The following is a 57,671-nucleotide window of genomic DNA, read 5'->3' as shown; positions in this document are numbered from 1 at the left end:
GAGTTTAAGAATATCTTGCAGCATGACGCACCTTTACCTGTAGATCATATTTATCCCATTAAGCCTTTAGCAGAAAAGGCAAAGGTAGAAGGTAGTTTTCTGCTGGAAGAGGAACTGTACCGAATGTTACTTTCACTTCGTACGGTGTATGCCATTATTCGATACTTCAATGAAAGAGAAGGCCAATACGCCCATCTCGAATTATTGTTTGAACATCTTCCGATAGAAAAGTCGATTTTAAGGTCGATCGAGATGGTGCTGGATGAACGGGGCAAGATGAAAGACAATGCTTCGCGTGCGCTGTTGGATCTAAGCCAGCAGATTGCAAAAAGTGAGCAGGAAGCGCGTAAACGCTTGGATACGGTTTTTAAGCAGGCACAAAGCAACGGCTGGACGGCCGACGGCGGGTTGACGATACGTGATGGACGGTTTTGTATACCTATTCTTGCCGAAAATAAGCGTAAATTAAAAGGCCTGATTCATGATGAATCGGCAACGGGGCAAACTGCTTATATTGAGCCGGAAGAGGTGTTCCATCTTAATAATAAGGTGAGAGATTTAGAGTTTGAACGACGACGGGAGGTGATCCGGATTCTGACCGCCTTGACAACCGAACTACGACCGCACGTACCGCTTTTACTAGCCTATCACAGCTTGCTTACAAAGCTTGACTTTGTGCGCGCTAAGGCGCTATTTGCAATAGACATAGACGCGGTAATGCCCCTTTTGTCGAAAGAAGCTGATGTGAGTCTAGTGAATGCCAGACATCCCTTGCTCTTTTTAAACGCGAAAAGAGACAGTCAACACCCAGTCGTTCCCTTGAATATTAAGATTGATGCTACAGATCGTATTATTCTCGTCTCTGGGCCTAATGCAGGGGGAAAGTCTGTGTGTATGAAAACGGTCGGACTATTGCAGTTGATGCTACAGTCCGGTCTTTTAATTCCTGCAGATGAGACTTCTACGGTAGGTATATTTAAGCAAATTTTTGCAGATATCGGCGACGATCAATCTATTGAAAGTGATCTGAGTACATACAGCGCTCACTTGTCGAAAATGAAATATTTTGCGGCCTTTGCAAATGCACGTACATTGGTGCTTATCGATGAATTTGGGACGGGAACTGACCCACAATTTGGAGGGCCAATTGCAGAAGCGGTGTTGGAACAGTTGAATAATAAGAAGGTAAGGGGGGTAATCACAACCCACTATTCAAATCTAAAATTATTTGCAAGCCACGCGGAAGGTTTGGAAAATGCTTCTATGCTATTCGATAATCAACAGATGAAACCGCTTTATATACTCCAAACGGGTAAGCCCGGGAGTTCGTACGCGTTTGAGATTGCACAAAAAATTGGATTGCCGAAAGAAATCCTCCAGGCTGCAAAACAGAAAATCGGCGTGCAGCAAAAGAAAGTGGATACGCTATTGGTTGACTTAGAGCGAGATAAAAAAGAGATATACGATACCAAGAAGGCTGTAAACCGACGGGAGAAGGAGGTTGAAGAATTGAAAGCCAAATACGAGTCCTTGCAGGCGTATATGGAGGAGAATAAAAAGGAAATTATCCGAACGGCGAAGGAAGAGGCGAGATCGATATTGAAGGATGCAAATAAGCTGGTCGAGAATACGATTTCTGAAATAAAATCTGTTCAGGCAGATAAAGATAAAACAAAAGAGATCCGATCGAGATTAAATCAGCAATTGGATAAACATACGTCAGATTTAAAAGAGAAAGTTGTAAAACCTAAACTTGTGGATGCTGGGCATGTGGAGCTACAGATAGGAGATTGGGTACGGATCGAAGATTCGGGCTCAGAGGGAGAAATTTTAGAAATAACGAAAAGTAGCAGTTTGATTATTGCATTGGGCGAACTGCGCACTGTGGTAAAGAAGAACCGGGTAACCAGATTGCGGAGTAAGGAGAAATCAAAGGCCATAAAACGACAAAGTAATATTTCTACGGACTCGGCAGCTGATTTTCAGCCAGAGATTGATGTGCGGGGTATGCGTACAGAGGATGCTTTGCAGAAAATAGAACTGGTGCTAGATCGAGCAGTGATGATTGGGTATCCGACGTTAAAAATAGTACATGGCAAAGGTGATGGTATTTTGCGGAAATTCGTGCGGGATTATTTGCGAAAATATAGTCATGTAAATAGGTTTGAAGATGAGCATGCCGACCGGGGAGGAGATGGCATTACGTATGCCTATATTAATTAGATTCTAAATTTATGTTTGACTGGACTTTTGATAATAATATACAGGCGATCTTAGTCTCGATTCTCTGTGGGGGTATAATTGGGTTTGAGCGTGAATTTAAAAACAAATCTGCGGGTTTTAGAACGGTCATCTTAATCTGTTTTGGTTCGACTATTTTCACCTTGCTATCGAGGATGGGTAATATTTCGGACGACCGCATTGCGGCAAATATTATTACAGGTATTGGCTTTTTGGGAGCTGGCGTGATATACCAGGGTAAGTTTAGCGTACAGGGACTCACGACGGCGGCGGTAATCTGGACGATGGCTTCCATAGGCATGATCGTGGGGTTTGGTGAGTTTCAATTTGGTATAGCTCTCACCATCTGCATGGTTATTATTCTATCTCTTTTCCAAAGGTTGGAGTTGTATATGGCGGATATATATCACGTACGGACGATACACGTTACATTTAGAGATATGCAAATAGGGCATTTAGATGAGTTTGAAAGTTTCATGTTAGTACATCATGTAAAATTAAACCGAAAAGGACTTGAAAAAAATGGGGAGCATCTAACGGTTATCTATGAGGTAACTGGTAATCGTAAGAACATACGGAAGGCTAGCGAAGAAATAGTTGCCTTGGATTATGTCGAACACTTTCGTAATATTTAGGTCATCGTGTTAAAATTTGATACCAACTTAAAATTTCTTGAAAAAACTTTTCCACAATTCACAATTGTTAAAATTTGTTAAAATTTAAATTTTATAGTAGTTGTACTGATAAAAGTGTAAGAATTTTAGATTTTATTGTCGTTTTTTTTAATTTCCGAAACGAAATAACATTCTTTTTGAAAAATATAGCTTTAAACCGAGGTTAATTTCATATTAAGTTTATGTTAAGTGACTTGTATTGCAAAATCTCTTCTTAATTTTGCTTTCGATTTAACTATTTAAAAGAAATATGAAAAAAATCTTTACTCAACTAGCAGCAATATTTGTATTGATGTTAATTTGTAATGTTTCTGTAGCGCAGCGAATGCTTAAAGGAACTGTAACGGATGGTAATTCTCCAATTGCTGGCGCATCTGTGTCCGTAAAAGGCGGATCAGCAGGGACGTCGACCGATGCAGGAGGTAATTTTACATTATCCGTGGGAGATGCAAGTGGTGTCGTATTGGTGAAATATATTGGATACCTCACTGCCCAAATTAGGTTTACAGATGCAACCTCTGCTATTGGAAACATTGTGTTGATACCTAGCGAATCTGAGAATTTAGAAGAAGTAATTGTGGTTGGTAAAGGTATTATTGATATTGCTGAGGATAGACAAACTCCTATAGCTGTATCAACTATTAAATTACTCGAGATTCAGGAGAAAGGTGTTGGAAATGTCGAGTTTCCTGAAATAATGAAACATACACCTTCAGTATATATTGCGGATCAAGCGAGTGGTTTTGGAGATGCGAAGATGTTCGTTCGTGGTTTCGATCAGTCAAACACTGCTTTTTTACTCAACGGGCAACCAATTAATGGAATGGAAGATGGGAATATGTACTGGTCAAACTGGTCTGCGATGTCTGATGTGGCAAATGTCATTCAGGTTCAGAGGGGATTAGGTTCATCAAAATTAGCAATTTCTTCCGTAGGGGGTACTGTAAATATTGTTACAAAAGCTACGGAATTAAGAAAAGGCGGATTTGCACGTATGATGACTGGTAATGATGGTTATGCAAAAGCTACTGTAGGCTATAATACAGGAATGATCGGTAAATGGGGCGTTTCATTCTTACTTGACGGCTGGAGAGCAGATAAGAAGTATGCGTTAGGAACTGCAGGTGCTGGACAAAATTATTTTGTATCTGTTGGTTTTAAACCAAATGAAAATCACAATTTGAACTTTATGATTTTTGGTGCACCACAATGGCACGATCAAAATTTCTCTAAACCTTTAGTATCAAACATCCAAAACGGTACGCCAAGAAATCCGGGTTTTGATATAACGGGAGAAAAAGGGAATTATAATTATGGGTATTACCAAGGAGAGGGGCTAACTCAAAGAAAGAATTTTTATCATAAACCAGTAAGCAATTTAAACTGGGATTGGACAATAAATGAAAAATCATCCTTGTCTACTGTTGTGTATGCTTCGGTAGGTCGTGGCGGTGGTACTGGTATACTAGGTAATGGACCTGGATTTACTCAGGGTGGCTACTCATTAGAGAATGGATTAACAAATTGGGACGCTTTAGCGAGTTTAAATGAACAGTTACCTAATGGTATCTCTAACGGAAATAATGGTAGCGTACTAAGGGCTTCAGCAAATAACCATTTTTGGTATGGCTTGGTCTCAAATTATAATTTTGATACGAAAAAATATTGGACATTTAATGTTGGGGCAGACTTGCGTTTCTATAAGGGAGATCATTTTCAGCAGCTAATTAATTTGTTAGGTGCTGAGGGTCGTTTGGCTGAGAATGAAAATAGATCAGAAGGATATACTGTTTCCCAAACATTTTCTACAAATCCTTGGTCTGCTTTATTCAATAGTGCAAGTGTTGATGAACGAGTTGGTTACGATAACTCAGAAAAAATTAATTACCAAGGGGTTTTTGGTCAAGCAGAATTTAGTAAAGATGGTTTTACAGCTTTTGTTCAAGGTTCACTTTCGAATCAATCTTATCAAAAGATTGACCGCTGGAACTATGCAGAGGGTGAAACAAAATCTGAGTTCGATAATAAAATTGGTTATAATGTCAAAGGAGGGGCTTCCTATACTTTTGACGATACACATACTTTCTTTACTAACGTTGGGAAATATTCTCGTCAACCTTTCTTAGATAATGTGTTTATTTCGAATACTGTCGATTTCTCAGACCCGTCTGTGGATAATGAGGAAATATTTGGAATAGAAGGCGGATATAAGTTCAGCATACCATCCTTCCGTGTCAATCTTAATGGTTACTACACGAAATGGGACAATAGATTTATTAGTTACGGAGTGAATCAAGTCGGCTATCCAGCAGCGGGAACAGATGGTGCAACGTATTTACTCACTAGTATAGGTCAGGCACACAAGGGACTCGAATTAGATTTTGATACACAAATTTCTAGTAATTTAACGTTAAGAGGTTTTGGCTCAATTGGTGACTGGAAATACGATGGAGCTTCACCATTTAGGGTCCGAGATAACGATACACGTGATATACTGGAAGAAGATAATGAGGGGGTTGATCTTACGGGTGTACGTGTGGGAAGCGCGGCTCAGACAACAGCGGGTTTTGGTGCAAAATACTATATACTTCCTCAATTATCCATTGATGCGGATTTAAATCATTATGCAAGGCTATGGGGTGATGTAAATATAAATAATGCAATTAAAGCAAGATTGGTAGGAGAAGAGTATCAACCAGAAAAGTTAGATGATTTTACTACTGTTGATGCAGGTTTAAGCTATACATTTAAGATAAGAAACGGTCAAAATTTGAAATTCAGAGGTAACGTTAAAAATATTTTCAATGAGGAATATTTTTCTCGAAGAGACGGTTTCGGTTATTTCTACGGACTAGGAACAACTTGGAATGCGGGATTAACGTATAGCTTCTAAAAAATTATTATTATAATTTTATAATGAATGCCCTGCTCGAAAACTTTCGGACAGGGCATTCTCTCATCTGTCGAAATCGACATCATTATACACAATTAAGCCCATGCTTCTTTAAAAAGACATGGGCTTAATCATTATTAGTAACTTGGTTGAAGACTATCGTAACCCACCTGGCTCTCGATCTATGATCGGACCGCCATGCTCTCTTGTATTTCTAGCAGACGGAATTTCGGGTGCTGGGGGTACATAGCCGTGACCCTCGCCTGATTTCTTATTTTCTTTTTTCTCTTGCTCGATTTCCTTGTCGGTTTTTTCTCGCTCTAAATCTACGGTTTTCTTCAAATCTTTTTCGTTCTCTTGCGTACTCATAATAATCCTCGTTTTAAAGTTTAAAAATATATATTTTCTATCTCGCGATGTTAACTATATAACGTTTGAAACACTGATCTTGTTTCGTTTTTTTTAAAATTAGCTAACTGCTGAGGTAGTTCAAAGCGAGATAACGATATGTGCATGCGAAAGGTGTTATTGTAAGAAAACCCGTTTGTTATTAAAAATTCGGTTTCAACAAATATTTATCGTAGAAACGGAAAATATGTTCGACCGCTTCTTCGGGTGTGTCGACCAATCGGTAGAGATTTAAATCTTCTGCGCTGATATTCTTTTCTGTAAGCATAGTGTTTTTAATCCAGTCGATGAGACCACCCCAATATGCTGTGCCAACCAATACGATGGGAAAGCGGGCAATCTTGCCTGTCTGGATTAATGTGATTGATTCAAAAAGCTCATCCATCGTACCAAAACCACCTGGCATCACAATATATCCCTGAGAATATTTCATAAACATCACCTTACGGACAAAGAAATAATTAAATTCCAGTAGTTTATCGCGATCAATGTATTTATTATGAAATTGTTCAAAGGGTAGTTCGATGTTTAAACCTACGGATTTCCCACCCGCATTATACGCTCCTTTGTTGGCCGCCTCCATAATTCCTGGACCGCCGCCTGAAATGACACCATATCCCTTCTCGGCCAGCAATCGTGCTATTTCCACCGTCATTTCGTAATATTTGTTTTCATCTGCTGTACGAGCAGATCCAAATATCGATACACAAGGACCGATTTTTGCTAATTTTTCAAACCCATCTACAAACTCTGCCATGATTTTGAAAATCTGCCAGGAGTCTTTTACTTTTATTTCTTGCCACGTTTTATTGGCAAACGAATTCCTTATTTTATCTTCTTTAGCCATTCTGTACATCTAATGTTATGTTCACAATATAATAAATTTTAGCGAACTGCTGAAGTGCAAGATAAAGACATGCTTTTTATTTTTTACTTTTGATTTTTGTGATTTTACTTTTTACTTTTACGACATGAATTTCTCGTCGAAATTATTAGAGCAAGCTGTTGATGAGTTTGGAAGGCTGCCAGGGATTGGAAGAAAGACGGCATTGCGATTGGTACTGCATTTGCTAAAGCAGTCTGATCTCGAGGTATCCCGCTTTACACAGTCTTTAAATAATCTTAAAGAAAATATTAAGTACTGTAGCACTTGTTTCAATATATCTGATGAGGCACTATGTGAAATATGTCAGTCAGCAAAAAGAGATAAGTCTATGATATGCGTAGTGGAAGATACGCGTGATGTAATGGCTATTGAAAATACCAATCAATACCAGGGTGTATATCATGTGCTTGGTGGATTGATTTCTCCAATGGACGGTATAGGTCCCGCAGATCTTAAAATAGAGGGGTTGATTGATCGGTTAAGACAGGGAGAGATAACGGAGGTTATTTTGGCCTTGAGCGCCACGATGGAGGGGGATACCACTATTTTTTACTTATACCGTAAGCTGAAGGAATTCAACGTGCAAGTTAGTACGATTGCAAGGGGTATTGCTTTTGGCGGTGAATTAGAGTATGTTGACGAGATTACACTCGGTAGATCTATTGCTACGCGAGTACCTTATGAAAGAAACGTGGGCTAAGCTGAAGGGCTTATTTTGATCACGTCGCTTTCATTTTTGTAATTACCCAGATGAATCCAAGACTGGTAAATATAAGCACGATCCCCGTGATAGTCCATAAGGTAGGGTAACCGAAATGCTCCGCTGTATATGTGCCGAGAAAGGGAGATACAATATTTGCCGCCGCAAATGCAAGGGAGTTAAAACCCATATAGGCACCTTGGTTTTGCAGTGAAGCACGTTGTATGGCAATAGTGGCTGTAAACGGCAAGGTAAGCATTTCACCCACGGAAAGGAAGAACATCGCAAGATAGAGCCACATAATCCCAAAATCGAGATTTAACATCCAATAGGAAACACCGGCTATGGCTGTTCCCCAAAACATAATTTGCCTTACCGAAAAACGATGCTCTACAACGTGAACCAATACCATTTCAAACAGTACGATTACAAAACCGCTAAATCCTAAAATAAGACCAATCTGACTTGCATCCATGGCATATACATCTTTGTAAAATAAGGGCAAAGTGCTCAAAAGCTGGAAAAAAGCCATTGAAAAAAGACAGCAAAGTATATTAAATAGGATAAATAAACCATCGGTATACGCATTTTTTGCTGGCTTGTCGGAAGGTTTTTCTGTTCTTACAGATGGCTCAATTTTTTTATTTCCCTTCTTACCCTGGAAGAAATAGATAAAGACGAGTGCAGCGACACCGGCGGCTAGCGCATTTCCGTAGAATATCCAATCGTAGGAAAATGTTGCTAAAAAGCCTCCCAGAGCGGGACCGATAGAGAAGCCTAAGTTGACAGCCATACGATTTAACGAGTACGCTTTGGTGATATTTTCGGGTTTGGCGTATTTGGCAACGGATACTGAGTTGGCAGGCCTGAAAATATCGGCTACTAAGGTTAATATAAAAATCATCATTGCCAAACTTTCGAAGGTGCGGAAAACAGGTGTGATGAGAAATAATGGAATGGTAAGGATTAAACTCCAAGCTTGTACTTTAAAATTTCCAAATCGATCGGTTAACCAGCCTCCTAACCAAGATCCACATACTGATCCTAGTCCAAAGCAACCTAAAACTAGCCCGACTTGGGTTTTACTGAAATTTAATTCAGTGGACATATAAATCCCTAGAAATGGGATTACCATCGATCCTGTACGGTTGATTAGCATGACTAACGCCAATAGCCATGCGGCAGGTGATAGTCCTTTGTAAGATTTTATATATAACTGAATAATAGCTTGCATCCCGCAAATAAATTTAAAAGACTGCGAAGATAGTATTTTATACTACATATTAAGCAACGACTTGTTGATCTATAGCGGAAGATATCGTGTAATTATTAAATACGGTCCGCTGACTTTTTGTAGCACGATTGAATATAAAATCGATACGCCCTAAATTAGCTCCGCCGAAACCGGCTTGATTAACCAATGTAATCTTGCCTTCCAGATTCTTGACTTCGGTCGGTTTGTCCAAAAAAGTATGGGTATGACCCCCGATAATTAGATCAATATCTTTGGTGTTAGCTGCTAGCTTTAAATCCGATATGGTATCATCTTTATACGCATACCCTAAATGCGATAGGCAGATGATGAGGTCGCATCTTAACTCATTTTTTAGTTTATCTGTGAGACGGGTTGCCACCTCCAAGGGATCGAGATAGTGCATACCCACGTAGTTTTTCGGATCAACGAGACCATTTACATCTACTCCTAAACCAAACAAACCTATTTTTACGCCGTCTTTTATAAAGGTGAGGTACTCTTTCGTTTTTCCGGCGAGCGCCGTGTCGGAAAAATCATAATTCGATGTAATGAAGGGGAAATTCGCGCGATCAAAATGTTTGAGTATACCACTTATCCCATTATCGAATTCATGATTACCAAAAGTACCTGCATCGTATCCGAGTTTCGACATCAATTCTAATTCGACTCTTCCATCGAATAGATTAAAATAGGGGGTGCCTTGAAACATATCGCCTGCGTCTAATAACAAGACATTTTTTTCTTCTTGGCGGATGCTTTGTATCAAGGTACTCCGACGGGCTACACCGCCTAATCCCTGAACTTTTGAACCGTCCATAGGGAAGGGTTCGATACGGCTATGCACATCGTTCGTATGGAGAATGGTGATCTTGACTTCTCTTTTTGCATTTGCTTCTACCTTATTGGTATACGAACCAAATGCAAAAAGAGCACTTAATGCTGTCATTTTTCGAATGAATGACCTTCTATTGAATGATTGAAATTCTACCATCAAGCTGTGTGTTTATTTTTTTATTCTCTTTCGTCAATTGCTCGACATAATTAATTAGACCTTCGCGTACAAGTATGGATGTGTTGATACGCTTCAATGGGGTGCTCAACCCCTTTACGTTGTCCCCTCCGTTTGCTAGATAATCGTACGTGACCAATTTGTAGGATTTAGCTGGGTCGATAGCTTTCCCATTGAGCCGGATAGTTATCACCTGATTATCTTTTATTTTCATGGTAAAACCTCCTATCGGTTGTCCTCCTGTATTGGCAATAAAATCGGCTAATACCAATAGATCGGATCCGCTTATGTCTAATAGGGTAATGGTATTTTCAAAAGGCATAAGCTCAAACATGGATCCCACGGTGACGGCACCTTGTTTTAACTCGGAACGGATACCTCCCTTTGTTGAAAAGGATATCTCTACGGCTGGGTCGATCTTTTTTCCAATTTCTAAAAGGGCGTCAGCAAAGAAATTTCCGATTAGAAACTCAGGTTCAGAACGACTTTTGTTTAGAAATTTCTCCGAAATTCCTATCTGTCGATTCATTTCGCCCTCCATAGTTTTTTTGAAAGGGCTGTAGTAATTTACAATAGCAGTATCTTCGGGTAGATCTGAATTGATGGTATAGGTCATCAATCGGTTTTCGCGGGCAAGATAGGTGCTCTTACAACCAGCTAGAAGAACAATGATGAAGATCGATAAAAAATGTACGTTACGCATAGAACTTGTAATTCAACCTACGAAGCTAAGAAGAAACTTTGTAGCAACAAAAGTATACAGATTAAAATATTGTGATGTTTTCGTAATGCCGCATGACAGATAGACTGAAAAATGAACTGTTTAATTTTCTATCTTTATGGAACAATATTGCGGGGAACAATTTGGCATGCGGATTGTCTCATTACGTAAAAAATAATAATTAGATGTTAAAGAGGATTTTTTTAAGTAGTATAGTATTAATGCTTGTCTTTTCACTCAGCAGCTGCTTCGACATCGTCGAAGAAATCAATGTCCAATCTAATGGCGCGGGAAAGGTAAAAGCTATACTAAATTTGAGTAAAAGTAAAACCAAAGTTGCGTCATTGATGCTTTTGGATAGCGTGAATGGTATTAAGGTGCCGAGTAAGACGACCATCCAAAAAGAGATGAATGATATTGTTCTTCTACTCCGGAAAACAAAGGGGGTGAGCAATGTAAATTCTAATTTGGATTTTAACAACTATATCGCAACGTTGGAATGTAATTTCAATAACGTAGCTGCTTTAAATGCATTTACGAAAACGCTATCTGCTAAATTTAAAACGAATATATCGGGGTATACGACGTATGCTTATGACCCATCGAGTAAGGTATTTGTTCGAAAATACAACGCGTCGCAAGATGCGAAAAAGGAGTTTGCGAAATTAAAAGGCGAAAATCAAAAAGCTTTTAACGATGCTTACTTTACAAGTATATATCGATTTTCGGATCCCGTAAAAAGCCAACAAAATAGCAAGGCGAGCTTATCGCCTAATCGAAAAGCGGTTATGCTCAGAACGGGAATGTTAGACCTAATCAATGGTAAAACAAACCTCTCGAATACTATATCACTTAATTAAATTTTAATAAATATTTAAACTAGAATCCCATAAGATTTTTAAATAATGATCTGATCGGTCTACCGTGTTAACATAGGGCGATCAAGCCCGAATGGTAAGGATACCTTAAGAAATAATGAATACTTAAAATAACAATTATATAAACGGATGAATACAAAACTTTTTTTTGCTACACTCTTTTTTTTGATAAGTTTATCGCATGTCAATGCACAAAATCACTATAAAAAGCTTCCCGCTGATATTAATTTTCTGGCTACGTTTGATACCAAAAATTTATTTCAATTAGTAGATGCTAAAGATGTCAACGCAACGTTAAACAAATTGGATTTTTTTAAAAAGTTAAGTGACTCGTTGTCGCAAGAAGTTCATCAGATTGAGGATCTAGGAATCAATCTTGCCTCGAAATCATATGTGTTTACCCGCCTCACCGATAGTGTAACTTTTATAGGCGCCTTGATACCGCTTGTGGACGCTAGACGCTTTCAGGCATTTATTCCAACACATAAGAAAATACATGTTGTAGACGGTTTACAGACAATCTACTCTGTGGATCGTAGTATCCGTGTTAGCTGGGACGAGAATACGGCGTATGTCATGACCGGGGTTATTAAAGATAACTACTTAGACCGGGAGGATGTCAAAACGCGTTTTGGCTTGACAGCAAATCCCTATAATAGCTATTATGGAACAGATGCTATGATGGCAGAAAGTGTTGACGCAGCAGAAGATGCTACATATGAATACGATTATGCAGATACCTTAGTTGCATCAGTCGAAGATACCGCAGTCGATATCGTGATAGACTCGGATGAAAATGATATGGTTATTGATAGCACTGTAGTCATGGTGGATGATATGGATTACGTTACTGATACCGTGACGGAAATAATGATAGATTCGTATGAAGATTACGATACGATTACAGATAATAGTGTATTAGACTCGATCGGTTATTCCATTTATGAAGACCAGGAGGATTCTTATCAGGATGAAACGAATACAGCTTATTATCAATGGTTGGCGCAAACGGATTCCATAAAGGGATCGATTTTGGGTGGATGGATCAATACAGAGATGAGTAACATCATAAGCGGAACCTATAAATCTTTTACAGCGCCTAAAGGATTTACTAAAAAATCCAATAAGGGTACAGTTGCCCATTATTGGGTAAGGAGTGTCGATGAACTGTATCAGAATTTTATGCCTACCGGTATTATCGAACAGGCATTTGGAATAGGATCGCTGTCAAAACTAAAGTACGGATACGAACAGGCCAATCTGTCGTTGGATGTCGATGAAAATAAAATGAAGCTGCATGGCACGCTAGGTTTAGATCGAGAGACAGCTAGAATATTCAAGAAAATTTATGGGCGAAAGCTAAATTCGAAAATGTATAAATATGTAGATAAAGATGCATTAGGTTTTTTGTCTTTTAGTGTTAATTCGGAAGCTTATCTGAAATATATTCCGCAGTATATCCAAAAATATTACGGAGGTTTTATGCCTAAGTATCAAGAAGCCTTTTCGATCGGAGCCACACTGTTTGATATTGTAGTGGATGAAAAAGCGGTGGGGAAGGTGTTTAAGGGGGATAATTTGTTTGTACTCAATGGCGTAACCATGCAGGAAATCACGTATACAGATTACGAATACGATGAAGATTATAACTACAAACAAATCGAAAAAACGAAAATGGATGAAATTCCACAACTCCTCTGGATGTTTTCGTCGGATGATATGCGTCTTTTCGAGCAGTTATTGGCATTAGGTGTACGGCAGGAGGAGGTCGTACAAGAGGATGGAATCTATAAAATTGGAAAGTTATCTCGCCAATTTAGCAATTTTTATGTACTGATGAAAGATGGCATCGTTTTCTTAGGAAACGACGAAAATCAAATTAAAGGTATCAAAAACAATACGTACAGCGCAAATATAGATCGAGCAAGTAAAAAGGTAATGCGGAAAAATCGTTTTGCGGCTTTATTTCGTCTAAATAAGGTGCCAGCTTTAATGGAGGATTTAGAGGTTCCGATGTCTAAAGATTTTGATAACCTGAGAGCTGATCTCGCTCAATATGGTGATTTTTATATGACGTCTCCAGGTATGAAGGGAAATAGTTTTCAAGGTGAACTAGGTATCGAGTTCCCAAACAAAGGTGAAAATGCGCTCTATTTTTTGATGGATTTATTAGAACGAATGGCAGTTGCTAAATAAGAAGAAATATAGACTATGATACGAAAGGTTTTATTGTTTTTTTTGGTTTTTGTACTTCTCGTTATCGGAGGGTTATGGATTTTTTTTAGCGTACGTAATACAAAATCGTTGGATGCACAGGTGCATAAAGATAGTGATGTGCTAATTCAGGTCTCTGTGGATCGATTGTTAAAAGAGTTAGTCGCAAATGCGATTATCCATCCCCTTACGTATTTCGGTAGCGATACTTCTAAAGCAACAGAGGACAGGACAAAACGAATTAATATCTGGGAGGCCGGATGGAGTGTGCCGGCTCGGATTTTATTCTTCTCGACCCCGAAAGACACTTCCGTGTTTTACAGCGTACAGAAAATAAGCGATATCGAGCGCTTCCGAAAGTTCGCCTTACAAAGTCTAGACATTCATGTGGATTCGTTACAGGATCCAACAGATCTTTCTTATTTGGTTTCCAGAGACAAAAGGGTTGCGTTGCTGAGCCATGAACAAAGTTTTATTCTTTCTATAGGTGTTAGCACACGCGACCGAAGGGAACGGATGGAGCATCTACTGGCGAACGAGAGTGGCGACTTAGTACAGATTGGTGCTATCGCGAATACAGACTTCCTTGAGTCCAAGGCTGATATATTGTACAACAATCTCTACGATAGCACTGTCGTAAAGGCTGATTTTGAAAACGGAAAAATACAATTGGAAGGGATGCTGTATTCTACGTTGTGGAAAGCCAATGCGAGACCACGAAAACGTAAACTTTCTGAACATAATATCTTGAACGTGACGTTGGATGCTGATCTGCGTCCACTCATGCAAAAGTATCAATCGACCCTAGAAAATCTCAAGATTCCAGTAGACACGCTGCAACGCTATTTTGGTGGATATATTGATATGGAATGGAAGCAGGAAGACGTGATACAAACTGATACGATAATTGCCTATGAAATGGATGATAACTTCGAAATGAGTGAAAAGAAGGAATTAAGAGAGGAGTCGGTGCCAAACCTGCAGGTGACGGTAAAGTCATCTCCTCATTTAGCTGGTTATATACCCGAGAAAATTTTCTACAAATTCACCAAAAGGATAAAAGGGGATATGATCGCACTAGCTACAGCTGCGGATTTTCAATTACAGGAGCAACTAGTGAATAATGATACCTATTTTTCTTTTGTGCTACAGCATTTGGAAAATGAAAAGCTACTCTTGGATCGCCTTTCTATACCGGAACAGATTCAGAAAATAGAAATGGGCGCTACTTACGTAGCACCTCATATATCTTCTATATCGGGTCAGATTACATTTACAAAATCAGAGATACACAGCCTGTATCAGTTGATCAGATAAGTATTAAACACCTGTTGGCAAATGGATTTATTTGCTAACAGGTACTTTTATGTTCAGCTTTAAGATCTCTCCCACACTTCCTTTTCCCGTTAACCCGTAATCTGTTCTGTTCAGTTCAAACGCACCTAAAAATGTAGGTACAGATGCTTTACTCTCAAAAGTAAACAATATACTAATAGGCTTAGTCGTCGATTTAAGGGTTAGATTGCCGTCAACCTGATAACCACTGCTTACTTTTTTGAATCCAGTAGATTTGAAATGAATAGTTGGATACTGTTCGACATCAAAGAAATCATCCGCTTTGGCATGTTTGGTTTTTAAACCATTTCCAAGATCCAATGTGTTGACATCAACGGTGACATCCATATTCGCTCCAGCAAGATTATCAGGATCGAAATGAAGTACCCCCTTTAGCCCGCTAATGGTGCCGCTTGCTTTTTTTGTTTCAAATTTAATGACATAATCATTGTCCATGATTTTCCAATCGATGAGGGCGTACATGGCTGAAGTAGACAGGACAAGGAATAATACGCCTAGAGAGAGGAGTTTGGTTGTTTTCATTTTCTGTTTTTTTGTTTTTAATGCAATTAAGCTGTAACAAATATAAATTAATTCTTCTAACTTATTATACGGATGTGATCAAAACAAAATGTGATTTTGATATGTCTGTTGTCGGTTTATCTTAATACAAGAAGCCCTGCGGTGATAATCTGCAGGGCTTCTGTGTTTTTTAAAAGTGAATTAGATAGGATAAATCTACTTCTTAGCGTATAGCTCTTCACGTTGGGCTTTTACTACATCCGAATTAACGTACTCGTCGTAGCTCATTAATTTATCAATAATGCCATTTGGTGTTAATTCGATAATACGGTTTGCCACTGTTTCTGTTAATTCGTGGTCACGAGAAGTAAATAACATGGATCCTTTGAAATCTTTCATACCATTGTTTAATGCGGTAATTGACTCCAAATCCAAATGATTGGTCGGTTCGTCAAATAGTAGGAAGTTAGCTCCCTGTAGCATCATTCTGGAGAACATACAGCGCATTTTTTCACCTCCGGAAAGTACGGAACATTTTTTTAGCACCTCTTCGCCAGAAAATAACATTTTACCTAAAAAGCCGCGAATAAACTGCTCGTCAGCATCGGATTTGCTCGTATAATCACGCAACCAATCAATTAAATTATCCGTTTTTCCATCAAAAAAGCTTGCGTTTTCGATTGGCATATCTGCAGGAGTAATGGTTATACCCCATTTGAATTCACCTTTATAATCTTGGTCGCGACCCGCGAGTATATCGTAAAAGGCGGAGGTAATAAGTGAATTTTCTGCAAGAACAGCAATCTTATCACCTTTATTGATCATAAAGCTGATGTCCTTGAAATAGACTTCACCATTTATTGTTTTGCTTAAGCCTTCAACTTGTAAAATTTGATCTCCCGGTTCGCGATCCATCGTGTTGAACATAATCGCCGGATATTTCCGGTTGGAAGGTTTGATTTCATCGATGTTGATTTTATCCAACGCTTTCTTACGTGAAGTAGCCTGCTTTGATTTAGAAGCATTGGCCGAAAAACGACGAATGAACTCCTGCAGTTCTTTGACCTTATCCTCCGTTTTCTTGTTTTGGTCCGCACGTTGTTTCAGGGCTAACTGGGAAGACTCATACCAGAATGTATAGTTACCAGAGTAAATCGACATTTTACTGAAGTCAATATCTACGATATGCGTACACACCGCATCCAAGAAGTGACGATCGTGGGATACAACCAGCACAATGGCCTCGTAGCTAGCTAGGAAATCTTCTAGCCAAGCAATTGTATTAATATCCAGGTCGTTGGTAGGCTCATCCAAAATCAAAATATCGGGTTTTCCAAACAAAGCTTGTGCTAACAAAACACGTACTTTTTCGTTACCGTCCAATTCTTTGACTAACTTATAATGAAGGTCTTCTTTGATTCCTAAATTACTTAAAAGGGTAGCTGCATTACTTTCAGCATTCCAACCGTCCATTTCGGCAAATAAGCTTTCTAACTCTCCGGCACGCTCGCCATCTGCATCAGAAAAATCCTCTTTCATGTAGATCGCGTCTTTTTCTTTCATCACTTTATATAATTCCTGGTTTCCCATCATTACTGTTTCAATGACGGGGAATTCATCAAATTGATAGTGATTTTGGTTCAGTACTGACATACGTTCACCCGGAGTGAAAGCAACCGAGCCTGTGCTTGGATCTACTTCACCCGATATAATTTTTAGAAAGGTGGATTTTCCGGCCCCATTTGCACCAATGATACCATAACAATTTCCTGTAGTAAATTTTAAGTTGACGTCTTCGAATAGCACACGTTTGCCAAAGCGAAGCGATAAATTAGACACATTAATCATGCTGCAAAGATACGGTTTATTCTCTAATTATGGAGTACTGTATGAGTCCGTTATAGACCAATTTGATAGCTTGTGAAATTAGAGAATGGATTTCGGAATACAAATAGAAACCAGTATACGACGATATAATCATTTATATGGTCTGTATACTAGTTTGATAAGATCAGTGTGATTGGTGCGCAATAAAAATGTTTAAAATGCCCCAACGCATGTTGTTGCAAAAATCAGAACAAAAGTTATGACCAGCAGAACGACAAATGTGGTGTAAGGTGTCCTTCTCATAATTCTTTAAGTATTTAGTTTATTTGAGTTACGTCATTACAAACGGCGTGCCTTAAATAGAAAACTCACTGATTTTTAGTTAATTTAAGGCTGTTTTGTTTTTTGTGAACATTTTTTTTCTTTAAAATGTAGAATTTATTAGAATAAGGGACTCTTGCGTTTTAGAAATTGCGTGAATAGATTGGAGAAAAGTAGCGAACAGGCATTCTCTACTTAAATTTAGTTTGTCACTGTAAATAGCAACGGCCACCTATTTTAGGCAGCCGTTGCTTTTAGTATTAAATATAAATTCGATTAGCTCAATTTCACATTAATAGCATTTAGACCTTTAGGTGTACGCTCAACTTCGTAAGTTACGGTATCACCTTCTCTAACTTGGTTTTTTAATCCTGATGTGTGTACAAACACGTCAGCGCCACCATTTTCTGGAGTAATAAAACCAAATCCTTTAGTTTCATTAAAAAACTTTACAGTTCCTGTATTCATTATTTTTTTTTATTAGTATTAAAGCAAGGATAGGCATAATTATTCGTAAAACACGTGTTTTCGTCTTAAAAGTATTTTCATATGACAAAGCTTTTGGATTGTAAGATAAGCATAACGTTGCAATGTTTTCTGGTTTCATTTAGATTTCGTATCTTTGTATTGAAAGCCTTATACATCACCTCGCTTTAACTGTCTTCAACAAGTTTTATAAAGCCCGTTGGTCGCTAAGACATATTTTTAATTTATTTATTTACATTATACACGTTTAATGGGGCAAAGCCAAATTACATTCAGAAAAAAAGAACAAGCAAAGAAAAAGCAATTAAAAAAGCAACACAAGCAAGAGAAGAAAGAGTTCAACAAACAAAACAATGACAAAGGAAAGTCCTTTGAAGAAATGTTTGCATATGTTGACGAGTATGGTAATATATCAGATACCCCTCCCTTGACTAAATATGAGTTTAAAGAGGAAGATCTGTTACGACCAGAAGTAGAAGATGAATACAACTACGGGAAAGTGTCGTATTATAATGACCAAGGCCATTACGGTTTCATCCGTGATAATTTGTCAAGACAGACAGTCTATTTTAATGACAATTTAGTTGGGTTTGTGTTGAAAATAGATCAAAAGGTCAAATATAAATATAGAAGTTCCAAACAAGGAAATCAGGTTTCAGAAGTTGTTTTGGAGCCCTAATTTTTTGATTGACACAATCATAACAAATAAAGAAGCCAGCCTACATTATAGACTGGCTTCTTTATTTGTTATGAAATTTCACTTTTCTTATTTATTCGATCCCATTTCTTTTATTACATTGACATGTGAATTGAAGGCCTTTGCAAATGTCGGGAACTCAATATAATTAATTTTGTATTCTATACAGGTTTCACGAACAATTTCGTTGATCGCGGGATAGTGGATATGACTTATCTTTGGAAACAAGTGATGTTCTACTTGAAAGTTTAAACCGCCTAATAGCCAAGTCAAAAACTTATTGTTCGTAGCGAAGTTTGCAGTAGAGTTTAATTGGTGAATCATCCACTCGTTCTCTATTTTACGATTATCATCTTCTACTGTATTGAAGCTTGTTTCGGATACGACATGTGCCAATTGGAATACAATGGCTAATATGAGTCCACAAATTACACTTACAATCACTAAACCAATTAAAGTTTTGATCCAACCTACAAAAATGACGGGCAATACGATGAATAATGTAAAGTGTATAACTTTGCTTATCCAGAAAATAACTTTTTCACGTAATGGAAAACTGAATGCGTTGTTGTTTTTTCCTAATGAGGCTTTAAAATACTTCTCATAATCCTGATAGAAAATCCAGGCAAGATAGGAGATGCCATACAGCGCAAGGAAATAATATTGTTGAAATTTATGATGTTTTTGATGCTCCTGTTCTTTATGCAAACGCATAAATCTAACATCAATATCATGATCTTCACCTTCAATATTTGTAAATGTATGATGGGCTATATTGTGCTTTAGTTTCCAAAAATAGATATTTGCGCCCATCAAGTTGGCACTATAGGAGAGAATGTTGTTAAACTTCTTGTTTTTAGAAAAAGTATCATGACCAGCGTCATGCATTACATTAAAACCAATTGCCGCGAGATTCACACCAAATAGCACGCATAGTAAAATGCTGATAGACCAATGCGGCTGTACTAAAAGTAATGTGCTGTAAATCCCTAAAAAAGTAGAGAAAAGTATAATTCCTTTGACCAAGATTTTTCGCCCCCCAGTTTTGTTGAGGTTATTGTTTTTAAAATATATATTTATTTTCTCCTTTAATGTTTTGGAGAATAATGAATTGACGTTGTTGAATTTAATTGTAGATTTCATTTAGAGTTGTAGTACTCTGTTACTAAGGAGTGAGTTTAATTTTTTTACTGTTATTAATAAATCGAATATAAGTAACGTTATTCTGAGCTAAAGATAAACAATAATATTGATAGCAAGTACGTTAAGTTTAGTTAAAATAAAATTATCATAATATGATCGAAGATCAGTACAGCGGATATCAAAGCTTCATGTAGGTTCAGGATGGCTATTTAGATAAATAATTTCAGTAAAAAGGAATTTGATACTTCAGTTTCAAACTCCTTTTTTTGTTTTTTATGGGATATTTAATGCTTAAAGTGCCGGACGCCTGTAACAACCATAGCTAATCCTTTTTCGTTGGCCATGTCGATAGACAATTGATCTTTTATTGATCCACCTGGTTGTAATACCGCTGCTATCCCAGCTTCGCCTGCTATTTCTACACAGTCTGGAAAGGGAAAGAATGCGTCGGACGCCATAGCGCTGCCTTTTAAATCAAAACCAAATGCATGTGCTTTTTCAATTGCTTGTTTTAATGCGTCTACTCTAGAGGTTTGACCCACGCCCGAGGTAAGCAAAGTTCCATTTTTGGCAAATACGATGGTATTCGACTTCGTATGCTTTACAATTTTGTTTGCAAAATAAAGATCTTCTAATTGTTCTGGGGACGGCTTTGCAATAGTTACTGCTGTCATCAATTCCGGACCTTCTATTGTATGATCTTTATCTTGAAGGATTACACCGTTCAATAACGTCTTGAATTGATGGGTAGGTAAATTAACTTCTTTTCTTATCAATATAATTCTATTTTTCTTAGCGGTCAGTATTGATTTAGCTTGTTCGCTGTAAGAGGGGGCAATCAATACTTCGAAAAATAATTTGTTAATTTCTTCAGCTGTCTCGGCATCTACTTCACGATTTGTAATTAATACGCCTCCAAAAGCAGATATTGGATCACATGCTAAAGCATCTATCCAGGCTTGCTTGACCGTCGAGCGCGAAGCTACTCCACAGGCATTGGTATGTTTTAAGATCGCGAATGTGGGATCTTCGAATTCATCAATGATGGCAACAGCTGCATCTACATCCACTAAATTGTTATATGATAGTTCTTTGCCGTTCAACTTATCAAACATAGCATCTAGATCTCCGAAGAAAATACCTTTTTGATGTGGGTTTTCTCCATAACGCAATGTCTGTGCTTTTTGCTGGGATTGCTTGAAAACCGTTAAAGGTTCTTCTTGGTTAAAGTAATTAAAAATAGCCGTATCGTAATGGGAAGAGGTATTGAAAGCGCGTTTGGCAAAAGACTTGCGTTGGTCAAGTGTGGTTACACCGTTTTGCGATGCCAAAATCTGTTCTAATTCTGTGTAATCTGTTTTGGAAGAAATGATGACAACATCATTGAAATTCTTTGCTGCAGCACGGATTAACGAAATGCCACCGATATCGATTTTTTCAATAATATCTTGCTCGGAAGCCCCGGAGGCGAGTGTCTCTTCAAATGGGTATAGGTCTACGATAACCAGGTCAATTTCCGGAATTTCGTATCGCGCTAATTGCTGCTGATCGCTTTCTAAAGGACGGCGGGAAAGGATGCCACCGAATACTTTTGGGTGAAGTGTTTTTACCCGTCCACCTAGAATAGACGGATAGCTTGTCAAGTCTTCTACACGTACGACATCGATATCTAAATCACGGATGAAAGCTTCCGTGCCGCCTGTAGAATACAAAGTAACTCCGTATTTATTTAAAAGTTGAATAAGTGGGGCGAGGTTGTCTTTATAATAAACAGAAACCAGTGCATTTTTAATCTTAACAGGATGATTCATTGTTATTTATTTGGAGCCGCAAAGATAGTTATTTTCTATGGGGTTTATATGAACTAAATCGAAATTGTTGTTTGGTAATAAATGGAAGAAAATTTCATGATTCATACAGGAAACATCTACAACTACGAAAGTCCATCGGTGGACTTGATGACTAGTAATGATAACGGAGTTGAGTAAAAAAGGAGCCTTTGAGCTCCTTTTTTTAATTATATTTCTTTAACAAATTTTCGATCACTTTTGGATAATGTAAGTGTTCTAGTTGCTGCCCATTGAATTTTATAACTTCCAGGGTATCACCGGGGTCAACTCTAAACCGAGCTTGATAAATTATTTCTCCTTCATCAAAATTTTCATTTACAAAATGGATAGAGATTCCATGCTCATCGTCTCCGGCATTGAGTACAGCTTGATGTACCCGGTCACCATACATGCCTTTTCCACCATGCTTAGGAAGAAGGGCGGGGTGGATGTTGATAATCTTGTTTGGGAAAGCACGTAATAGGCTTTGAGGTATAAGCCATAAAAAACCGGCTAATACAACCATGTCGATATCTAGTCTCTTTAGAAGATCTACAATCTCCGTAGTGTGGTAAAAAGCGTGCTTGTCAAAAACATGTGAAGGGATTTCGAAATTATCAGCCCGCTGTAATACATAGGCATCGGGATTGTTGCTTAATATCAGGGCCACTTCTGCATCATGAGAATATTTGAAATGCTCCATTATTTTCTGTGCATTGGATCCGGAACCAGAAGCAAAAATAGCTATACGTTTTTTCACTCGTTAGTCGATTTTATTCAGATTAAAACTTTTCTGATCAAACTTAGACAAAATGCTTTGCATTCGCAAACCAAATACTGTGCGCTCATGCAGGCAATTATGCTGCGCAGGTAGCCTATTGTGTTAAAATTATTTCTTTCAGTATTTCCTCACTGATAGCTTCTACAGGGATGGCTGTGTTTGATAAGACAATTAAAGCTGATTTAGCGTCTGGAGCAATACCGATAAAAGAACTGCTTCCCGCCGTTCCTCCATTATGATTGTAATAAATGATATCACCTATCATAGACATATGCCATGCAAGGCCAATATCGGTATTTGGAGGGATGAAAAAAGTAAACTGCTTGGTCAGGGACATTGCTTTTTCCAATGGAGATAAGGGCATTTTAAATTGCGATTGGGCATACAACAACATATCCTGAATGGTAGATTTTAACGAGCCTGCTGCTGATAGAGAAATAAATTTCCATACCGGTACCGCTTCTCCTTTTGCGTTATATACTTTTAAGTGTTGCTCCTCTTTAAGATCAAATCTTTCTACAGTATTGGTCATATTTAGCGGGCTCGTGATGATCTCCTCAATATTTTTTGCATATGGTTTTTTGGTAATGATAGAGATTAGTTCGCCTAACAGGCCATATCCAATATTACTGTATTCGTATTCTTCTCCAACGGCTTTGTCTGCTTTAAAGTTTTTTAGGAAACTGAAAAGCTCTTTCTGATCATAATGCGCATAGGGATCGCTTTCCTCAAATTTGAGGCCTGTATTCCAGTTTGACGCCATGCGTGGCAATCCGGAAGTATGATTTGCCAACGATTTAAAAGTTATTTTTTGTACACTGGGATTCGACTTCACCGAATCTGGTAAAAATTGAGCTATGCTGTCGTCTAAGCTGATCACGTTCTTTTCTACTAGATCGGCCAGCAGTGTCGCGGTAAATGTTTTCGTAATCGATCCTAATTCATATATGGTAGTTGCGGTGGGTAGCGTATTGTTATCTTTTTCAGTTTCTCCGTAAAAAAAAGTATTTACTTGATTTTTATGAATCACACCGATAGCCAAAGATTGCGTGTTTCCTTTTTGAATGTACGTGCGAGCCACAGAGTCAATAAAAAGATCTAAAGGATTTTTTGCTTCGACTTTGGATATCACCTGCTCTTTTTTTTCTTCCACTTTTTCTTCGTAAGGTTGAAAGGCGAGTGTATGATAGTTTAGATTGCTGTCCACACCTAATACGAATAGTAATTTTTGGTCTCCGATTTCTATTTTATAACCTGCAATACCGTTTTTATATTTTTCCGCGGTCGCATTTTTAATCGTTCCCAATGAATGTAACTGGTTCAATATTCCTTTCAATTGAGTGGAAGATATGGTCTTTTTAAAATTTTCGTCGGCCATGTGATAGATCGAATCCATTTGCTGCGTATTGAATAGATATTCAATTTGGTTATAAACAGCTCTGTTTTGTCTCTCTTCAATGGATTGGGCTTTTATTAACACTGTAAATCCTATTATACACAACAGTGTAGCGACTATTCGTTTCATATGTAATGGTTGACTTTAATGGTGATATAGAATCCATAACAATACTGGCTCCTTAATGTTTCCTCATGGAGTCGTATTTACGGATGTTTCATCGTACAAAAGTACAAAAACAATGTGCTATAAACCAATCGTTTGTTTTAGTCGCGCATACCCGGATTTAGAAATGTTAACCTTTTCCCCGTTTAGCAATATACCTCGGTAACTTTCTTTTTCCATGGGTTCGATTTTGGCAAGCTGATCTACTTTGATAATAAATGATCGGTGTACACGTACAAATTGCTTGCTATCTAATTGTTTTTCAAATGATGACATGGTTTTATTTTTCAGAAACATACCATCTTTCGTATGAATCTTGACATAATCATCGTAAGCTTCTAAAAAGATAATTTGCTGTACGGGGATAAGTTTGATTTGAGTTCCGTTTTTAACGACGATCCGTTCTAATATTTCCTCTTCAACATCTACTTTTAGTTGCTGAAGGTTTTGTTTTGGTTGTTGATTACCATGGATGTTCCGCAGTTTTTCCAGTGCCTTTGAAAATCGTTCCTGATTAATAGGTTTTAGGAGATAATCTACCGCGTTTTTTTCGAAAGCACGTATTGCAAATTCTTCAAAAGCTGTTGTGAATATAACATGTGGAAGCTCATCGATAATTTCAAGCATTTCAAACCCTGTTAATTTTGGCATTTGAATGTCTAAAAAAATCAAATCTGGTCTGTGTTGTTGAATTGCTTTGGCTCCTTCAAAACCGTCGCCGCATTCCGTAATGACTTCTATGTCAATTTCTTGTTCTAGGTAATCGCGGATGATCATCCGTGCGAGAGGTTCGTCGTCTATTATTATTACTTTAATCATTTTGAGGGATTTTTATACGGGCGATAAATTTGGTTTCTGTTTTACTGACACCTAGAAGATCCGTACGGCTGTAAATTAAAAATAATCTCCTGTGGATGCTAGTCAAGCCAAAACCGTTTCCTTTTTTATTCTGGTACTGATCGGATTCAAAGGGGTTTGATATCTCGATGGTCAAAATCTTATTTTCTAATGCAATGTGGGTTTCTATTAACACATCTCCAGTTACGTTATACAGGCCATGTTTGATGGCATTTTCCATCAGGGGTTGTACGATCATGCTTGGTACTTTTGCGTGTAATATATCTTCATCATAATGGAAAGCTGTATTCAATCGATGGCCAAATCGAACCTTTTCGATTTCTAGATACAGTTCAAGATGTTTGATTTCATCGGAAAGAGAAATAAGTTGTTTGTCGTCTTTTCGCATCGTTCCGCGTAGAAAGTCGGATAACTGAAAAGTCATTTTTTTAGCCATGTCTGGCTTTGCACCAATCAATGCAATAATCGAATTTAAACTATTGAATAAAAAATGCGGCTGTAATTGCTGGCGAAGGTTGTAAAGCTCAGCCTCACGTACCAGGCGCTCGGATTCTTCTTTCCGCTTTTTGTTCTCTTCGTATTCTTCCTGTATATTCCAGGTGATGTTGATTATTAGAATGCAGAATAAAAGCAAGAAATTAATTATGGTGCGGTAGGGGAGAATTTTATAATAATCTGTGATTGAAAAAGTATCCGATATTTGATTTACGAGGTATAGTGGCAGAAAAACACTCATTGCCGTTAAAAATAAGCAGATGAATAGTATTTTAAGATATTGATTCTTTCGTGGTAAATAAAATTGTAGTGAACTGAATATGAGGTACGAACATATTGTAATGCATAAAGCACCAAAGAGGGGCTCATAAATAGATATGTTGTTTGATCTATGTTCTAGCCGAAGTAAGATGTAAGAAACAATGAAGTATAACGCAAAAATTATCCAGGAGCTTAGATGGATAAGACGCGTTTTGTTTATTTTTAAAACCGCAGGCGAGTTTGACATTTTACGGATTAACTGTTTTTAATTGTTACATTTCCTAAGATCGAAGTTCCTGTGATATACAAGTTTTTATTTTCATCAAATGGATGGTTTATGATAACCCGACGGTCATCATTTTCGCTTAAAATGGACGAAATACTCGTCGAAACCATCCAATGTGGAGGAACAATAATTTTGGTGCTACCAAATAATTGAAAAACATCAATCACTATGGGCTGATGGAGATCAGCTTGAAGTAAATTAATTTCTGTACTTCCAAAAATATTGGTCATGCTTCCTCCCAAAAAGTTTTTGGACAAAATAATTTTTTTTGAACTTCCGAATATTGAATCTACTTTTAGATAGTTTTCGGCATACCGATAATTCGAATGCCCTTTTTGCTCACCGGTATGAGAAAAAGGGTTTGAATTTGTTTTTTGATCTGGATCACCTTCGTATATAGGAGCGTTTTCATCTACTCTCTTATCCCAGTCGAATTCGTCTCTAAAAGGGGGAGGGGAAGGAGGGGATGGCGTTTGAGGGTCCTCAGGCAGAAGCGGAAGCTTTCTGTTCCGTTGGATTAGATAGATACCCAATACGATCGCTAACAATGGGATGAGTACTTTGCCTGTTGAAAAGTGCATCCAGTTCTTCAATAACAAAATAACCCCAATTGTAATCAACACGTAAGATGATTTCTTTTCGAATTTTGAATTGACACCTATTACAAGTCCTACTATAATCAATATCGAATGGAATCCAAACAACCACGATGGTATCAAAAAACCTAAATTCAAGTTCTTCAATAATAAAAATGCACCAAATAAAACGATACAGGCTCCGACAATGGTAGCACTTTTGCTATTATTTGGAGGAGGAGGAGTTTGATATTTTCTCTTTGCTTTCATTTGTTCCTTGTTTATAGTCCAAATGTAGAAATAGCTACAGATACGACTAAGAGCATTTAGGTATACCTCATTTATAATTCGGTCAATGACCTAAAAACATCGGTGAAAATAACACACTTCTTTTGTATTTCCTAGTATAATAAGTTTTGAAAAGGGAAGAAGGGAACAAAGGCCGCGATGTACCCCTATGATTACAAATGAAAATAGATACGGATGAATAATTTGTGAAATAAGACGCACTGCGATTGCATACTAAAATACAAATCTAGCGAAGTTTAAATAAGCAAATAAAAAAAGTGCCTTTTTTTTGATAAAATTTGGACGTTTGAAATTAAATATTATATATTTATAGCATAAAATATAGGATTTAAACTTAAATACTTACTAGACTAATGGGAGATTTTGAAAACAAAGAGCGTGAAGAGGTATTTTCAAAAAAGGTGAGGGCGGGTAAACGTACTTATTTTTTTGATGTAAAAGCGACGCGATCAAACGATTATTATGTGACAATCACAGAAAGTAAAAAACGTTTTGAGGATGGACAGTTTATTAAACACAAAATCTTTTTATACAAAGAAGACTTTGAAAAATTTGCAGAAGGACTAACTGACGTAGTTGCGTACATCAAATCTAATCAAGAAGTTGTTGAGAAGAGATATGAGCCTAGTCAAGATGATTCTACTTATGAAAGTAATGGGACGTTGGTAGAAAAAGATGATTTTTCGTTCTAATTTAGTTCATTCAGTCAGATATGGAGCCACTTTTTGAGTGGCTTTTTTTGTGACTTCTAACCACTCGCCGTTCCGGTTTATAAACGATTATGATTTTATTGTAAATATGTTACACGGTAATAAGTATACAATTGTTAATTTCGTGTTTCAATATACATTATGGTCATTTTATGAAGAAATTAATATGCAATATTTTTGTTGCAGCCTTGTCTATCACGGTCTATTCGGTTGAAGCTCAAACTAAGCACTTAAATTTCAGTGAGTCTTGGGGTGATGGCTATACTGTTACACAGTCAGTTAACCAATACACAGGTTGGGCGGATGCTGAGCATTACTTGGAGAGAGATAATAGTAAAATGTATAAGGTAAACGTAAGAACGGGCGAAAAAAGCATTTATCAACCGGCTCCTTCTTCAGATGTACGTGTGTTTGTCAAAGAAAATGATATTTACATCCAGTTTGGGCAACAAAAGGAGCAAAGAGTAACGCAATCGCCTGATGTAGAAGAACAGAATCCAACATTATCTCCAGATGGAAAATTTATTGCCTTTACACGTAAAAGCAATTTGTTTAGCGTAGATGTGTCGGGAACAAAAGAAATACAGTATACTACTGATGGGACAGATGTAATTTATAACGGATGGTCTTCGTGGGTCTATTATGAAGAAATTCTAGGACGGTCGACAAATTATAAAGCTTTTTGGTGGGCACCAGACAGTAAACAGATTGCCTTCATGCGCTTTGATGATACGAAGGTACCGATGTTTCCAATTTATGTTTCGAAAGGACAAAATGGTTATTTGGAAGAAACACGCTATCCTAAGGCGGGACAGGATAACCCACAGGTAAAGATTGGGTTTGTGAAAGTGGAGGGCTCTCCGGTAGTATGGGCAGATTTTAACGAGAAAGATGACCAGTACTTTGGTCAGCCTTATTGGAGTTTCAATAGCCAAACGATTATGGTGCAATGGATGAACAGAGATCAAACCAATTTGAAATTCTATGCTGTAAATCCATTACGTGGAACAAAAAACGAAATTTATAATGAGGAGCAATCTTCCTGGATCAACTTGGATCATGATGAACGAATTACCTATCTGTCTGATAACAAACATTATATTCTTAAATCCGATAAAACAGGATGGGCGCACTACTACCTTTATTCATTAGCTGGTAAATTATTGAATCCGATTACCAGTGGAGAGTGGCAAGTTTCTTCCTTACAATATATTGACGAGAGGAATAAAGTTGTTTATTTTACTGCTCGGAAAGAAAATTCCGCAACAGTAGATTTGTACCGAGTGGATTACTCAGGCAAAAACTTTAAAAGATTGACTTTTGGTGACTTCACCCATGATGTTAAGGTTTCTCCTGACGGAAAATATTTCATTTCCAAATATTCGAATGTGAAGACTCCAGATAAGGTTGCTTTAGTAAACAATCAAGGGGAAATTTTAAAAGAGTTGGCTGATTCTAAATCAGCAGATTTCGATGAATATAAAATTGGAAAAACAGCATATTTTACGATCAAGTCTGATGACGGTAAATTTGATCTGCCTGTAATTATTACCTATCCGACAGATTTCGATGAAACAAAGCAGTATCCCGTTGTAATGAGTATTTACGGTGGCCCGGATGCAGGATCGGTGCGTAATACATGGAAAGGTACCTCAAATCAATATTGGGCTAACGAAGGAATAATTCAAATCACTTGCGATCATAGGGCATCTGGCCACTATGGTAAACAAGGCGTGGCCTTAATGCATCGAAATCTGGGGAATTGGGAGCTAGTGGACTACATTACCGTAGCAAAATGGTTGAAGGCGAAACCTTGGGTTGCAAAAGACAAACTTTTGATTACCGGACATAGTTACGGTGGATATATGACCTGCTTGGCCCTGACAAAAGGAGCAGATTACTTTGACTATGGCATTGCGGGAGCTCCCGTTACAGGTTGGGAATTGTACGATACGCATTATACCGAAAGATGGATGGACACGCCCCAAGATAATGCTGAAGGTTATAAAAATGGTTCTATTTTAACGTATGTAGATAACTACAAAGGCGGACTGCGGATTATGCATGGTGATATGGATGATAACGTGCATATGCAGAACACCATTCAATTGGTGGATGCGCTTACAGATCGTGCGGTGCCTTTTGAGTTAATGATATATCCTGGTAGTAGACACGGCTTTGCACGTTCAAAAGCTAGGTATGATTTCAATGAAAGGGTACGATTTTACTACCAATATCTTTTGGAGAGACCAGTACCAGCGGCATTCAAATAAAATACAAAAGCTTTCGTTATTGGAAGCTTTTGTATTTCTAGATCTACACTGTGCTTGTGATGTATATGACGGCAATATTGAAGTAAACAAATGTGTGAGAATTTCTGAACTTTTTGTTTTAGGATTGTTGTATTCCAAAAATTATGTCATATTTGCACTATTATTGAAAAGAGATGATTCAATTCCTAAAAGAAAGTACTTTTGCCGTTAACGAAGTCTTTTTTAAATCGCTAAAGTTACTTAAAAGTCATTATTTCTCTGTTGCGGGACTTTGTTTGCTGCTGTTTATCACATCAAATGCATCGACAACACTGGCCGAATATTTACGGCATTATAATGTCTTTGTGAGCGCTTTATTTGCTTTGGTGTTTACCGTTATTTATTTTGGAGTTAATCTAACGTTGTTCAAGTATGTTATGCTTATCTTCGATGGTAAAAAAGAACTTAAACTTTCCTCTGCCATACCAACGACGAAAGATTTAAGCTTTTTCTTTGGAGCTATGCTGATTATCGTCATTATATCATTAACGCTATTAGTACTTATGGCGGTAATATGTTGGCCCTTTATCTATGTGGGTGGAGATATTGGTGTAGTATCGAGTATTGCTGTTTTTATCTCTTTCGTTCTTACTGCGATTTTTATTATCCGCGTCGCATTTTATCCTTTTTTTATCATAGATAGACACTGTAATTCTTTTCAGTCTATCCGTTTAAGTTTTGCCATGACTAGAGGAAATGTTACTAAACTAATATTGATTATACTCACCTTTGGACTGTTGCACGTTGCGCAGGCATTTGCTAATTTTTCGGGCAATCTCTATCTTGGTGTTTTCATTAGTATCGTAAACTCATTTCTTATTGTCCCCTTATCGAGTATAGTAGTAACGGTCGCTTATCGAGACATGATGTCAACGTATCAAGGGGGCGATAATCCAGAATATCTCAAAAATATTATTTAATTTAAAGGCGTTTTGATTAAAAAGATAGCCATATTAGGTTCGACGGGTAGTATAGGTACACAAGCATTGGATGTTATTCGTGCATTCCCATCTCACTTCCAAGTTTCTGTATTGACGGCAAGTAATAATGCTGATCAGTTAATTCTACAGGCGTTAGAATTTAAACCAAAAATTGTTGTAATCGTTAATGAATCGCATTATCTCTATGTAAAGACATCCCTGCAGTGTTTGTCTACAGAGGTTTTGTGTGGGCGAGAGGCCTTGCAAGCTGCGGTCGAATTAGAAGAAATAGATGTTGTACTTAATGCAGTGGTGGGTTCGGCTGGATTATATCCAACAGTGAATGCGATCCGGCATGGTAAAGATATCGCATTGGCCAATAAAGAAACATTAGTAGTGGCCGGAGAGTTAGTGGTCGATCTGGTGAAAAAGCACGGAGTAAAACTTCTACCTGTAGATTCAGAGCACTCGGCTATTTTTCAATGTCTTACGGGTGAAGAATTGAACCCCATAGAAAAGATATATCTTACGGCTTCAGGAGGGCCTTTTCGCGGGAGGGATTGTTCTTTTTTAAAAAATGTAACACGTGAACAGGCTTTAAAACATCCAAACTGGTCAATGGGTGCTAAAATTACAATTGATTCGGCTTCATTGATGAATAAGGGGCTCGAAGTAATAGAAGCGAAATGGCTGTTTGACTTGGATGCCGATAAAATAGATGTCGTTGTGCATCCACAATCTATTGTACATTCGATCGTACAGTTTCAGGATGGTTCCATGAAAGCCCAGATGGGGCTTCCTGATATGAAACTTCCTATTCAATACGCATTAACTTATCCCGCTCGTCTTTTAAATTCGTTTCCCCGTTTTGATTTCATGAACTACGGATCATTGACATTTGAAAAACCTGATTTAGATACATTTAGAAATTTAAAAATGGCTTACCAAGCTCTGCGAGAGGGCGGTAACAGAGCGTGTGTGTTGAATGCTGCAAATGAAATCGTGGTGGATGCATTTTTGAATCTTGAAATTTCATTTTTGGGGATGAGTGATATAATTGAAGAGACATTATGTCAGGTGAAAAATAATACAAAGCTGCATTTAGACGATTATATAGCCTATGATTCCGAAAGTCGGATTGTGGCACGAGATTTAATAAATAAGAGTAAAAAGTAAATATTTAGATGGGAACATTCGTAATGGTTGGACAGGTAATTTTAGCCCTGTCAATTTTAATAATATTACATGAGCTTGGACACTTTTTGGCTGCACGCATGTTTGGTATTAAGGTAGAAAAATTCTATCTGTTTTTCGATGCTTGGGGCGTCAAATTGTTTAAATTCAATTATAAGGGATGTGAATATGGGATAGGTTGGTTACCGTTGGGTGGTTATGTAAAGATAGCTGGGATGGTCGACGAATCTATGGATACGGCACAACTTCAGGAAGAGCCACAGCCGTGGGAGTTCCGTTCGAAGCCGGCTTGGCAACGCCTTATCGTTATGTTGGGTGGTATCATCGTCAATGTGATTGTGGGAATTGTGGTGTTTTGGATGTTAGCCTTCAAATATGGGCAAACTGATATAGATAATTCTAAGTTGACCAATGGTATCGTACCCGGTATAATCGGTAAGGAAATTGGACTGCAGGCCGGAGACAAAATAAGAGAAATTAATAGTAAACCTGTCGTTAATTATAAGGATTTATTTAGTTCTGAAGTGTTGATGGGGGATGCCATATTGACTATTGAACGTAAAGGTGTGCAGCAGGAGATTCAGGTTCCATCGGATATTTTAAATCAGGTAGCTGACCACAAAACGAATGAATTCGTTGAACCTCGTCTCAAGATGATGGGAATCGATCAAATTCAAGGCGCTTCGGAAGCTGAGAAAATGGGACTGCAAAAGGATGATAGTATTGTAACTGTCAACGGAAGATCTATCGTCTATTTTGATCAGTTTAAAGATGTTATATTGGATCAGGCAGAAAAATCTATAACAATGGAAGTGGTTCGGGATGGTCAAGTCGTGACGTTGAATGGTAAAGTGTCTGCGGATGGTACACTGGGATTTGGTATCAAACCTGATCCTTCTTTAGTACTCATCACTTCCGAATACGGTTTTATGGAAGCACTACCTATAGGTACAAAGAAAGCTTTTTCGGTCATCACAGATAATATCAAAGGTTTTGGGAAGATATTTAAAGGTGAAGTTCGTGCCGATAAAGCGCTTTCGGGACCTGTTGGTATCGCTAAAATGTTTGGTACCGATGTAGATTGGTATCGTTTTTGGAATTTGGTGGGTATGCTTTCCATGGCGCTTGCGTTTATGAATTTGTTGCCGATTCCGGCTTTAGATGGAGGACATGTTATCTTTTTATTAGTAGAAATGATTCAAGGTAAGCCGTTAAGCGATAAATTCTTAGAGCGTGCGCAAATGGTCGGTTTTTTTATTTTAGTAGCATTGATGATATTTACGTTGGGAAATGACATTATTAAATGGTAAAATAAGCATTTTATAAATTTAACAAAGAGCCTTTTCCGTTTCGAAAAGGCTCTTTGTTATTGGTAAATGTTGGGTATCCGTACTTCCATAAGCAGTGGCCCAATTTTTCTTCTTACTGCTAAGGTGTAAAATGCGTATTATTTGGACGTAAAATAGTATTTATACAGCTTATTTTGGCGTCGTATATGCATGATAATGGGAAGAGAAAGTATCACATCTTAATCTGGAACAAATGGAAAGTATAATCACCAATCAAGATAATGTCAGGAAGTATAATTTAGAATCTTCCCAAGCGGAAAAAGACCTCGGTTTTTCAGAACGCGTTATATCCGTTGCTTTAGGCACCATGATACTTGCGAGATCATTTAAAAGAGACAAATTTAAGAAGCCATTAAAAATGCTGACAGGATCATATTTACTTTATAGAGGATTTACCGGCAAATGCAAACTATCCCAAAAACTGGATTGTAAATCTTCGTATAATACATCGGATGCGATTAACGTACAATCAGAAATTATTGTTAATAAACCACGTGAGGAGGTATATGCATATTGGCGTTATTTAGCTAATCTTCCCAACTTTATGAAATACATTAGACGCGTGGAAGAAAAAACAGATACGGTATCGCATTGGGAATTAAAGTTACCATGGGGGGCAGATGTGCTCGGTTGGGACACTGTATTGGTTAAAGACGAAGCCAACCAACTCATTGGATGGCATTCACAACCCAATTCGATCGTTGAAAACAGTGGTAAAGTAGAGTTTTCTGATGTTGTGGGTGGAATGGGGACACGTATTAATCTGGTAATAACTTATCATGCACCTGTAGGTCAACTTGGTAAAAATGTTGCGAGCTTATTTAGTCCGACGTTCGAGAAGCTTTTAAATAGCGACCTTCGCAATTTCAAGGAATTAATAGAGACAGGTCATTTAAGCTCCATTGAATCTTATTAGAAAAGAGCTTTTTTTAAATTATTCTAATCCGTACTTAGGAATGCGCAAAGCGTATATGATAATTGCTTCACATGCGCGAGTAGCGGTGTGAAGCAATTGGTTATGGATAATCAAACTAATTGATCGTAAATGATATGCTATCTTGAACCACAAGTCCACTAATTTTTTCCGAATTGTATTTTAGGGTATAAGTGCCTGGCTTTTTGAGATCATAACCTTTTGTAAGGTCAATGGTTACTAAAAGACTGTCAAGCGGATTGACTGAAAGGTAGCTATCTTCTGGAGGGGGCATCATGCGCTTCGCCATAGCTCCTAAATATGAAACCTCTTCACCTGTATTCAATGTAATGTCTAAATACTTGCTCATGAAAGGTTTTTCAAAGGGTGTATGCCACTTGCAGAATTTCTTTACGCTATCTGTAGGATTGTATACCCGGAACTCCATTTCAACAGGACTATTTACAGTGAACGTAGGTGCAGTAATCATTTGAACAATCAACGAGGTGTCATTTGAAGATGTCTGCTTAATTGTAGCCGTAGAATCTACGCTAGTTTTTTCATTGTTGCGTGCTGACATGTTGCACGATGAAAGAAGTGACAATAAGAATGTCGATGCTAGGAATAGTGTTTTTTTCATCGTTAAGCTATAGCAATTTCGTTGCCATTAATTTGATAGATAGGGGTTTTTCTGCAAAGATTGGGAAAGTTTAAATAAAATTTTGAATTTCAAAATAAAAGCCTGAAATTGCCAAAAATCTTTAGGGGTGCCTTAGTGCTGAGATAATACCCTTAGAACTTGATCCGGTTAGTACCGGCGAAGGGAAAAGATAGGTGTATCAAATTCTAATTTTTGATATAATTGTACTGACTAAGGGTTGTTTTCGAGACCCATACATACCTTCTCCATTCAAGTTCATTTCTGAAGATTACAATTTAAATTTAGGAAATGAAAGTAAGTGTAAACAACCAAATTCACGAAGTAGACAGCACATTCTATCTCACAGAACTACTGCAGTCACTATTAGGCGATGCTATCCAAGGGATAGGTGTTGCAGTTAATGACAACCTCATTCCGAGGTCTCAACATGCCAGCTATAAGCTGCAGAAAAATGATCGTATTTTATTAATTAAAGCAGCTCAGGGAGGATAGAAGATGGCTAAGAAAAAAGAAAAACTACCCCAATCAAGCGCGTTGACAACGGGATCTATCTCTGGATCGCGTAAAATTTATGTCGAAGGAAGTACACCAGCTATTCGGGTCGGTATGCGTGAGATCGTTCTTTCCGAAACTAAACTGAGTAATGGCAAAGTTTCCCTTAACACCCCTGTCACCGTATACGATACAAGCGGTGTTTATACCGATGATCATGCTACTATAAATATTTACGAAGGCATCGCACGAATTCGTACAGATTGGATAGCGAATCGGGAAGATGTAGAACAGTTATCACAGATCAGTTCGACTTATGGACGGGAACGATTAGTAAACACGCAACTCAACGCTATTCGGTTTCCAATACAACACTCCCCCCTTAGGGCAAAAAGTGGAAAGAATGTAACGCAATTACATTATGCTAAGCGAGGGATTGTAACTCCAGAAATGGAATATGTCGCTATCCGCGAAAATCAGCGTATTGAGCTGGTGAACGATAAAGACTTGTTGGCCCAACATGCAGGAGAAAGCTTTGGAGCAAATATGCCAAAGGGCTTGATAACGCCGGAATTTGTACGGGATGAAATCGCTTCGGGACGGGCAATTTTACCGAATAATATAAATCATCCAGAAAGCGAACCTATGGTCATAGGACGAAATTTTTTGGTTAAAGTGAATGCAAACATCGGAAATAGTGCAGTTACATCAAGTATCGAGGAGGAAGTTGAAAAGGCTGTATGGGCTTGTCGCTGGGGAGCTGATACTATAATGGATCTTTCTACTGGACAGAATATTCATGAGACGCGGGAATGGATTCTTCGCAATTCTCCAGTTCCAATTGGTACCGTTCCGATCTATCAGGCACTGGAAAAAGTAAACGGCAAGGCAGAAGATCTAACATGGGAAATTTTTAAGGATACACTTATCGAGCAGGCCGAACAAGGAGTATCCTATTTCACGATTCACGCGGGTGTCTTGTTGCGTTATATTCCATTAACTGTGAGACGCGTAACCGGAATCGTTTCTAGAGGAGGCAGTATCATGGCTAAATGGTGTTTGGCACACCATAAGGAGAATTTTTTGTACACTCATTTTGAGGAGATCTGTGAAATTATGAAAGCCTACGATGTGGCATTTTCGTTGGGAGATGGGTTACGCCCAGGGAGCATCGCCGATGCGAATGATGCTGCACAGTTTGCAGAATTGGAAACGTTGGGTGAATTGACCAAAATTGCCTGGAAACACGATATACAGGTGATGGTAGAAGGGCCAGGACATGTTCCGATGCATCTTATCAAGGAAAATATGGAGAAGCAGTTGAAGGATTGTCAAGAAGCCCCTTTCTATACATTGGGACCGCTGACTACGGATATAGCACCTGGTTATGACCATATCACTTCCGCAATAGGTGCAGCAATGATCGGTTGGTTTGGAACAGCTATGTTGTGCTATGTGACTCCAAAAGAACATTTGGGATTACCGAATAAAGATGATGTTAAAGACGGTGTGATTACCTATAAATTAGCGGCACATGCGGCAGATCTTGCAAAAGGACATCCGGGAGCACAGTATAGAGATAATGCTTTAAGCAAAGCACGATTTGAATTTAGATGGGAAGACCAGTTTAATTTGGCACTAGATCCTGATACGGCCCGTGCTTATCATGATGAAACGCTACCTGCCGAGGGGGCTAAGATAGCGCACTTTTGCTCTATGTGCGGACCTCAGTTCTGCTCCATGAAAATTACGCAGGAAATTCGTGATGCGGCGGATGAAGGTATGTTCGAAAAGGCTTCAGCGTTTAAAGAACAGGGAAGCGAAATTTATGGATAAAAGGCGTGTATGGGATCTATAATTGCCATTCTTCCGGATCATCTGCTCAACAACGAACATGAAGTACTCTTGACCCTCTTCGAATCTGGTTTAGATGATCTTTATTTCCGTCGGGAGACGACTCGGGAAGAAATCCTATACGTGTATGAACATATCCCTCCGCATTTTCATAATCGCTTAATCCTACCACTTGTCGCAGCGCAGTGGCGCCATGAAACGGGATTCAAAAGATACCACGTTAAAGAAAAGCAGCGTAGCGAAGAAGGATTGTATTTTGAAAAAGAGGAAATAGATGATTATAGGTTCTCAACGGCTATACATTGTTATTCGGCCATGAAAACCTTAAATGACAGATACGAAATGATACTGGTAAGTCCGCTATTTAATAGCATGAGCAAATCAGGTTATACAGCGATGGCTGCATCCGAACGTATGAAATTTGAAAACAGCTCAGATAGCATCCGAAAAATTGGCTTAGGAGGAATTAATCTGGAACGCATAATACAATTTCCAGAAATTGTTCAATCCTTTGATGGAATAGCATTGATGTCGGGATTGTGGCAAGTAGAGAACATACATGCCACATTCTTAAGAATTAGGAAACTATGGAAAGGAATATAGAACGATTACAGTTTATATCACAAGGAGATACAGCTGAACAACAGATAACATCTATTCATCATGCGCTCGATGTAGGTGTTAAATGGATACAATTACGTTTTAAGAACCAAGAAGAAAAAGCCGTTTGGATTTTGGCCGAACAGGTAAAACGTTTATGCATTCAGTACGGCGCTAAATGTATCATAAATGATTGGGTATCGGTGGCCGAGTATGTAAATGCAGACGGCGTACACTTGGGATTGCAGGATATTGATATATCTACTGCTCGGTTACAGTTAGGGAAGGTGGCAATTATCGGCGGAACGGCAAATACAATTGCAGATCTACAGCAACGCATTTCTAAGGGTTGTGATTATATCGGTTTAGGACCCTATGCCTATACCTCAACAAAAGAGCGTCTCAGTCCAATTTTAGGTTCGGCTGGCTATCATACTATCTCGAGCCAATTGGGATATGCGAACATTCCTATTATTGCGGTCGGCGGTATTAAGACGGCGGACCTGTTATCACTTCAATCTACGGGTGTGCATGGCGTGGCACTCTCTACAGAACTTCTAAATGCGAACTTTGCACAGGTAGTGCAAATGAAGCAGATTCTTTCACAATTTAAAGCACATAATGATGTTGCACATAGCAGATAAAATATTTCAATCCAGACTTTTCCTTGGAACAGGGAAATTTGGCAGTCTTCAATCGATGCAGCAATCGATAGAAGCATCGGGGAGTGAATTGGTGACGGTAGCACTCAAACGGGTAGACTTAGCCGATCATTCAGATAATTTGCTGCAGCATATTCCAAAACCGCAAGCCGCATTATTGCCTAATACATCCGGAGCGCGTGACGCTAAGGAGGCGATTTTTGCAGCACAAATAGGACGAGAGGTCTTGGAGACTAATTGGGTAAAATTAGAAATTCATCCCGATCCGAAGTATCTGATGCCTGATCCAATTGAGACTTTAAAAGCGGCAGAAGAGCTGGTTAAGCATGGATTCGTAGTGCTTCCTTATATACATGCTGACCCGGTATTATCCAAAAGACTTGAGGAAGTAGGCGTTGCGGCCGTGATGCCTTTAGGAGCACCTATTGGAAGTAATAAGGGGCTGTTGACAAAAGAGTTTTTAGCTATTATTATTGAGCAAAGTCGAGTGCCCGTTATTGTAGACGCGGGATTGGGCGCCCCTTCTCACGCGGCCTTCGCCATGGAGTTGGGGGCTGACGCAGTATTAGTCAATACAGCTATAGCAGTTGCGGCGGATCCTGTGGGCATGGCTCAAGCTTTCAAATTAGCTGTTGAGGCGGGTAGAAAGGCATACGAGGCTGAGCTTGCAGTGGTTTCTGCAGTTGCACAACCGTCCAGCCCCCTAACGGCATTTCTTAGAAATGAGGAGGTGTAAATGTTCCATCAACTATTTCAAAATCACAATTGGGACACGGTAAAATCAAGTATTTACCATAAAACTGCTCATGATGTTGAAAGCGCATTGATCAAAAATGATCGATCTTTGGAAGATTTCAAAGCGCTTGTTTCTCCAGCGGCAGCCCATTACCTAGAGGATATGGCAACATTAAGTCAAGCGATCACACAGAAGCGTTTTGGAAAGACGATTCAATTATACATCCCACTTTACCTGAGTAATGAATGTCAGAATATCTGTACGTATTGTGCATTTAGTATGGATAATGGAATTCCTCGTCGTACACTTAGCCCCGGAGAAATCCATATGGAAGCGGAAGTGATTAAAAGCATGGGGTATGAGCATGTCTTATTGGTAACGGGAGAGGCCAGCAAAATTGTAGGTGTAGAATTTCTGGAACAGGCGATTCGCCAATTGAAACCTCATTTTGCAAATATCTCTATGGAGGTGCAGCCTCTCGAGCAGGAAGACTATCAACGGTTAATTAAGGAGGGGCTATATGCAGTATTAGTATATCAGGAAACGTATCATCAGGAGGTGTATAGAGATTACCACCCCAAGGGTAAAAAATCCAACTTTCAATACCGCTTGGATACGCCAGATCGTCTTGGCCGGGCAGGAATTCACAAGATCGGTCTAGGTACATTGATCGGGCTAGAAGATTGGCGTACAGATGCTTTTTTTACGGGTTTACATTTGCAGTATCTTGAACAGCGCTACTGGAAAACAAAGTATTCATTATCTTTTCCACGCTTGCGGCCTATTTCAATGAAAGATGCTGTTGAGGGAACAATAGAAACACAGCAATTCTACATGAAGGATAGGGAACTTCTTCAATTAATATGTGCGTATCGATTGTTCAATGAACAGGTCGAACTTTCACTTTCTACTCGGGAGGAGCCCTATTTTAGAGATCATATCATTTCGTTAGGTATTACAAGTTTAAGTGCGGGTTCTAAAACAAATCCCGGAGGCTATATAGTGGCCCCACAAGCACTGGAACAATTTGAAATTTCGGATGAACGTAGCGTATTTGAGATGGTTAATGTGATTGAAAAGCAAGGTTACGAAGCCGTTTGGAAAGATTGGGAAAGGTGTTATGCTACGTAGAGATAACAATCGTTTTGTCCGCCAGATAGCACTCCCTGAGTTCGGTTTGGTAGGGCAGGAAAAGCTGAAGACGGCTCATGTGGTTGTAATTGGTGCGGGGGGGCTTGGAAATGCGGTGATTCCTTTTTTGGCTGCTGGAGGTATAGGGAAGATAACAGTCGTAGATGATGATTATGTGTCGATTTCTAACTTAGCGCGCCAGACTTGTTTTGGGTATGAGGATCTGGGGTTATTTAAATCAGAGGTACTAGCAAACAAGTTGAATACGCAATATCAACAACAGATCGTATTTCCCCAGAAAATAAGACTCAATTCCAGTAACTTTGGTGAAATCGTTAAAGATGCCAACCTCCTGATCGATGGAAGCGATAATTTTGAGACCCGTTATCTATTGGACGATATCAGCAGGGATATTCAGATTCCTTTAATCAGTGGTGCATTAGGGGCTTATGAGGGGCAGATATGCGTTTTCATCCCTTCACGAGATGCTAGATATCGGGACATCTTTCCCGAGCCAAGTGACCAACAGCCTTGTGCTATCACCGGTGTATGGTCACCATTGGTCGGTATCGTAGGTAGTTTGATGGTTAACGAGGTGTTTAAGCTGATTGTGGGTATTGGGGATAGCCTCGCTGGTAAAATGATGCTTATCGACAGTCTTACGAACCAAGTGCAGGTCATTAACCTGCAGATGGACGTGATGCTGCCGAAATCTCAGGTATTTAACGGGAAAATTAGTTTTCGTACGCTAACGAAATGGAAAGAACGAGAGGAATTCGTACTGGTAGATGTGCAAGAGCAATACGAACATGAGGAAAATAAGTTGGGTGATCTCCATATTTCGGTTTATGATCTCCCATATTATTGGAAAAATTATTTTGGCAATGAATCTCGAAAAATTGTTTTCATATGTCCCAATGGTATTCGCAGTAGGATAGCTTATGAATGGGCGAAAGATAAAATTTCGCAGTGCTTTTATGTCGATTTATCTGAAAAGTAATGTTTCTTTGAAGGCGGCTGTTAGCTTTTTTTCTTCAGACCATTTGATATGCTTCATTTCGACGTAATATTTCGTCTTTTATAACTTTCACCAAATTATTGACTAGATTTTTTATAAATTTAAAAACGTGTTATTTAAAAACGAAAAATTATAGTTATGAGCGAAAGATATGAGGATTTTATCAGTCGATTTAAGCAACGTTTAGTGGAGTTATTTCATCATGAATCTAATATAAACGAGTTGAGTATTGAGAGAGGTTTGCCGACTGAGGTGTGGAAGGATATTATGGAATTAAAGCCGCTATCTGTCGCAATTCCTGAAGCATTCAATGGGAGGGGAGCTATCGTGAAGGAATGCCTGGGGCTTTTATCTGCTGCTTCTTATGAATCGCTGTCGCTTTCCCTGACATTCGGGATAAATATTGCACTTTTTTTAGAACCATTGGCAAAATACGGTTCACCCGACATACAAGCCGGTATATTTAAGCGATTTATTGAAAAGGGATCCATGGGAGGTTTAATGATAACAGAGCCTGATTTTGGTAGCGATGCATTGAATATGCGTACGAATTTTACCACGATGGATAACGGTGACTATGAACTTAAAGGGCAGAAACATTGGCAAGGACTTACAGGAATGGCAGATTTCTGGTTAATTGCTGCACGAAAGCAATTAACAGGCGGAGAACTTGCTCGTGATATTGAATTCTTTGTCACAGACAATAGCAAAATAGAACAACAGGTCAAGGTCGAACATTACTTTAACAACCTTGGGCTATATATGATTCCCTATGGATTAAATACAATAGATCTAACTGTACCTGCTAACCAAAAGCTGCAACCGCCAAGTACAGGTATTAAAATGATGCTTGATATTTTACACCGTAGTCGTTTACAATTTCCGGGGATGGGTATGGGCTTTATCCAACGGATGTTGGACGAGGCGTTATCGCATTGCATTATCCGAAAGGTTGGAGTACAAAAGCTAATAGAACTAGACTCTGTACAATTTCAGTTATCACGTATACAATCATCTTATACATTGTGTTCAGGAATGTGTGCACATAGTGCGTCCATGAGTGGAATAGTGCACGATCTGTCCTCAAAAGGGCTAGAAGCAAACAGTATGAAAGCACTTGTAACGGATCTTATGCAAGAATCCGCACAGATATGTGTCCAATTATCCGGTTCTAGTGGTTATAAAATTGATCATATTGCCGGCCGAGGTATCGTAGATAGCAGACCTTTCCAGATTTTTGAGGGCTCCAATGAAATGCTTTATACGCAAATATCCGAAATCATTATTAAGCAGATGAAGAGGCAGAAGGAAGAAAACTTCTATAAATTTTTGTCTCAAACTGAAAACATGCATCGTGTAGCTCCTCGATTAAAAATGCATCTCAATTTTTCATTGCAGAACACGCTGGTACAAAGACAGATGGTCGTACTGGGTAAGGTGATCGCTCGCCTAGTATGCTTACAATATGTAGATGTTATGGTGGAAAAAGGATTTCGTCGAGACTTATTTGAAAACAGCTTTAAACATATGGAAATGGATATCAAGAAGTTGTTGTCAGATCTTTCGGACTATAATGACGCGGTTCCTATTGTTGAGTATCATCCCGACTCCAATTGGATGGAATTTATTGATCATGTGAATTAATTGATGGTTAAAACTATCTCATAGACTATTTAAATTTTTGTCGTTGTTGGCTCGATAGAAGATTCGTTTGAGATAAAAAGTCTTTAATATTGTCTTTTATGATTTTGGATGAGATCTGATCATATTGGGCGAGCACGACTTGCAAGTCATCGTCAATATTGATCTTATACCGGACAATCTTGGGCGCATGATATTGAATAGTTAAACGTAGGAATCGAATTTCAATATTTGCGTTGTCTTTAGCAATAGCGCGTTCTAGCTCGTCCTTTCCTTTCTTAAAAGAATTCAGTCTAGCCAATGGAGATTCGGCATGTTTTGCCCATACGGCGTGGTATGCGCCCGAATACGCTAATTCAATGTTTGTAAGATTTTCTATTGTTTGTAGAGTGGCAAGTTGTTTTTTACAGACCTCTTTATCAGTTGAGGCGAGAGGGTAGGCCTTCCGTAAAGCGTCGAGATTTGGTTGTGCTAGACTCTGTTGAAAGCCAAGCAAAAAAAAGTAGCAAAGTATATATTTTATCATGATGAGCTTATATACACCTAACAACGAATATAGGGGGATAAAGTTTTTGACTACGGGATCACTTTACTACATAAATGCTTGAATTAATTTGTCTAGCGATTTTGAATCATAATGTGAAGTTTTTAGATCCGAATAGGATAAATTTAATAATTATTTAATCAGGATTGAATGTTAGTCTGTTTATAACTTATTAAATTTGATTACTTTATATTTATATTATGGAGACACAGCATACTATTCAAGGACAAGAACTGAATTATGGGTATCCGAGTATTGAATTACTCGCCAGCGATGTGGAGGCACTGCGCAAATATTCATTTGAGCTACTGAATAAATTTCGTACGGTATGGAATGAAGCGGAATATCAGGAGTGGTGTGTGATTCAGCGCATCTTACATGCGAAGTATACACAGTGCTAACTTTCCATGATGAATTTTATGTACTATACGTGCAAGGAATTAAAGCAAAAAAATCATAAGATATAATAAGAAAGAACCCCTAAACTACAAGATATAGTTTAGGGGCTCTTATTTGTGCGCCCACCTGGGCTCGAACCAGGGACCAAAAGATTATGAGTCTTCTACTCTAACCGACTGAGCTATAGGCGCAGGTATTGTATTGCATCAAATTTGAAACGTTGTTCCCTTTTGACGATGCAATTATCGATATTTGTAACGAGAAAACAAAATTTTTAGATGCAAAAAATAAAAAATATTATACTCGATTATGGTAATGTAATCTTTATGATTGATTTTGATCGGGTGCGTAAAGCCTTTATTTCATTGGGAATCAAAAATGTAGATGATTTTTTTGGTCATCGGGGCCAAGATTCACTTTTTGATACTTTTGATAAGGGAGAAATCAGTGTTCAGCAGTTTAGAACAGGCATAAGAAATAAAGTCGGTAAACCCGGGTTGACCGATCAACAAATTGATGATGCATGGAATTCACTACTCATTGGTGTACCTAAAGGAACGCATGAGATATTATTAGCGTTACGAGCCAAATATCGTACGTTTCTCTTAAGTAACAATAACGAATTGCATTATGATTGGTGTATGAATCATATCAGGACAACATATGGTGTAGCGGATAACAGCCCTTTTTTCGAGAAGACGTATTATTCCCATTTGATGGGTAAACGCAAACCTAATCCAGACATTTTTGCAGAGGTACTTGAAGAGAATGGTTTGATACCTGGAGAGACCCTTTTTATCGACGATAGTCCGCAGCATCTGGAAACTGCACAAGTTTGTGGATTGCAAACTGCATTGTGTACAAAAAAGGAATCTTTGGCATATTTAATTGATTATCATAAGTTGTTATAATTTTTTGTTTTCATTTTTTAATTTTAAATTTTAATTCTACCTTTGTGGCTCACAAATTAAAGGGCTACGAAAGGAGGTATATAAGCAGCATGATCATCGTAAATGTAAAGGAAGGAGAATCTTTAGACAGAGCGTTAAAACGTTTCAAAAAGAAATTTGAGAAAACGGGGGTTTTACGCGAACTACGTTCACGTCAAGCATACGAGAAGAAATCTGTAACTCGTCGTACGCAAGTTAAAAAGGCTATTTACAAACAAGGATTGAACTTGGATAAAGATTAATTCTGTAAATAATACAGATATAGGGAGCTGATCATTTCGATCGGCTTTTTTTATGGAATTTTGTACAGAATTAAGAGTTTAGTATAAAACGTAAAAAATAATATATATTAATACAGGCATATACTTGAATGTCTGAAATTGATAATAAATAATAGCGGTAATATACAGGGAGTTGTTGTCGATAGTATCAATTAAGCAGAGTACTAGGGAACGACAATAGAAAAAAGATGTTTTAGATGACAGCCGAAATGTATATATTTGCAGACGCAATCGGAGAGGTGTCAGAGTGGTCGATCGAGCACGCTTGGAAAGCGTGTGTACTTAACGGTACCGCGGGTTCGAATCCCGCCCTCTCCGCAAAAAAGCCTTCCATCAATTGGAGGGCTTTTTTTTGAAAGTGTTTATTTCTCAAAGGCCATCAAGAACTTTCATGCCTGTTGGTGATTCAATGGATCATGAAAGTTTTGTTAAATTCTCTCTCGACTGAAAACCTAGCGACGAGATAGAATAAATACGTAAAATAGATTGGCAGCATTAGGGTTTCGGACGTGCCTACTCCGCTAAGATATCGGAAAGTGGTTCTATTTCTTTTCGATTGGCGGCTTCTTTTCGCTTGTGGTTTGGGATCGCATATTTTATAAGGAAGATATATGCCAGAATAGCACCTATAGAAGCCATTAGGATGCCGATAGCAGAAGGGTAGTTATAGCCGTAGCCGTAGGCGATAGGTATGGCGCCAAAATATGCGCCTAGTGAATTTCCTACATTGAAGGCCGCCTGCCCTCCCGCAGCAGCAAAAGTTTCTGAACCTTGTGCATTATTAATGAGCATCAATTGTAGGGGCGAACCAATTGTGAATGCAATCATACCGGTAATGAATGCCATAGGATATGCTAACCCTTTAATATGTGCTGTAAAGAATACAACTACGAGACATATAGCCATTGCGGAGAAGCAAATAACAGCGGCTTTGGTTGGAAGCATGCTGTCAGCTAGTTTTCCTCCAATAATGTTTCCAACAAACATACCGCATCCAACCAGTATCATTACCGAAGAAACTTCATCGGGATGCAATCCTGAAACTGAGGTTACTAATTTTGAAATATAACTAATCCAAGCGAATAATCCCCCCGTTCCTATAGCTATGACAGCCACTATCAACCAAGCGTCCCAGCGTTTAAAATACCCTATTTGATGTACTACGTTATTTTGTTTATCGGGAGGAAGCTTAGGCATCCAAAAATAAATTGCTAAGAACGTAATCAATCCTAAAGTGCTGATAATTGCATACGTAATACGCCACGAATAATGATGGCCAATATATGTTCCCAAGGGTACTCCAGCAAGATTTGCAATAGTCATCCCTGTAAACATCATCGAAATCGCCTGTGCTTCTTTTCCAGGTTTTGCTAATTTAGCCGCCACAACAGATCCTATTCCAAAAAATGCTCCATGGGGGAGTCCAGCTACAAATCTGGAGATAAAAAGACTCCATTCGTTTGGTGCAATGGTGAAAATAGCATTGAATACAAAAAACAATAACATCAAAAATAGAAGGACTGCCTTGGGTGAGTATTTTGAAGTGGCTGCCACTAGGGTGGGCGCACCTACTACTACACCCAATGCATATAGGCCTATTAAATTACTAGCGGAAGGAATGTCTATATTTACATCTTTGGCGATATCGGGCAATATGCCCATCATCGTGAATTCCGTCATACCTATAGCTAATCCACCGAAAGCTAGAGCAACAAGTCCCTTATTCATTTTCGTTTGTTTTTATTCGTTTGTTTTTGAATGGTATGAATGAACTCCCTTTGGTCGGTTATTCATTTGTGTTTAGTCGATTTGTTTTTATGAGATGCAAAAGTAGAAAAACATTTGTTATCTCGATGTTATTAATGGAAAAAATCAGAAATCTTCTTATCTTTCCTACTAATATTAAATTTACCGAAGAACGCCAAGAGTTACTCGTCAAAAATAAGTAACGAATAGCTGATCAATGGGCAATCTGAGATACTTTACCACCGTTTAAAATTATTATTTAATGAAATTGATTTTAATTACCTCATTCATGACCTTCGCGATGTTTTTCCTGACGAATTGTAGTGATAATGCGTCTAAAATTACGGAAGAATCAACACAACTGTCGATGAGTTTGTCTGAAAAACAGGCCAAACATATTTTTTCTTTACCTGTGCATTGCCTCGACATAGAATACCCAAATAAATTAGGACAGGTACTCGGATCGGATAAAGACCTGAAAACTCCAAAGCAACTGCGTCCGATTTTTTACGGATGTTTTGACTGGCATTCTTCGGTTCACGGTTATTGGTCTATTATTAATTTGATGAAAAAGTACCCTAACATCGATGAAGACAACGAAGTAAGACAGCTTTTAAATACACATATTACCGTGCAAAATGCTGCCATTGAACTAGCATTTTTTGAAGATATAAACAATGGTAATTTTGAACGAACATACGGTTGGGCTTGGCTCTTTAAGGTACAAGAAGCCCTCGCCACTTGGGATGACCAAGATGCCAGGAGGTGGAAGACAACTCTTCAACCGTTAGTAGATCACCTCGTAGCAGCATATAAGATATATCTACCCAAACTGATTTATCCGATTCGAGCAGGTCAACATGATAATTCTGCTTTCGGGTTATCCCTTTCCCTGGATTATGCACGTACTGTGGGAGACAAGGAGTTCGAAGATAGCATCATATTACATGCAAGACGTTTATTTTTAACCGACGAGAACTGCAATTTAACGTACGAACCCAGTGGTTACGATTTTTTATCTCCTTGTTTCGAAGAAGCTTACCTAATGGCCAAAATTATGGATAAACAGGAATACGCCACTTGGCTAAAGAAGTTTTTGCCTTCTTTGTTCGACGAATCGTTCTCTGTGACACCCGCGGTCGTGAAGGATCGCACAGATGGGAAACTTGTTCATCTAGATGGTTTGAATTACAGCAGAGCCGCATGCCTATATGGTATAACCAAGGCATTACCAGAATTGAACCATTTGAATAGTGTCGCAAATACGCATATAGCGTTTTCGTTACCTAATCTTTCGGCCCAAGATGATTATATGGGCAGTCATTGGTTAGGCACGTTTGCGCTTTATGCGCTGGAGCATGTACATTAATCCACCTGCGTTAATACATTTTCCTCTAATCGTATAGGAGTTGACTTTTAAATTTCTCTACGAGATGTTGATAGAATTGAACTGGTGTTGGCATACAATTTAAAAATTAAATCATACATCTATCCAGAAACTCAAGGGGCTTTATAAATAGTCGCGATGAAACGTTCATTTTGGCTGACGACCCGTATTATTTTACCACCGCGGTGTACGCACTCGGTTGGTAACGCAATTCTGAATACGCTACAAATTTAGTAGACTTTTTAAGTTAAGAAATTTTATCTCATATATTTTTACCGAAATGACTGCCATTTTTTTACTTTCTGGCAATGAAACTGTCATCCTGTCTTAAATTTTGTTTTGGAATATTCCTTGATATACGGTTATTGATTAAAAGCAAAAAATTAACATATATAATATGCAAGAACAAGGTACAATCTCGATTCATACCGAGAATATCTTTCCGGTAATTAAAAAATTCTTATACTCAGACAACGAGATCTTTTTACGTGAATTGGTCTCTAATGCTGTTGATGCATCTCAAAAAATCAAACGTTTATCCTCGTTAGGTCAGTTCGCTGGTGAAGTTGGTGATTTGATTGTAGATGTAAAATTTGATGAAGCGGCCAAAACGATTACTATTTCGGATAACGGGATAGGTATGACGGCCGAGGAGATCAAAAAGTACATCAATCAGATTGCTTTCTCGGGTGCAACTGAATTTATGGAAAAATTTAAAGAGGCTAATGATGCCAATGAAATTATTGGTCGTTTTGGATTGGGTTTTTATTCGGCGTTCATGGTTGCTGATAAGGTAGAGATTCAATCCCTCTCTTACCAAGAAGGTGCTACACCGGCACGCTGGATCTGTGATGGCAGTACATCCTATGAAATCTCAGAGGGTACACGGACTACTCGTGGTACCGACGTGATTCTTCATATCAACGATGACTCAGTTGAATTTTTAAATCAACATCGTCTACAAGAGATTTTAGATAAATATGCTAAATTCTTACCAGTGCCAATCCATTTTGGTACGAAATCAACGTCGGAGCCTGACGGCGAAGATGAAGAAGGCAAACCGAAATATAAATCGGTAGAAGTTGCTAATATTATCAATAATACAAACCCTGCATGGACGAAAGCTCCCTCGGAATTGAAAGATGAAGATTACTTGGCTTTTTACCGTGAGTTGTATCCCTATTCGATGGATGAACCATTATTTTGGATTCATTTGAACGTAGATTACCCATTCAATCTTACAGGTATTCTTTATTTTCCTAAAATTAAAAATGAATTGGAGGTACAGCGTAATAAGATTAAATTGTATTCTCGCCAGGTGTTCATTACTGATGAGGTAAAGGACATTGTACCTGAATTTTTAATGTTACTGCACGGTGTTATTGATTCTCCGGACATTCCATTGAACGTTTCGCGTTCTTTCTTACAAGCGGATAGTAATGTGAAGAAAATCAATAGCTATATTACTAAAAAGGTAGCAGACAAATTGCAAGAAATCTTCAAATCGGATCGCAAAGGTTTTGAAGAGAAGTGGAATGATATCGGACTATTTATTAAGTACGGTATGTTAAGTGATGATAAGTTTGCGGAGAAGACCAACGAATTCTGTTTGGTGAGAAATACGAATAACGAAAGCTTTACCATTAAAGAATATTACGAGAAAGTGAGAGATATTCAGGTGGATAAAGATGGTAATATTGTATACTTATATACCTCAGATGTTGCGCAACAGGATGGCTTTATTTCCACGGCGAAATCTAAAGGATATGAAGTATTGGTACTCGATGGGCCATTAGATACACATTTTGCTGCTTATCTAGAGCAAAAAGGAGGAGAGAAAGTGCAGCTAAAGCGGGTGGATTCAGATGTTATTGATAAATTGATTCAGAAAGATGAGAAAGTAGAGCTAACTTTATCCGAGGAGGAAAGCAAAAAAGCTGCAGATGTGTTTGAAAAATCCATAGGCCGTGCGGATATGAAAGTCGAAGTAGATGCACTTCATGCCGATGAACTTCCGGTATCCGTCACTATTGATGAATTCATGCGTAGAATGAAGGATATGGCTAAAACTGGTGGAGGTATGGGATTTTATGGTACGCTTCCTGATAATTATAAAGTAACTGTAAATGGCAATCATCCTTTGGTAAAACGTATCGTAGAAAGCGATGCAGAAGAGGGCGAAAAACTAGCTAAACAAGCTTTTGATTTGGCCTTATTGTCACGTGGATTGTTGACAGGCGCTGATTTAACTTCTTTTGTAAAAAGAAGCGTAGAGATGATCTAACCTCGTTTTAAAAATAATTGCTTAATCCTCATTGTGTTAATTTACAATGGGGATTTTTTTGTTAAAAAAGATTTGGAGTGAATGGTGTTTTATACTACTTTTGTAGCATCAAAACACGGTAGGTATAGCTCAGTTGGTTAGAGCATCGGTTTGTGGTACCGAGGGTCGTGGGTTCGAGCCCCATTACTTACCCAAATAGCGAAGCAGAAATGTTTCGCTTTTTTATTGTCAAAGATATCTGGGGTTAGAAAATAAAGGATCAGTTTCAAAACCTGGATCAGTTTCAAAACCTGTGGAGGGGATAAAAAATAATTTGTTCAATCTGAATAGGAAGAAATTGATATCACCTACACCTCTAAACTGACTTCTGAAAGCTTTTATTTTTGCATTGAAAGACTCGGCTGAAGCATTTGTACTCTTGTTGTCGAAGTAGTTCAATATTTTTTTGTGATGGATATTTATGGTTCTGGAGACGGTATTGAAAGACTTGAATCCAGCCTGCTCAACCTTATCCGCCCATTTGGCCAGCCTGGTAAAGGCGTAGATCTTATCAATGGTTGTGTTGAAGATCCAAGAGAGTTCCTGTGATAGCCTGTACGCCTTTTCAACATCCGGATATCGCTCAAACAATACTCTTGCCCTGTCTTTTTGCTCGATAGTCCATTTGTGCTCACTCTTGTAGAGTAGATATCGGCTTCTTGCAAGTAACTGTTTAATGGTGTCACTGTTGGATAGGACTTCCGGAAAATAGGCTTCCTTCTTCTTTCGTGCTTGATCAATTGCTTGGTTCTCATCATCAATGGCTTGCCATCGATGTTTTATCCTTATTTCCTGGAGCGCTTCGGTAGCCAGTTGCTGGACATGGAAACGGTCTATTACCTGAACGGCATTGGGAAAGCATTTTTTGGCTATCAGTCCCATATTGCCCGCTAGATCAAGGGTTATCTCCTGAACTTTATTGCGCAATCTCTGCGGGATCTTTTGAATGACGGGGATAATATTCTCTGATTTTGTGCCGTTCAGTATGGCCACAATGGTCCCTTTTTTACCGTGTGCTTCTTTGTTGGTGACCACGGTATAGAGCTCACCATGGGATAGACAGGTTTCGTCAATGGAAAGATGGCCGCTGACATTTTGTGGGAAGATCAATCCATCCCTTGCATTTTCGCGATGCTCCCAATCCTGGAACCCGCTCAGTTTATTGCGGTAGTACCTCCTTAATTTACTGGCCGATATCCCATAGAATGAACTGATGGTCTGGATGCTATGTGCCTGACTGTCCGCTGATTCCTTTTAAAAAAGCCGCGAAATCCTGTGTGATACGTGTTCCTTTTGCTACTAACTCCCAATTTCTGTAAACGACTTTGTCGCTATCCTGATTGAGCCATCTGCGGCGCTTGACATGAAGATAGACCTGCATGCCACGGATCGGAAAATCTTGAAGAGTAATAGGTTCGAAAAATCCCTTGGAAACCAATTTTTGTCCCTGATATTCTTCAGGTGTGCTGTTAAGTTCTTCCAAAAAGATATCCAGTCTTTTTTCTTCTTTGGAATAGTGGGTCATCTCAAAATAATCGGAAACTCCTTCGGGAATAATTAAGGGCATTAATGCGTTAAACGAATCGTGCATCTGTATAAATATCAAAGCACAAATATCTAATTATTTTTTATCCCCTCCACAACTTTTGTACATGATCCAAAATAAATAAATCGTATTAATTTAAATCTGGACTTTTAGGGAAATTTGCAACGTGCGCATATTTTGGGCCAAGACTAATTATAGCCTGTTTCCATAAGTCCTCACCATCTGTAAGGAAAGTCAGGGCAGGATCGAAAGCCTGGTGTACTGCCCAGTTATTTTGTTCGATTTCGTGATCTAATTGTTCCGGTGCCCATCCTGAATAGCCCAAGAAAAATTTAACTTCATGAGGCCCGATAATACCTTCGTTAATAAGTAAAATAAGATTCTCAAAATCTCCGCCCCAATAAACACTCTCGCAAATAGGTGTGCCGCTTATCAATTTGTCGTATGCGCGATGTAAGAAAAATAACGCATTACTTTCTACAGGACCGCCAATATATATGGGAAATTTTTCGTTTTCTATTTCTTTCACAACATCGGAAAGTAGGAGGTGAGAACGGTGATTGAGGATGAGTGCTACGGTGCCATCTTCATTGTACTCGCATATCATCACTACCGATCTTTCAAAATTATGATCTTGCATAAACGGTTCGGATAGCAGTAAGCTTCCTTGTGTAGGTGTGTTTTCGCTAAACATGTTTCGTCTCTTTAGATAGTATTAAACTTAGATAAAGTTATTTTTAAATCCAATAAAAAAATAAATAGTCTGCGCTATTGGTGAAATATACATTTTTTTAGTAAAAAAAAGCTTAAATAGCATAAAAATAACGTTGTTTAAGGGAGGTTTTAGTAAGTTTGCTTTGTCATCAAACTAAGTTTATAATGGCAATAAAACACAAAGATATCGCTGCGATTAGAGAAGATTATACTAAAGGAGTTCTTTCTGAGGCCGAGGTACAGTCTGACCCGCTGGCTCAATTTAAAATTTGGTTTAGTCAAGCTATGGATGCTAGGGTACTGGAACCAAACGCAATGGTACTTTCTACTATTTCGGAAAATAAGTTTCCGTCATCTCGGATCGTGCTGTTAAAGGACTTGCAACAGAATGGATTGAGTTTCTTTACAAATTACCAAAGTCAAAAGGGAAACGATTTGGCTTACTGTAATCGGGCCAGTGTCTTGTTTTTCTGGCCCGAATTACAACGACAGGTTCGTATAGAGGGATATGTAGACAAGTTATCCCCCTCAGATTCCGACGAATATTTTATTTCCCGACCTCGCGGTAGTCGTATAGGTGCTTGGTCTTCTCCTCAAAGTGCGGTAATTCCAGATAGAAACTTTTTGGATGAAAAAGTGGAACGTTTTACGACCGACTTTAAAGATAATGAGGAGGTTCCGAGACCTGATTTTTGGGGTGGATATAGAGTTAATCCAATTAAATTTGAGTTCTGGCAGGGAAGAATCTCTAGGCTTCATGATCGTATTCAGTATACATTGGAAAATGAAAAATGGGTCATCAATCGACTTGCACCGTAGCCTCATGATAGAACAAATTAGAACTGAAATAGTGGCTCAATTCGGAGCTGAAAGCATTGTTGACATGCAATTGGATGGGCTTCAGAAAGCTTTAATAATTCATCCCACTAGTCTTGTAAATATATGTAGTTGGTTACGTGATAACCCAACATATTATTTTGATTTCTTAGCTAATATTACTGCAGTAGACTATCATCCGGAAGCCAAGTTTGCGGTGGTTTATCATTTAACATCTATTCCATATCAAAAACAACTAACGCTTAAAGTTTTCATTGCCAATGATAGAACAGTGGAAAATTTGCCGGAAATCCCATCTGTGCGTATGGTTTGGAAAACAGCGGACTGGCACGAACGGGAAGCTTTTGACCTTATGGGAGTGTATTTCAGTGGTCATCCTGATTTGAGACGTATTCTGTTACCAGACGATTGGAAGGGCTATCCGCTGCGCAAAGATTATGAGGATCCCGAAAGTTATCACGGTATAGCAATTAAGTAAATTATGAATTTAAACCGCTATCAGTCGGCATACGAACGATATAAAGAAAAGATTGCGAACGTGCGATCGCATGAGATGGTCATTAATATGGGACCACAACACCCTTCTACACACGGTGTATTAAGGTTAGAATTGATTACTGACGGAGAGATTGTCAAAGAGATTATCCCGCATCTCGGTTATCTTCACCGCTGTTTTGACAAGCATGCAGAATCCATGAATTATACCAAGACCATTCCTTTTACGGATCGTCTGGATTATTTAGCGTCGATGAATAATAGTCATTCTTTTGTGATGGGGGTTGAACGCATGTTGGGTATTGAACACAAAATACCCAAACGTGTTGAATATATCCGAGTATTGGTCTGTGAACTAAACCGGATAGCATCGCATCTTATTGCAATTGGTACGTATGGTATTGACATAGGTGCATTTACACCTTTTATGTGGTGTTTTAGAGATAGAGAACATATTATGAATATGTTGGAATGGGCGTCCGGTTCGCGCATGCTTTACAATTATATCTGGATCGGTGGTTTGTTTTACGATCTACCAGTAGGTTTTGAAGATAGATGTAAGGAATTCCTCAGTTACTTTAAGCCTAAATTGACCGAGTTAGATGAATTACTTTCAACTAATCAAATATTTATCTCTCGAACAGCCAATATTGGCATTTTACCCGCTGACGTGGCAATTAATTATGGCTGCTCAGGACCTATGCTTCGTGCTTCGGGAATCAAATGGGATCTGCGACGCATAGATGGGTACTCAGTTTACCCTGAAATTGAGTTCGATATTCCTGTAGGTAAAGGGGAGATGGGAACACTGGGAGATTCGTGGGATCGCTATAAAGTACGTGTAGACGAGATCTATGAATCAGTACGAATCATAGAACAATGTTTATCGCGTCTCACCACAGATTTCGCACGTACGCTAGATTTCGACCCACGGGCTTTGGTTCCCAAAAAAGTAAATTTAAAAGAACAGGATTATTATATTCGATCCGAGAATCCCAAAGGTGAACTTGGATTCTACTTCGTAACGCAGGAAAAGACGGATATTCCACGGCGAGTTAAAGCAAGAGGACCTAGCTTTAACAACCTATCTGTATTACCCGAATTGGGTAAAGGAGTTTTGATAGCCGATTTAATTGCTATCCTAGGTTCAATAGATATTGTGCTTGGAGAAGTCGATAGGTAACGAGAACATGCAAAAAAATGCAAAAATAAGTTGCAATTAAATCTGCTATTCGTATATTTGTGTTCTCATAATTTAAGTTTATAATTGGTTAATAGGAAAGTTCGCATCCCCCTGGATGCGGACTTTTTCTCTTTTTAGACATCCTTATAGAATTATATTTATATTCGTATAAATCGATTGTAAGTTTACGTAATGCTATCCTGTTATGGTTAGAATAGTTTTCATATTGTTAATGTTGATTTCTTTTTTGGAGAGCTACGGTCAACAGTGGTTTTTTAAAAATAATACAAATAAAATAACATTTCCTTTTGAGCTTGTGCATCATGTTATCATTATACCAATACATATCAACGGTGAAGAGTTGTCATTTATCTTAGATACTGGCGTGAAGGAAACGTTATTGTTTGGAAATTCGGATTCCTTAATTTTATATAATGTTTCTAAAGTGAAATTTCAAGGTATCGGTATAGGCGAAGGAATAGAGGGATTGCTCTCACTCTCTAATCATTTAAGCATTGCAGATTCAACTATGATAGATCTAAAACATAATTTATTTGTCATTACGGGAGACTCTCTAAATTTATCTAGTCATATTGGGCTACCAGTGCATGGTATTTTGGGAAGTAACTTTTTTCAGAATAACGTAGTCGAAATTAACTATGTTAAAAAGAAAATAACGGTCTACCGGAACATACAAGATGTAGGGAAAAAAATAAAGGGTTATGATAAAGTTCCGCTACTGATGGAGAAGGATAGGCCCTATATAAACATCGATTTAAGAATTGGAAAAAAAACACATAAACAAGTAAAAGTATTGCTTGATTTGGGAAATTCTGATCCCGCTATGCTCTTTTCAGACCGTCTACCGGAATTTGAAATGCTAGAACCTGCCATATACGAATTTATCGGTAAGGGATTTAATGGCGATATTTATGGTAAAAGAAACAGAATACATTCGTTACGAATAATTGATTTTGAGTTTCAACAGCCTATTGTTTCCTATCCCGATACGAATACATATGAAAGTAACAAGTTGGCGGAAAATCGAGTAGGATCTATCGGAAATCAACTGCTCACCCGATTCTCAGTTTTGATTGATTATCAACATCGGATGTTATACCTCAAGCCCAATAAGAATTTTCGACAACCATTTTATGTAGATATGAGTGGAATTGAAGTAAAGCACGCAGGTTTTGTATGGGTAGAAAGTAAAATCCATTTAAATACATCTTCGATTCGAGAGGGAAAGACAATCTCGTTTGGTGAGCGTAATAGTTTTAAATATAAAATAGAATTAAAGCCCATTTTTGTAATAAACAACGTACGATCTAATTCTCCTGCTGAACGTATTGGTGTACAAAAAGGAGATATATTATTGAAAATAAACCGACGATCTGTCCAGTCTCTTTCACTGGAACAAATAAAGGAGAAATTGCAGTCGGGACTAAATAAAACTATAAAGCTGCAGATTGAAAGGGGAGACAAAATCCTTAATTTCACTTTTCAATTACAAGATCCGATTCCCTTGTTATTATAATAAGTTTATTTTTTGTGCCCAATTATGTGAAAACTATTTTAACAAAAAAAGGGCGGTGAAAAGACCGCCCTTAAAACAAAATTTAAATCATTATTCGAAATATTCTTTTATTCTTTCGAAGAATGATTTTTCACTTTTGCCAGGCTGTGGTTTGAAGTTGGCAGAACCCTTTAACCTTTCCAAAATTTCACGTTCTTCAGAGGAAACCGCCTTGGGTGTCCAAATATTAACATATACCAATTGATCTCCCTTGTGGTATGAATTTACTTCTGGGATTCCTTTTCCTTTGAGACGTAAGATTTTACCTCCCTGTGTTCCAGGTTCAATTTTGATTTTCGCTTTGCCATCTATTGTAGGAATTTCCACACTGG

The 57,671-nt window shown here is 38.3% G+C and carries 53 protein-coding genes, 3 tRNA genes and 1 riboswitch (2 of these 57 running past the window's edge); of the genes, 33 read left to right on the top strand and 23 right to left on the bottom strand.

What is annotated here, in order from left to right:
* The 3 genes from FAZ19_RS12820 to FAZ19_RS12810 all read left to right on the top strand — a co-directional run.
* Positions 1 to 2,223 carry the 3' portion of an endonuclease MutS2 gene (locus FAZ19_RS12820; RefSeq protein ID WP_136821104.1) on the top strand. 159 nt of this gene lie to the left of the window's left edge, so the window shows 2,223 of its 2,382 coding nt (coding positions 160–2,382); its start codon lies beyond the left edge, outside the window; the stop codon is at positions 2,221 to 2,223.
* 11 nt (positions 2,224 to 2,234) lie between these two features.
* Positions 2,235 to 2,876 carry an MgtC/SapB family protein gene (locus FAZ19_RS12815; protein WP_136821103.1) on the top strand — a complete coding sequence of 214 codons (642 nt, stop codon included), beginning with the start codon at positions 2,235 to 2,237 and terminating at the stop codon, positions 2,874 to 2,876.
* 289 nt (positions 2,877 to 3,165) lie between these two features.
* Positions 3,166 to 5,808, top strand: coding sequence for a TonB-dependent receptor (locus tag FAZ19_RS12810; protein ID WP_136821102.1), 2,643 nt, complete (start codon positions 3,166 to 3,168; stop codon positions 5,806 to 5,808).
* 156 nt (positions 5,809 to 5,964) lie between these two features.
* Here the strand turns inward: FAZ19_RS12810 and FAZ19_RS12805 are convergent, their stop codons facing one another.
* A complete protein-coding gene (locus tag FAZ19_RS12805) occupies positions 5,965 to 6,177 on the bottom strand; it encodes a hypothetical protein (RefSeq protein WP_136821101.1) in 213 nt (70 codons plus the stop codon).
* Between the two features lie 181 nt (positions 6,178 to 6,358).
* Positions 6,359 to 7,063 (bottom strand): LOG family protein, encoded by a 705-nt coding sequence (locus FAZ19_RS12800; protein ID WP_136821100.1) that lies wholly within the window; start codon positions 7,061 to 7,063, stop codon positions 6,359 to 6,361.
* Positions 7,064 to 7,187: 124 nt separating this feature from the next.
* On the opposite strand from FAZ19_RS12800, the gene recR reads away from it, so the two are divergent.
* Entirely contained in the window at positions 7,188 to 7,802 is a 615-nt protein-coding gene (gene recR, locus FAZ19_RS12795; protein ID WP_136821099.1) for a recombination mediator RecR, read from the top strand.
* A 19-nt stretch (positions 7,803 to 7,821) separates the two neighbouring features.
* Here recR and FAZ19_RS12790 read toward each other — a convergent pair whose 3' ends face one another.
* The 3 genes from FAZ19_RS12790 to FAZ19_RS12780 are packed head-to-tail and all read right to left on the bottom strand — an operon-like array spanning position 7,822 to position 10,769.
* Positions 7,822 to 9,036 carry an MFS transporter gene (locus FAZ19_RS12790; RefSeq protein ID WP_136821098.1) on the bottom strand — a complete coding sequence of 405 codons (1,215 nt, stop codon included), beginning with the start codon at positions 9,034 to 9,036 and terminating at the stop codon, positions 7,822 to 7,824.
* Between the two features lie 49 nt (positions 9,037 to 9,085).
* Complete coding sequence (locus FAZ19_RS12785; RefSeq protein ID WP_136821097.1) at positions 9,086 to 10,048, bottom strand: bifunctional metallophosphatase/5'-nucleotidase; 963 nt, start codon at positions 10,046 to 10,048, stop codon at positions 9,086 to 9,088.
* Entirely contained in the window at positions 10,023 to 10,769 is a 747-nt protein-coding gene (locus FAZ19_RS12780; protein ID WP_229707461.1) for a 5'-nucleotidase C-terminal domain-containing protein, read from the bottom strand. The genes FAZ19_RS12785 and FAZ19_RS12780 overlap by 26 nt, the downstream gene beginning before the upstream one ends.
* A 203-nt stretch (positions 10,770 to 10,972) precedes the next feature.
* On the opposite strand from FAZ19_RS12780, the gene FAZ19_RS12775 reads away from it, so the two are divergent.
* From FAZ19_RS12775 to FAZ19_RS12765, 3 genes are all read left to right on the top strand, one after another.
* The gene (locus FAZ19_RS12775; RefSeq protein WP_136821096.1) at positions 10,973 to 11,647 is read left to right on the top strand and encodes a hypothetical protein; all 675 of its coding nucleotides are present in this window, start codon (positions 10,973 to 10,975) and stop codon (positions 11,645 to 11,647) included.
* Positions 11,648 to 11,794: 147 nt separating this feature from the next.
* Positions 11,795 to 13,861, top strand: coding sequence for a hypothetical protein (locus FAZ19_RS12770; protein ID WP_136821095.1), 2,067 nt, complete (start codon positions 11,795 to 11,797; stop codon positions 13,859 to 13,861).
* A 15-nt stretch (positions 13,862 to 13,876) separates the two neighbouring features.
* Positions 13,877 to 15,196, top strand: a complete 1,320-nt coding sequence (locus FAZ19_RS12765) for a hypothetical protein (protein ID WP_136821094.1) — start codon at positions 13,877 to 13,879, stop codon at positions 15,194 to 15,196.
* Positions 15,197 to 15,223: 27 nt separating this feature from the next.
* On the opposite strand, the gene FAZ19_RS12760 is transcribed toward FAZ19_RS12765, so the two are convergent.
* The 3 genes from FAZ19_RS12760 to FAZ19_RS12750 form a co-directional block, all read right to left on the bottom strand.
* Positions 15,224 to 15,757: a YceI family protein gene (locus FAZ19_RS12760; protein ID WP_136821093.1), complete on the bottom strand. Its 534-nt coding sequence runs from the start codon at positions 15,755 to 15,757 to the stop codon at positions 15,224 to 15,226.
* 195 nt (positions 15,758 to 15,952) lie between these two features.
* The gene (locus FAZ19_RS12755; RefSeq protein ID WP_136821092.1) at positions 15,953 to 17,584 is read right to left on the bottom strand and encodes an ABC-F family ATP-binding cassette domain-containing protein; all 1,632 of its coding nucleotides are present in this window, start codon (positions 17,582 to 17,584) and stop codon (positions 15,953 to 15,955) included.
* A 576-nt stretch (positions 17,585 to 18,160) separates the two neighbouring features.
* The gene (locus tag FAZ19_RS12750; RefSeq protein ID WP_136821091.1) at positions 18,161 to 18,352 is read right to left on the bottom strand and encodes a cold-shock protein; all 192 of its coding nucleotides are present in this window, start codon (positions 18,350 to 18,352) and stop codon (positions 18,161 to 18,163) included.
* Between the two features lie 268 nt (positions 18,353 to 18,620).
* Here FAZ19_RS12750 and FAZ19_RS12745 point away from each other — a divergent pair, with 268 nt between their 5' ends.
* The gene (locus tag FAZ19_RS12745; RefSeq protein ID WP_229707464.1) at positions 18,621 to 19,049 is read left to right on the top strand and encodes a cold-shock protein; all 429 of its coding nucleotides are present in this window, start codon (positions 18,621 to 18,623) and stop codon (positions 19,047 to 19,049) included.
* Positions 19,050 to 19,136: 87 nt separating this feature from the next.
* Here the strand turns inward: FAZ19_RS12745 and FAZ19_RS12740 are convergent, their stop codons facing one another.
* The 7 genes from FAZ19_RS12740 to FAZ19_RS12710 all read right to left on the bottom strand — a co-directional run bounded on the left by FAZ19_RS12740 (position 19,137) and on the right by FAZ19_RS12710 (position 27,126).
* A complete protein-coding gene (locus FAZ19_RS12740) occupies positions 19,137 to 20,210 on the bottom strand; it encodes a fatty acid desaturase family protein (RefSeq protein WP_136821090.1) in 1,074 nt (357 codons plus the stop codon).
* A 284-nt stretch (positions 20,211 to 20,494) separates the two neighbouring features.
* Positions 20,495 to 22,021 (bottom strand): bifunctional phosphoribosylaminoimidazolecarboxamide formyltransferase/IMP cyclohydrolase, encoded by a 1,527-nt coding sequence (purH, locus tag FAZ19_RS12735; RefSeq protein WP_136821089.1) that lies wholly within the window; start codon positions 22,019 to 22,021, stop codon positions 20,495 to 20,497.
* A 202-nt stretch (positions 22,022 to 22,223) separates the two neighbouring features.
* Positions 22,224 to 22,799, bottom strand: a complete 576-nt coding sequence (gene purN, locus FAZ19_RS12730) for a phosphoribosylglycinamide formyltransferase (RefSeq protein WP_136821088.1) — start codon at positions 22,797 to 22,799, stop codon at positions 22,224 to 22,226.
* A 115-nt stretch (positions 22,800 to 22,914) separates the two neighbouring features.
* Entirely contained in the window at positions 22,915 to 24,345 is a 1,431-nt protein-coding gene (locus tag FAZ19_RS12725; protein ID WP_136821087.1) for a serine hydrolase domain-containing protein, read from the bottom strand.
* A 117-nt stretch (positions 24,346 to 24,462) separates the two neighbouring features.
* On the bottom strand, positions 24,463 to 25,200 hold the full coding sequence (locus tag FAZ19_RS12720) for a LytR/AlgR family response regulator transcription factor (protein WP_136821086.1): 738 nt from the start codon (positions 25,198 to 25,200) through the stop codon (positions 24,463 to 24,465).
* The gene (locus FAZ19_RS12715; RefSeq protein WP_229707466.1) at positions 25,193 to 25,975 is read right to left on the bottom strand and encodes a sensor histidine kinase; all 783 of its coding nucleotides are present in this window, start codon (positions 25,973 to 25,975) and stop codon (positions 25,193 to 25,195) included. The genes FAZ19_RS12720 and FAZ19_RS12715 overlap by 8 nt, the downstream gene beginning before the upstream one ends.
* Positions 25,976 to 26,250: 275 nt before the next feature.
* Positions 26,251 to 27,126, bottom strand: a complete 876-nt coding sequence (locus FAZ19_RS12710; RefSeq protein WP_136821084.1) for a LiaF transmembrane domain-containing protein — start codon at positions 27,124 to 27,126, stop codon at positions 26,251 to 26,253.
* 392 nt (positions 27,127 to 27,518) lie between these two features.
* Here FAZ19_RS12710 and FAZ19_RS12705 point away from each other — a divergent pair, with 392 nt between their 5' ends.
* From FAZ19_RS12705 to FAZ19_RS12680, 6 genes are all read left to right on the top strand, one after another.
* Positions 27,519 to 27,857, top strand: coding sequence for a DUF3276 family protein (locus tag FAZ19_RS12705; protein ID WP_136821083.1), 339 nt, complete (start codon positions 27,519 to 27,521; stop codon positions 27,855 to 27,857).
* 170 nt (positions 27,858 to 28,027) lie between these two features.
* Entirely contained in the window at positions 28,028 to 30,148 is a 2,121-nt protein-coding gene (locus tag FAZ19_RS12700) for a S9 family peptidase (RefSeq protein ID WP_136821082.1), read from the top strand.
* Positions 30,149 to 30,321: 173 nt separating this feature from the next.
* On the top strand, positions 30,322 to 31,107 hold the full coding sequence (locus FAZ19_RS12695) for a beta-carotene 15,15'-monooxygenase (RefSeq protein WP_136821081.1): 786 nt from the start codon (positions 30,322 to 30,324) through the stop codon (positions 31,105 to 31,107).
* A gap of 15 nt (positions 31,108 to 31,122) precedes the next feature.
* Entirely contained in the window at positions 31,123 to 32,283 is a 1,161-nt protein-coding gene (locus FAZ19_RS12690; protein WP_211245508.1) for a 1-deoxy-D-xylulose-5-phosphate reductoisomerase, read from the top strand.
* Positions 32,284 to 32,291: 8 nt separating this feature from the next.
* The gene (gene rseP, locus FAZ19_RS12685) at positions 32,292 to 33,611 is read left to right on the top strand and encodes an RIP metalloprotease RseP (RefSeq protein ID WP_136821079.1); all 1,320 of its coding nucleotides are present in this window, start codon (positions 32,292 to 32,294) and stop codon (positions 33,609 to 33,611) included.
* Positions 33,612 to 33,843: 232 nt separating this feature from the next.
* Positions 33,844 to 34,566: an SRPBCC family protein gene (locus FAZ19_RS12680; protein ID WP_136821078.1), complete on the top strand. Its 723-nt coding sequence runs from the start codon at positions 33,844 to 33,846 to the stop codon at positions 34,564 to 34,566.
* Positions 34,567 to 34,681: 115 nt separating this feature from the next.
* Here the strand turns inward: FAZ19_RS12680 and FAZ19_RS12675 are convergent, their stop codons facing one another.
* Positions 34,682 to 35,203 carry a protease gene (locus tag FAZ19_RS12675; protein ID WP_136821077.1) on the bottom strand — a complete coding sequence of 174 codons (522 nt, stop codon included), beginning with the start codon at positions 35,201 to 35,203 and terminating at the stop codon, positions 34,682 to 34,684.
* Positions 35,204 to 35,316: 113 nt separating this feature from the next.
* Positions 35,317 to 35,406, top strand: a riboswitch (TPP riboswitch).
* 106 nt (positions 35,407 to 35,512) lie between these two features.
* On the opposite strand from FAZ19_RS12675, the gene thiS reads away from it, so the two are divergent.
* The 8 genes from thiS to FAZ19_RS12635 all read left to right on the top strand — a co-directional run bounded on the left by thiS (position 35,513) and on the right by FAZ19_RS12635 (position 43,361).
* Entirely contained in the window at positions 35,513 to 35,716 is a 204-nt protein-coding gene (gene thiS / locus FAZ19_RS12670) for a sulfur carrier protein ThiS (RefSeq protein ID WP_136821076.1), read from the top strand.
* Between the two features lie 3 nt (positions 35,717 to 35,719).
* Positions 35,720 to 37,552 (top strand): phosphomethylpyrimidine synthase ThiC, encoded by a 1,833-nt coding sequence (gene thiC / locus FAZ19_RS12665; protein ID WP_136821075.1) that lies wholly within the window; start codon positions 35,720 to 35,722, stop codon positions 37,550 to 37,552.
* A 9-nt stretch (positions 37,553 to 37,561) separates the two neighbouring features.
* The gene (locus tag FAZ19_RS12660; protein ID WP_136821074.1) at positions 37,562 to 38,173 is read left to right on the top strand and encodes a beta/alpha barrel domain-containing protein; all 612 of its coding nucleotides are present in this window, start codon (positions 37,562 to 37,564) and stop codon (positions 38,171 to 38,173) included.
* Positions 38,158 to 38,814, top strand: coding sequence for a thiamine phosphate synthase (locus tag FAZ19_RS12655; RefSeq protein ID WP_136821073.1), 657 nt, complete (start codon positions 38,158 to 38,160; stop codon positions 38,812 to 38,814). Before FAZ19_RS12660 ends, FAZ19_RS12655 begins: the two co-directional genes overlap by 16 nt.
* Positions 38,795 to 39,568, top strand: coding sequence for a thiazole synthase (locus FAZ19_RS12650; protein WP_136821219.1), 774 nt, complete (start codon positions 38,795 to 38,797; stop codon positions 39,566 to 39,568). The genes FAZ19_RS12655 and FAZ19_RS12650 overlap by 20 nt, the downstream gene beginning before the upstream one ends.
* Positions 39,569 to 40,699, top strand: coding sequence for a 2-iminoacetate synthase ThiH (gene thiH, locus FAZ19_RS12645; RefSeq protein WP_136821072.1), 1,131 nt, complete (start codon positions 39,569 to 39,571; stop codon positions 40,697 to 40,699).
* Positions 40,689 to 41,699: a HesA/MoeB/ThiF family protein gene (locus FAZ19_RS12640; RefSeq protein WP_136821071.1), complete on the top strand. Its 1,011-nt coding sequence runs from the start codon at positions 40,689 to 40,691 to the stop codon at positions 41,697 to 41,699. Before thiH ends, FAZ19_RS12640 begins: the two co-directional genes overlap by 11 nt.
* Before the next feature lie 156 nt (positions 41,700 to 41,855).
* Complete coding sequence (locus FAZ19_RS12635; RefSeq protein ID WP_136821070.1) at positions 41,856 to 43,361, top strand: acyl-CoA dehydrogenase; 1,506 nt, start codon at positions 41,856 to 41,858, stop codon at positions 43,359 to 43,361.
* Positions 43,362 to 43,386: 25 nt separating this feature from the next.
* On the opposite strand, the gene FAZ19_RS12630 is transcribed toward FAZ19_RS12635, so the two are convergent.
* Positions 43,387 to 43,884, bottom strand: a complete 498-nt coding sequence (locus FAZ19_RS12630; protein ID WP_136821069.1) for a hypothetical protein — start codon at positions 43,882 to 43,884, stop codon at positions 43,387 to 43,389.
* A gap of 218 nt (positions 43,885 to 44,102) precedes the next feature.
* Here FAZ19_RS12630 and FAZ19_RS12625 point away from each other — a divergent pair, with 218 nt between their 5' ends.
* The gene (locus tag FAZ19_RS12625; protein WP_136821068.1) at positions 44,103 to 44,303 is read left to right on the top strand and encodes a hypothetical protein; all 201 of its coding nucleotides are present in this window, start codon (positions 44,103 to 44,105) and stop codon (positions 44,301 to 44,303) included.
* A gap of 115 nt (positions 44,304 to 44,418) precedes the next feature.
* On the opposite strand, the gene FAZ19_RS12620 is transcribed toward FAZ19_RS12625, so the two are convergent.
* Positions 44,419 to 44,492: transfer RNA gene (locus FAZ19_RS12620), tRNA-Ile, on the bottom strand.
* Positions 44,493 to 44,579: 87 nt separating this feature from the next.
* On the opposite strand from FAZ19_RS12620, the gene FAZ19_RS12615 reads away from it, so the two are divergent.
* The 3 genes from FAZ19_RS12615 (at position 44,580) to FAZ19_RS12605 (ending at position 45,850) form a co-directional block, all read left to right on the top strand.
* Entirely contained in the window at positions 44,580 to 45,212 is a 633-nt protein-coding gene (locus FAZ19_RS12615) for an HAD family hydrolase (RefSeq protein WP_136821067.1), read from the top strand.
* A gap of 89 nt (positions 45,213 to 45,301) precedes the next feature.
* A complete protein-coding gene (gene rpsU / locus FAZ19_RS12610; RefSeq protein ID WP_136821218.1) occupies positions 45,302 to 45,493 on the top strand; it encodes a 30S ribosomal protein S21 in 192 nt (63 codons plus the stop codon).
* Between the two features lie 272 nt (positions 45,494 to 45,765).
* Positions 45,766 to 45,850, top strand: a tRNA-Ser gene (locus FAZ19_RS12605).
* Positions 45,851 to 46,045: 195 nt separating this feature from the next.
* Here FAZ19_RS12605 and FAZ19_RS12600 read toward each other — a convergent pair.
* Positions 46,046 to 47,260 carry an MFS transporter gene (locus tag FAZ19_RS12600; protein ID WP_136821066.1) on the bottom strand — a complete coding sequence of 405 codons (1,215 nt, stop codon included), beginning with the start codon at positions 47,258 to 47,260 and terminating at the stop codon, positions 46,046 to 46,048.
* Positions 47,261 to 47,540: 280 nt separating this feature from the next.
* Between FAZ19_RS12600 and FAZ19_RS12595 the strand changes: the two genes are divergently transcribed.
* From FAZ19_RS12595 to FAZ19_RS12585, 3 genes are all read left to right on the top strand, one after another.
* The gene (locus FAZ19_RS12595) at positions 47,541 to 48,647 is read left to right on the top strand and encodes a DUF2891 domain-containing protein (protein ID WP_136821065.1); all 1,107 of its coding nucleotides are present in this window, start codon (positions 47,541 to 47,543) and stop codon (positions 48,645 to 48,647) included.
* A 415-nt stretch (positions 48,648 to 49,062) separates the two neighbouring features.
* Positions 49,063 to 50,949 (top strand): molecular chaperone HtpG, encoded by a 1,887-nt coding sequence (gene htpG / locus FAZ19_RS12590; RefSeq protein WP_136821064.1) that lies wholly within the window; start codon positions 49,063 to 49,065, stop codon positions 50,947 to 50,949.
* 118 nt (positions 50,950 to 51,067) lie between these two features.
* Positions 51,068 to 51,141 (top strand) — tRNA-His (locus FAZ19_RS12585).
* A 36-nt stretch (positions 51,142 to 51,177) separates the two neighbouring features.
* Here the strand turns inward: FAZ19_RS12585 and FAZ19_RS12580 are convergent.
* From FAZ19_RS12580 to FAZ19_RS12570, 3 genes are all read right to left on the bottom strand, one after another.
* Positions 51,178 to 52,185, bottom strand: coding sequence for an ISAon1 family transposase (locus FAZ19_RS12580; protein WP_449441397.1), 1,008 nt, complete (start codon positions 52,183 to 52,185; stop codon positions 51,178 to 51,180).
* Positions 52,186 to 52,213: 28 nt separating this feature from the next.
* Positions 52,214 to 52,579 carry an ISAon1 family transposase N-terminal region protein gene (locus FAZ19_RS12575; RefSeq protein ID WP_136821063.1) on the bottom strand — a complete coding sequence of 122 codons (366 nt, stop codon included), beginning with the start codon at positions 52,577 to 52,579 and terminating at the stop codon, positions 52,214 to 52,216.
* An 85-nt stretch (positions 52,580 to 52,664) separates the two neighbouring features.
* On the bottom strand, positions 52,665 to 53,228 hold the full coding sequence (locus FAZ19_RS12570) for a YqgE/AlgH family protein (protein ID WP_136821062.1): 564 nt from the start codon (positions 53,226 to 53,228) through the stop codon (positions 52,665 to 52,667).
* Positions 53,229 to 53,413: 185 nt separating this feature from the next.
* On the opposite strand from FAZ19_RS12570, the gene pdxH reads away from it, so the two are divergent.
* From pdxH to FAZ19_RS12550, 4 genes are all read left to right on the top strand, one after another.
* Positions 53,414 to 54,067 (top strand): pyridoxamine 5'-phosphate oxidase, encoded by a 654-nt coding sequence (gene pdxH, locus FAZ19_RS12565; protein WP_136821061.1) that lies wholly within the window; start codon positions 53,414 to 53,416, stop codon positions 54,065 to 54,067.
* A complete protein-coding gene (locus FAZ19_RS12560; protein ID WP_244927456.1) occupies positions 54,006 to 54,563 on the top strand; it encodes an NADH-quinone oxidoreductase subunit C in 558 nt (185 codons plus the stop codon). Before pdxH ends, FAZ19_RS12560 begins: the two co-directional genes overlap by 62 nt.
* 3 nt (positions 54,564 to 54,566) lie before the next feature.
* The gene (locus tag FAZ19_RS12555) at positions 54,567 to 55,763 is read left to right on the top strand and encodes an NADH-quinone oxidoreductase subunit D (RefSeq protein WP_136821060.1); all 1,197 of its coding nucleotides are present in this window, start codon (positions 54,567 to 54,569) and stop codon (positions 55,761 to 55,763) included.
* A 205-nt stretch (positions 55,764 to 55,968) separates the two neighbouring features.
* The gene (locus FAZ19_RS12550) at positions 55,969 to 57,300 is read left to right on the top strand and encodes a PDZ domain-containing protein (protein ID WP_136821059.1); all 1,332 of its coding nucleotides are present in this window, start codon (positions 55,969 to 55,971) and stop codon (positions 57,298 to 57,300) included.
* A 90-nt stretch (positions 57,301 to 57,390) separates the two neighbouring features.
* On the opposite strand, the gene dnaJ is transcribed toward FAZ19_RS12550, so the two are convergent.
* Positions 57,391 to 57,671: the final stretch of a molecular chaperone DnaJ gene (dnaJ, locus tag FAZ19_RS12545; RefSeq protein WP_136821058.1), read on the bottom strand. It continues 865 nt past the right edge of the window; only the last 281 of its 1,146 coding nucleotides appear in the window; its start codon lies beyond the right edge, outside the window; it ends in the stop codon at positions 57,391 to 57,393.

It is taken from the genome of Sphingobacterium alkalisoli (assembly GCF_005049105.1).
GTDB lineage: Bacteria > Bacteroidota > Bacteroidia > Sphingobacteriales > Sphingobacteriaceae > Sphingobacterium > Sphingobacterium alkalisoli.
Note: the sequence above shows the minus strand (reverse complement) of the source record. Positions and strands in the feature narration are given on the sequence as shown.

Bases quoted from the DNA above. Each gene is read 5' to 3' on its own strand.
- FAZ19_RS12815 (WP_136821103.1), top strand. From the start codon at position 2,235: ATGTTTGACTGGACTTTTGATAATAATATACAGGCGATCTTAGTCTCG.
- FAZ19_RS12810 (WP_136821102.1), top strand. From the start codon at position 3,166: ATGAAAAAAATCTTTACTCAACTAGCAGCAATATTTGTATTGATGTTA.
- FAZ19_RS12805 (WP_136821101.1), bottom strand. From the start codon at position 6,177: ATGAGTACGCAAGAGAACGAAAAAGATTTGAAGAAAACCGTAGATTTA.
- FAZ19_RS12800 (WP_136821100.1), bottom strand. From the start codon at position 7,063: ATGGCTAAAGAAGATAAAATAAGGAATTCGTTTGCCAATAAAACGTGG.
- recR (WP_136821099.1), top strand. From the start codon at position 7,188: ATGAATTTCTCGTCGAAATTATTAGAGCAAGCTGTTGATGAGTTTGGA.
- FAZ19_RS12790 (WP_136821098.1), bottom strand. From the start codon at position 9,036: ATGCAAGCTATTATTCAGTTATATATAAAATCTTACAAAGGACTATCA.
- FAZ19_RS12785 (WP_136821097.1), bottom strand. From the start codon at position 10,048: ATGGTAGAATTTCAATCATTCAATAGAAGGTCATTCATTCGAAAAATG.
- FAZ19_RS12780 (WP_229707461.1), bottom strand. From the start codon at position 10,769: ATGCGTAACGTACATTTTTTATCGATCTTCATCATTGTTCTTCTAGCT.
- FAZ19_RS12775 (WP_136821096.1), top strand. From the start codon at position 10,973: ATGTTAAAGAGGATTTTTTTAAGTAGTATAGTATTAATGCTTGTCTTT.
- FAZ19_RS12770 (WP_136821095.1), top strand. From the start codon at position 11,795: ATGAATACAAAACTTTTTTTTGCTACACTCTTTTTTTTGATAAGTTTA.
- FAZ19_RS12765 (WP_136821094.1), top strand. From the start codon at position 13,877: ATGATACGAAAGGTTTTATTGTTTTTTTTGGTTTTTGTACTTCTCGTT.
- FAZ19_RS12760 (WP_136821093.1), bottom strand. From the start codon at position 15,757: ATGAAAACAACCAAACTCCTCTCTCTAGGCGTATTATTCCTTGTCCTG.
- FAZ19_RS12755 (WP_136821092.1), bottom strand. From the start codon at position 17,584: ATGATTAATGTGTCTAATTTATCGCTTCGCTTTGGCAAACGTGTGCTA.
- FAZ19_RS12750 (WP_136821091.1), bottom strand. From the start codon at position 18,352: ATGAATACAGGAACTGTAAAGTTTTTTAATGAAACTAAAGGATTTGGT.
- FAZ19_RS12745 (WP_229707464.1), top strand. From the start codon at position 18,621: ATGGGGCAAAGCCAAATTACATTCAGAAAAAAAGAACAAGCAAAGAAA.
- FAZ19_RS12740 (WP_136821090.1), bottom strand. From the start codon at position 20,210: ATGAAATCTACAATTAAATTCAACAACGTCAATTCATTATTCTCCAAA.
- purH (WP_136821089.1), bottom strand. From the start codon at position 22,021: ATGAATCATCCTGTTAAGATTAAAAATGCACTGGTTTCTGTTTATTAT.
- FAZ19_RS12725 (WP_136821087.1), bottom strand. From the start codon at position 24,345: ATGAAACGAATAGTCGCTACACTGTTGTGTATAATAGGATTTACAGTG.
- FAZ19_RS12720 (WP_136821086.1), bottom strand. From the start codon at position 25,200: ATGATTAAAGTAATAATAATAGACGACGAACCTCTCGCACGGATGATC.
- FAZ19_RS12715 (WP_229707466.1), bottom strand. From the start codon at position 25,975: ATGAGTGTTTTTCTGCCACTATACCTCGTAAATCAAATATCGGATACT.
- FAZ19_RS12710 (WP_136821084.1), bottom strand. From the start codon at position 27,126: ATGAAAGCAAAGAGAAAATATCAAACTCCTCCTCCTCCAAATAATAGC.
- FAZ19_RS12705 (WP_136821083.1), top strand. From the start codon at position 27,519: ATGGGAGATTTTGAAAACAAAGAGCGTGAAGAGGTATTTTCAAAAAAG.
- FAZ19_RS12700 (WP_136821082.1), top strand. From the start codon at position 28,028: ATGAAGAAATTAATATGCAATATTTTTGTTGCAGCCTTGTCTATCACG.
- FAZ19_RS12695 (WP_136821081.1), top strand. From the start codon at position 30,322: ATGATTCAATTCCTAAAAGAAAGTACTTTTGCCGTTAACGAAGTCTTT.
- rseP (WP_136821079.1), top strand. From the start codon at position 32,292: ATGGGAACATTCGTAATGGTTGGACAGGTAATTTTAGCCCTGTCAATT.
- FAZ19_RS12680 (WP_136821078.1), top strand. From the start codon at position 33,844: ATGGAAAGTATAATCACCAATCAAGATAATGTCAGGAAGTATAATTTA.
- FAZ19_RS12675 (WP_136821077.1), bottom strand. From the start codon at position 35,203: ATGAAAAAAACACTATTCCTAGCATCGACATTCTTATTGTCACTTCTT.
- thiS (WP_136821076.1), top strand. From the start codon at position 35,513: ATGAAAGTAAGTGTAAACAACCAAATTCACGAAGTAGACAGCACATTC.
- thiC (WP_136821075.1), top strand. From the start codon at position 35,720: ATGGCTAAGAAAAAAGAAAAACTACCCCAATCAAGCGCGTTGACAACG.
- FAZ19_RS12660 (WP_136821074.1), top strand. From the start codon at position 37,562: ATGGGATCTATAATTGCCATTCTTCCGGATCATCTGCTCAACAACGAA.
- FAZ19_RS12655 (WP_136821073.1), top strand. From the start codon at position 38,158: ATGGAAAGGAATATAGAACGATTACAGTTTATATCACAAGGAGATACA.
- FAZ19_RS12650 (WP_136821219.1), top strand. From the start codon at position 38,795: ATGTTGCACATAGCAGATAAAATATTTCAATCCAGACTTTTCCTTGGA.
- thiH (WP_136821072.1), top strand. From the start codon at position 39,569: ATGTTCCATCAACTATTTCAAAATCACAATTGGGACACGGTAAAATCA.
- FAZ19_RS12640 (WP_136821071.1), top strand. From the start codon at position 40,689: ATGCTACGTAGAGATAACAATCGTTTTGTCCGCCAGATAGCACTCCCT.
- FAZ19_RS12635 (WP_136821070.1), top strand. From the start codon at position 41,856: ATGAGCGAAAGATATGAGGATTTTATCAGTCGATTTAAGCAACGTTTA.
- FAZ19_RS12630 (WP_136821069.1), bottom strand. From the start codon at position 43,884: ATGATAAAATATATACTTTGCTACTTTTTTTTGCTTGGCTTTCAACAG.
- FAZ19_RS12625 (WP_136821068.1), top strand. From the start codon at position 44,103: ATGGAGACACAGCATACTATTCAAGGACAAGAACTGAATTATGGGTAT.
- FAZ19_RS12615 (WP_136821067.1), top strand. From the start codon at position 44,580: ATGCAAAAAATAAAAAATATTATACTCGATTATGGTAATGTAATCTTT.
- rpsU (WP_136821218.1), top strand. From the start codon at position 45,302: ATGATCATCGTAAATGTAAAGGAAGGAGAATCTTTAGACAGAGCGTTA.
- FAZ19_RS12600 (WP_136821066.1), bottom strand. From the start codon at position 47,260: ATGAATAAGGGACTTGTTGCTCTAGCTTTCGGTGGATTAGCTATAGGT.
- FAZ19_RS12595 (WP_136821065.1), top strand. From the start codon at position 47,541: ATGAAATTGATTTTAATTACCTCATTCATGACCTTCGCGATGTTTTTC.
- htpG (WP_136821064.1), top strand. From the start codon at position 49,063: ATGCAAGAACAAGGTACAATCTCGATTCATACCGAGAATATCTTTCCG.
- FAZ19_RS12575 (WP_136821063.1), bottom strand. From the start codon at position 52,579: ATGCACGATTCGTTTAACGCATTAATGCCCTTAATTATTCCCGAAGGA.
- FAZ19_RS12570 (WP_136821062.1), bottom strand. From the start codon at position 53,228: ATGTTTAGCGAAAACACACCTACACAAGGAAGCTTACTGCTATCCGAA.
- pdxH (WP_136821061.1), top strand. From the start codon at position 53,414: ATGGCAATAAAACACAAAGATATCGCTGCGATTAGAGAAGATTATACT.
- FAZ19_RS12560 (WP_244927456.1), top strand. From the start codon at position 54,006: ATGATCGTATTCAGTATACATTGGAAAATGAAAAATGGGTCATCAATC.
- FAZ19_RS12555 (WP_136821060.1), top strand. From the start codon at position 54,567: ATGAATTTAAACCGCTATCAGTCGGCATACGAACGATATAAAGAAAAG.
- FAZ19_RS12550 (WP_136821059.1), top strand. From the start codon at position 55,969: ATGGTTAGAATAGTTTTCATATTGTTAATGTTGATTTCTTTTTTGGAG.